50 protein-coding genes, 1 tRNA gene and 1 pseudogene (1 of these 52 only partly in view) are annotated in these 57,671 nt (G+C 39.4%); 4 read left to right on the top strand and 48 right to left on the bottom strand.

The genetic code is table 11. The features are described 5' to 3' along the window. A partial coding sequence (locus FC36_RS08880; protein WP_202813100.1) for a KxYKxGKxW signal peptide domain-containing protein occupies window positions 1–3,186 on the bottom strand: 3,186 nt, incomplete at its 3' end. Between the two features lie 259 nt (window positions 3,187–3,445). Beyond that, window positions 3,446–4,129: a L,D-transpeptidase gene (locus FC36_RS08885; protein ID WP_025020451.1), complete on the bottom strand. Its 684-nt coding sequence runs from the start codon at window positions 4,127–4,129 to the stop codon at window positions 3,446–3,448. A 319-nt stretch (window positions 4,130–4,448) separates the two neighbouring features. Between FC36_RS08885 and FC36_RS11680 the strand changes: the two are divergent. Both FC36_RS11680 and FC36_RS08890 read left to right on the top strand, forming a co-directional pair. Beyond that, window positions 4,449–4,658 (top strand): annotated as a pseudogene (locus FC36_RS11680) (helix-turn-helix domain-containing protein); the annotation flags it as partial. Window positions 4,659–4,729: 71 nt separating this feature from the next. Next, on the top strand, window positions 4,730–5,017 hold the full coding sequence (locus tag FC36_RS08890; RefSeq protein WP_025020452.1) for an IS30 family transposase: 288 nt from the start codon (window positions 4,730–4,732) through the stop codon (window positions 5,015–5,017). Window positions 5,018–5,505: 488 nt separating this feature from the next. Here FC36_RS08890 and FC36_RS08895 read toward each other — a convergent pair whose 3' ends face one another. The 31 genes from FC36_RS08895 to FC36_RS09045 form a co-directional block, all read right to left on the bottom strand. Beyond that, the gene (locus FC36_RS08895; protein ID WP_025020453.1) at window positions 5,506–6,456 is read right to left on the bottom strand and encodes a sensor domain-containing diguanylate cyclase; all 951 of its coding nucleotides are present in this window, start codon (window positions 6,454–6,456) and stop codon (window positions 5,506–5,508) included. An 86-nt stretch (window positions 6,457–6,542) separates the two neighbouring features. After that, window positions 6,543–7,220, bottom strand: coding sequence for a potassium channel family protein (locus FC36_RS08900; RefSeq protein ID WP_035190819.1), 678 nt, complete (start codon window positions 7,218–7,220; stop codon window positions 6,543–6,545). Next, window positions 7,213–8,556, bottom strand: a complete 1,344-nt coding sequence (locus FC36_RS08905; protein ID WP_025020454.1) for a TrkH family potassium uptake protein — start codon at window positions 8,554–8,556, stop codon at window positions 7,213–7,215. Before FC36_RS08905 ends, FC36_RS08900 begins: the two co-directional genes overlap by 8 nt. A gap of 117 nt (window positions 8,557–8,673) precedes the next feature. Next, on the bottom strand, window positions 8,674–9,294 hold the full coding sequence (gene pyrE / locus FC36_RS08910) for an orotate phosphoribosyltransferase (protein ID WP_023859742.1): 621 nt from the start codon (window positions 9,292–9,294) through the stop codon (window positions 8,674–8,676). Continuing rightward, the gene (pyrF, locus tag FC36_RS08915; protein WP_056986857.1) at window positions 9,294–10,004 is read right to left on the bottom strand and encodes an orotidine-5'-phosphate decarboxylase; all 711 of its coding nucleotides are present in this window, start codon (window positions 10,002–10,004) and stop codon (window positions 9,294–9,296) included. The genes pyrE and pyrF overlap by 1 nt, the downstream gene beginning before the upstream one ends. Beyond that, window positions 10,004–10,951, bottom strand: a complete 948-nt coding sequence (locus tag FC36_RS08920; protein ID WP_023859744.1) for a dihydroorotate dehydrogenase — start codon at window positions 10,949–10,951, stop codon at window positions 10,004–10,006. The genes pyrF and FC36_RS08920 overlap by 1 nt, the downstream gene beginning before the upstream one ends. Window positions 10,952–10,966: 15 nt before the next feature. Further along, complete coding sequence (carB, locus tag FC36_RS08925) at window positions 10,967–14,152, bottom strand: carbamoyl-phosphate synthase large subunit (RefSeq protein ID WP_023859745.1); 3,186 nt, start codon at window positions 14,150–14,152, stop codon at window positions 10,967–10,969. Next, entirely contained in the window at window positions 14,145–15,233 is a 1,089-nt protein-coding gene (locus FC36_RS08930) for a carbamoyl phosphate synthase small subunit (RefSeq protein WP_056986858.1), read from the bottom strand. The genes carB and FC36_RS08930 overlap by 8 nt, the downstream gene beginning before the upstream one ends. Beyond that, the gene (pyrC, locus tag FC36_RS08935) at window positions 15,233–16,522 is read right to left on the bottom strand and encodes a dihydroorotase (protein WP_025020455.1); all 1,290 of its coding nucleotides are present in this window, start codon (window positions 16,520–16,522) and stop codon (window positions 15,233–15,235) included. Before pyrC ends, FC36_RS08930 begins: the two co-directional genes overlap by 1 nt. Further along, entirely contained in the window at window positions 16,522–17,472 is a 951-nt protein-coding gene (locus FC36_RS08940; protein WP_025020456.1) for an aspartate carbamoyltransferase catalytic subunit, read from the bottom strand. Before FC36_RS08940 ends, pyrC begins: the two co-directional genes overlap by 1 nt. A gap of 13 nt (window positions 17,473–17,485) precedes the next feature. Beyond that, on the bottom strand, window positions 17,486–18,769 hold the full coding sequence (locus FC36_RS08945; RefSeq protein WP_056986859.1) for a uracil-xanthine permease family protein: 1,284 nt from the start codon (window positions 18,767–18,769) through the stop codon (window positions 17,486–17,488). A 127-nt stretch (window positions 18,770–18,896) separates the two neighbouring features. Then, window positions 18,897–19,436 (bottom strand): bifunctional pyr operon transcriptional regulator/uracil phosphoribosyltransferase PyrR, encoded by a 540-nt coding sequence (gene pyrR, locus FC36_RS08950; protein ID WP_023859411.1) that lies wholly within the window; start codon window positions 19,434–19,436, stop codon window positions 18,897–18,899. A gap of 220 nt (window positions 19,437–19,656) precedes the next feature. After that, the gene (locus tag FC36_RS08955; RefSeq protein ID WP_025020457.1) at window positions 19,657–20,571 is read right to left on the bottom strand and encodes an RluA family pseudouridine synthase; all 915 of its coding nucleotides are present in this window, start codon (window positions 20,569–20,571) and stop codon (window positions 19,657–19,659) included. After that, window positions 20,568–21,014 (bottom strand): signal peptidase II, encoded by a 447-nt coding sequence (gene lspA / locus FC36_RS08960; protein ID WP_025020458.1) that lies wholly within the window; start codon window positions 21,012–21,014, stop codon window positions 20,568–20,570. The genes FC36_RS08955 and lspA overlap by 4 nt, the downstream gene beginning before the upstream one ends. Before the next feature lie 53 nt (window positions 21,015–21,067). Next, window positions 21,068–22,390 (bottom strand): FADH(2)-oxidizing methylenetetrahydrofolate--tRNA-(uracil(54)-C(5))-methyltransferase TrmFO, encoded by a 1,323-nt coding sequence (trmFO, locus tag FC36_RS08965; protein ID WP_025020459.1) that lies wholly within the window; start codon window positions 22,388–22,390, stop codon window positions 21,068–21,070. 21 nt (window positions 22,391–22,411) lie between these two features. Then, entirely contained in the window at window positions 22,412–24,544 is a 2,133-nt protein-coding gene (topA, locus tag FC36_RS08970) for a type I DNA topoisomerase (protein WP_081708768.1), read from the bottom strand. A 128-nt stretch (window positions 24,545–24,672) separates the two neighbouring features. After that, window positions 24,673–25,539 carry a DNA-processing protein DprA gene (dprA, locus tag FC36_RS08975; RefSeq protein ID WP_025020461.1) on the bottom strand — a complete coding sequence of 289 codons (867 nt, stop codon included), beginning with the start codon at window positions 25,537–25,539 and terminating at the stop codon, window positions 24,673–24,675. Window positions 25,540–25,646: 107 nt separating this feature from the next. Continuing rightward, window positions 25,647–26,498, bottom strand: a complete 852-nt coding sequence (locus FC36_RS08980) for a metallophosphoesterase family protein (RefSeq protein WP_056986860.1) — start codon at window positions 26,496–26,498, stop codon at window positions 25,647–25,649. Then, on the bottom strand, window positions 26,498–27,286 hold the full coding sequence (locus tag FC36_RS08985) for a DUF4931 domain-containing protein (RefSeq protein ID WP_023859418.1): 789 nt from the start codon (window positions 27,284–27,286) through the stop codon (window positions 26,498–26,500). Before FC36_RS08985 ends, FC36_RS08980 begins: the two co-directional genes overlap by 1 nt. A gap of 14 nt (window positions 27,287–27,300) precedes the next feature. After that, on the bottom strand, window positions 27,301–27,933 hold the full coding sequence (locus FC36_RS08990; RefSeq protein ID WP_025020462.1) for an HAD family hydrolase: 633 nt from the start codon (window positions 27,931–27,933) through the stop codon (window positions 27,301–27,303). A gap of 76 nt (window positions 27,934–28,009) precedes the next feature. Further along, the gene (locus FC36_RS08995) at window positions 28,010–28,912 is read right to left on the bottom strand and encodes an AEC family transporter (protein WP_035190400.1); all 903 of its coding nucleotides are present in this window, start codon (window positions 28,910–28,912) and stop codon (window positions 28,010–28,012) included. Between the two features lie 47 nt (window positions 28,913–28,959). After that, complete coding sequence (locus FC36_RS09000; RefSeq protein ID WP_023859421.1) at window positions 28,960–30,126, bottom strand: aminotransferase class I/II-fold pyridoxal phosphate-dependent enzyme; 1,167 nt, start codon at window positions 30,124–30,126, stop codon at window positions 28,960–28,962. A gap of 75 nt (window positions 30,127–30,201) precedes the next feature. Next, window positions 30,202–30,972, bottom strand: coding sequence for a DeoR/GlpR family DNA-binding transcription regulator (locus FC36_RS09005; protein ID WP_025020463.1), 771 nt, complete (start codon window positions 30,970–30,972; stop codon window positions 30,202–30,204). Between the two features lie 616 nt (window positions 30,973–31,588). Further along, the gene (locus tag FC36_RS09010) at window positions 31,589–32,377 is read right to left on the bottom strand and encodes a tyrosine-protein phosphatase (protein WP_051527936.1); all 789 of its coding nucleotides are present in this window, start codon (window positions 32,375–32,377) and stop codon (window positions 31,589–31,591) included. A 52-nt stretch (window positions 32,378–32,429) separates the two neighbouring features. Beyond that, window positions 32,430–33,356 (bottom strand): manganese-dependent inorganic pyrophosphatase, encoded by a 927-nt coding sequence (locus FC36_RS09015; protein WP_056986861.1) that lies wholly within the window; start codon window positions 33,354–33,356, stop codon window positions 32,430–32,432. A gap of 63 nt (window positions 33,357–33,419) precedes the next feature. Next, window positions 33,420–34,388 carry a LysR family transcriptional regulator gene (locus tag FC36_RS09020; protein WP_023859425.1) on the bottom strand — a complete coding sequence of 323 codons (969 nt, stop codon included), beginning with the start codon at window positions 34,386–34,388 and terminating at the stop codon, window positions 33,420–33,422. Window positions 34,389–34,513: 125 nt separating this feature from the next. Beyond that, the gene (locus FC36_RS09025; RefSeq protein WP_023859426.1) at window positions 34,514–35,014 is read right to left on the bottom strand and encodes a thiol peroxidase; all 501 of its coding nucleotides are present in this window, start codon (window positions 35,012–35,014) and stop codon (window positions 34,514–34,516) included. Between the two features lie 220 nt (window positions 35,015–35,234). Continuing rightward, a complete protein-coding gene (locus FC36_RS09030; protein ID WP_023859427.1) occupies window positions 35,235–36,377 on the bottom strand; it encodes a GGDEF domain-containing protein in 1,143 nt (380 codons plus the stop codon). A 339-nt stretch (window positions 36,378–36,716) separates the two neighbouring features. Then, window positions 36,717–37,307 (bottom strand): signal peptidase I, encoded by a 591-nt coding sequence (gene lepB, locus FC36_RS09035; protein WP_025020465.1) that lies wholly within the window; start codon window positions 37,305–37,307, stop codon window positions 36,717–36,719. Between the two features lie 308 nt (window positions 37,308–37,615). Then, window positions 37,616–38,482, bottom strand: coding sequence for a DegV family protein (locus FC36_RS09040; protein ID WP_025020466.1), 867 nt, complete (start codon window positions 38,480–38,482; stop codon window positions 37,616–37,618). Then, complete coding sequence (locus tag FC36_RS09045) at window positions 38,483–38,911, bottom strand: MarR family winged helix-turn-helix transcriptional regulator (protein WP_025020467.1); 429 nt, start codon at window positions 38,909–38,911, stop codon at window positions 38,483–38,485. Between the two features lie 140 nt (window positions 38,912–39,051). Here FC36_RS09045 and FC36_RS09050 point away from each other — a divergent pair, with 140 nt between their 5' ends. After that, window positions 39,052–40,737: an NFACT RNA binding domain-containing protein gene (locus FC36_RS09050; protein WP_025020468.1), complete on the top strand. Its 1,686-nt coding sequence runs from the start codon at window positions 39,052–39,054 to the stop codon at window positions 40,735–40,737. A 40-nt stretch (window positions 40,738–40,777) separates the two neighbouring features. Here FC36_RS09050 and FC36_RS09055 read toward each other — a convergent pair whose 3' ends face one another. The 3 genes from FC36_RS09055 to parE form a co-directional block, all read right to left on the bottom strand. After that, window positions 40,778–42,211, bottom strand: a complete 1,434-nt coding sequence (locus FC36_RS09055; protein WP_025020469.1) for an APC family permease — start codon at window positions 42,209–42,211, stop codon at window positions 40,778–40,780. Window positions 42,212–42,464: 253 nt separating this feature from the next. Next, on the bottom strand, window positions 42,465–44,906 hold the full coding sequence (parC, locus tag FC36_RS09060) for a DNA topoisomerase IV subunit A (RefSeq protein WP_025020470.1): 2,442 nt from the start codon (window positions 44,904–44,906) through the stop codon (window positions 42,465–42,467). Window positions 44,907–44,917: 11 nt separating this feature from the next. Continuing rightward, the gene (gene parE, locus FC36_RS09065; protein WP_025020471.1) at window positions 44,918–46,957 is read right to left on the bottom strand and encodes a DNA topoisomerase IV subunit B; all 2,040 of its coding nucleotides are present in this window, start codon (window positions 46,955–46,957) and stop codon (window positions 44,918–44,920) included. A gap of 173 nt (window positions 46,958–47,130) precedes the next feature. Here parE and plsY point away from each other — a divergent pair, with 173 nt between their 5' ends. Further along, the gene (gene plsY / locus FC36_RS09070; protein ID WP_023859435.1) at window positions 47,131–47,751 is read left to right on the top strand and encodes a glycerol-3-phosphate 1-O-acyltransferase PlsY; all 621 of its coding nucleotides are present in this window, start codon (window positions 47,131–47,133) and stop codon (window positions 47,749–47,751) included. A gap of 52 nt (window positions 47,752–47,803) precedes the next feature. On the opposite strand, the gene hslU is transcribed toward plsY, so the two are convergent. The 12 genes from hslU to FC36_RS09130 form a co-directional block, all read right to left on the bottom strand. Continuing rightward, window positions 47,804–49,237 carry an ATP-dependent protease ATPase subunit HslU gene (gene hslU, locus FC36_RS09075; RefSeq protein WP_056986862.1) on the bottom strand — a complete coding sequence of 478 codons (1,434 nt, stop codon included), beginning with the start codon at window positions 49,235–49,237 and terminating at the stop codon, window positions 47,804–47,806. A gap of 13 nt (window positions 49,238–49,250) precedes the next feature. Beyond that, window positions 49,251–49,793 (bottom strand): ATP-dependent protease subunit HslV, encoded by a 543-nt coding sequence (gene hslV, locus FC36_RS09080; protein WP_025020472.1) that lies wholly within the window; start codon window positions 49,791–49,793, stop codon window positions 49,251–49,253. Between the two features lie 506 nt (window positions 49,794–50,299). Next, window positions 50,300–50,372 (bottom strand) — tRNA-Thr (locus tag FC36_RS09085). A gap of 93 nt (window positions 50,373–50,465) precedes the next feature. Next, complete coding sequence (gene murI / locus FC36_RS09090; RefSeq protein ID WP_025020473.1) at window positions 50,466–51,251, bottom strand: glutamate racemase; 786 nt, start codon at window positions 51,249–51,251, stop codon at window positions 50,466–50,468. Window positions 51,252–51,415: 164 nt separating this feature from the next. Next, entirely contained in the window at window positions 51,416–52,498 is a 1,083-nt protein-coding gene (locus FC36_RS09095; RefSeq protein WP_056986863.1) for a M42 family metallopeptidase, read from the bottom strand. A gap of 84 nt (window positions 52,499–52,582) precedes the next feature. After that, complete coding sequence (locus FC36_RS09100; RefSeq protein WP_035187840.1) at window positions 52,583–54,019, bottom strand: S41 family peptidase; 1,437 nt, start codon at window positions 54,017–54,019, stop codon at window positions 52,583–52,585. 13 nt (window positions 54,020–54,032) lie between these two features. Beyond that, complete coding sequence (locus FC36_RS09105; protein ID WP_023859508.1) at window positions 54,033–54,248, bottom strand: YozE family protein; 216 nt, start codon at window positions 54,246–54,248, stop codon at window positions 54,033–54,035. Window positions 54,249–54,255: 7 nt separating this feature from the next. Then, window positions 54,256–54,879, bottom strand: a complete 624-nt coding sequence (locus FC36_RS09110; protein WP_338086214.1) for a YpmS family protein — start codon at window positions 54,877–54,879, stop codon at window positions 54,256–54,258. Window positions 54,880–54,883: 4 nt separating this feature from the next. Continuing rightward, complete coding sequence (locus FC36_RS09115) at window positions 54,884–55,747, bottom strand: SGNH/GDSL hydrolase family protein (RefSeq protein ID WP_082614608.1); 864 nt, start codon at window positions 55,745–55,747, stop codon at window positions 54,884–54,886. Continuing rightward, a complete protein-coding gene (locus tag FC36_RS09120) occupies window positions 55,740–56,249 on the bottom strand; it encodes a dihydrofolate reductase (RefSeq protein WP_023859505.1) in 510 nt (169 codons plus the stop codon). Before FC36_RS09120 ends, FC36_RS09115 begins: the two co-directional genes overlap by 8 nt. An 11-nt stretch (window positions 56,250–56,260) precedes the next feature. Further along, entirely contained in the window at window positions 56,261–57,220 is a 960-nt protein-coding gene (locus FC36_RS09125; RefSeq protein ID WP_025020475.1) for a thymidylate synthase, read from the bottom strand. Window positions 57,221–57,228: 8 nt separating this feature from the next. After that, window positions 57,229–57,671, bottom strand: partial view of an ABC-F family ATP-binding cassette domain-containing protein gene (locus tag FC36_RS09130; protein ID WP_056986864.1) — the final stretch only. 1,444 nt of this gene lie beyond the right edge of the window; the window shows 443 of its 1,887 coding nt (coding positions 1,445–1,887); its start codon lies beyond the right edge, outside the window; its stop codon occupies window positions 57,229–57,231.

Here is a 57,671-nt window from a genome sequence, read left to right on the forward strand (position 1 = left end):
TGCGCTTGTTGATTCTGATGTGCTTGCACTCTTCGAAGCTGAGTCACTCGTACTTGTTGATCCTGATGTGCTTGCGCTCATCGAAACTGAACCACTCATACTTGTTGATGAGGATGTACTTACGCTCGTTAAAACTGAACCGCTCGTACTTGTTGATGAGGATGTGCTTGCACTCGTTGACTCAGATGCACTTATACTTGCTTCATGTTGACTTTGAGAAGCTGAAATACTTGCAGCTTTAGAAAATTTGGTATTTTTCTTAATAATCTCAGCTTGAAATTCAGAAGCTGCTACTGAGTTTGACTTCGAAACCGAAGTTGCTAGCGAATATTTCTCACTTAAGGATGTACTTTGAGAGAGTTGCGTAGATTCATTTTGTGAACTAGTAATTGAAATACTTATAGAGCGTGAAGTCAAAATTCTTTCCCACGTTGACTGTTGTTGAGATACACTTTTACTATGTGTAATGCTCATCTTGGTACTTATAAATTGGCTATGTGAGACTGCCAAACTATCCGCTTGACTAATAGATTGGCTCAAACTGATTGAATGCCATACTGACACACTATGTGAAAGACTATTAGAAATTTTAACTGACTCACTTGTTGATGTAGCTTGTGAAAGTGAAAGATGCTTACTTTCAGATTTGCTTGTTGCTACACTTTGAGACTGACTTATTAAATCACTAATAGACTGACTTTGACGTAATGATTCATTTATCGAGACACTTAATCTGTCTAATTCAGATACCGATTGACTCACTTGCTTTTCAGAAAGTGAAGTACTTTGGCTTACGCTTTCGACAATAGCTTCACTTACAGATTGGCTACTACTTTGTCTTTGATAATTTAATAAACTTAAAGAGCCTGATTCTATGGCACTTTGAGCTGCGCTTGCATTCACCTCCGCTAATTCACTGATACTTTTGGAAGCTAATAAACTTTGAAAAGTTTGCATTGAGTGTAATTGACTCAAACTTTCAACTGCAGAAAGCGACTGACTTTCAAATCGAGAAAGACTTTCTTTGGTTAAGTTACTCTGTGATAAAGAAGCTTTATGTGAAGCAAATTGGCTTTCAATACGACTCATACTTACTAACCTTGCTTGTGCAACACTTTGACTTTGTACTTGTGAATCTTCTACACTTTCACTCAACGATTCACTAAATGAATCAAGTTTCTGCTTTGAAGTTACTAAAGAGTCCTCGGTACTGTTACTAATCAATTGTGAGTATGCCTGGCTTTCTTGCAAGGAGGTCTGTCGTGAATTCAAACGACTCTCATGTTTAGAAGTACTTTCTGAATTCGATAAGCGTACTGAGTCAAAAACAGAATCGCTCACTAAAATTGAAAGTGATAGGCTATTTTCGTAAGAATCCTCCTGCGATGTTTGTAGACTTTCTCTCAGACTAGTACTTAAGTTTTCAACCGATTGTAATTGACTATTTTCTAATTCAAATTGTGAATCAACTGTAGATTGGCTGATTGCCACTGAAATTTCTTCTGATTCTGCATTCACAAAGGCATTAGCATCCAAATCAGCTGGTCTGGCCATAATCGCACTCAAACCACTTGGACTAGCACCACCATTTTCTCGACCAGTTGTAGCCTGTACATTAGGAAAATCGGCATAACCTGCTTGGCATTCTACCACCACATTATTAAAAATATCAGCCATACTAGCCACATTAGTATCTGGAATTGTGGTTGTGAAAGTTACTACTAAGCCATCAGACATATTAATTTTGTCTGTCGTTGAGAATGCGTTTCCCCAATAACGTCCCGCAAATTGTGCCGCCACGCTGTCATTTCTAACAGTTGTTGTATATCCTAAATTTTTTCGTTCAGCTTGACCTGTTTTACTATTGATTTCCATAGTTGTGTACATATCATCAATGTTTTTCAGGTTATTTTGTGAGCTAGCTACATCATAAGAAGCTAGGACTTCTCCTGTTTTAGCATTGGTAATTGTAATTGTTGTCGCCTTATCTAAACCGGACATGCTGTTAACATAAAAGCCGAAATACTTAAAACCTGTAACTGCATCATAAGTTGCTTTCCAGGTTACAGTATGGGTATCAGGATTTAAATATCCTTGAATATTACTCAACATATGACTGCGGTAAGCGCTATAGGCATTACCTAAAATATTGCCATTAGAGACAACTTTGAACCCTTTACTTGCCTCTTGACTTTGGTAAAGAGAATTCATAGAATCAATCGTACTCAAGGATGCATTACTAGCTCGATAAATACTAGTTGATTCGGAAGTCTTTAAAGAATTTGAGAGAGATTCAGAAACTAAGCGGGAACCGGATTGCTTTATTGATTGATAATCTGCCTCACTTTGACTCAGAGATTGACTTAATTCAACCGCACTTTGTGACATGGAAGCCTCTAAGGACAACGAATCACTACTGCTCCAGGATGCACTGGTCGATTGAGATATTTCTTCATTGTCTAAAGAACTTTCGTACTCAGAAGTACTCACAGACTGAGAACTCAAAATTGACATGAAATCTCGATTACTTTCAGAAGCAGAACGTGAGTTAAAATCTAATTGTTCCAGCAATTCTGATTTAGATTTCCTAGCACTCATTGATTGGGAATTTCTTTGTTCTTCATGTTCACTTACAGATGTAGATGTACTAACCGATTCTGCCATCATTCTTTCTGAAAATGATACACTACCACCGTCATCAACCAACGCTGTTGAGTAAATATGAGTATGGTTAATGACCTGCGGTGTTGATACTTGACTATTACCTTGAATCATTGACTGACTACCACTATTACTTATGGTATCTGAAATACTGGTAGATTCAGAATGACTCGCTTGACTTTCGCTTGTTAAATCACTTTCAGAAGTTGAACTTAACTGAATTTGATTTTTCTCAACTAGACCCGTTTGATCGGCTTGAGCAGTCATAACTGACGCTACTAATGTACCACCAGTAATTAATCCAGCTGTAGTAATACTTCTGAGTGCGATATTTTTAATCTTTTTAACTTCTCCTTGTGTATCAACTACAATTTTTTTGGTATCTTGATTAATAGGTGTTACTACCCTAATCAGCCCAATTTGACTTAGTAAAACACGTACCCAGTGTTTCCCTGCTTTATACATTTTAGCACGTACTTTTCGATCAGTTTCCTGATAATCGGTGAAAAATTTTTTCTTTTTCATACGATAAAACTTCTTTCTATAAAACTTTTTGACCTTGCATCATTTCATTACGCTCAACATATTCTCTTTATTATATAACTTTTTTACAAATATATACAAGATATTGAGGTTAAAAATATTGAGGTTAAAATTTTGTATAAACACAAATTTTTGTACACAACCAAAAAAATCAATTTAAGAATCCAAGCTCCGATTCTTAAATTGATTAGAAATTATTGAGCATAGTAATTTTTCGCGAGTCGTTGAAATAACTTTTATTCTAGTCTTGAACAACAATCTTAGTTCCAACTGTTAAGTTTTCCATCATCCACCTAGCATCAGCCACCGAAAGGCGTACACAACCATGAGAAGCTGGTTGCACGCCAAGTTTCTTGGCCTCAGTTTCATTATAGGAACCATCACTATTAGTCGGTACACTATGGAAAAGGTACTCGCCGTGATTCAACCAAGAAACCCAGTAATTGGCACCTTCATTTAACTCAGAGTTATAAAATGAATTACCACGCTCTTGTTGTACATAAAAGGTACCTGTAGGAGTATCGCTAACCATTTTACCATTACTATTTTTGCTATATTGCCCCGCAGATGAATACATAGTGTAAACAACTTTGTCACCATCCATCAAATAAGTACGATTTTTAGAAATTGATACTTTCACCCAAAAATTTTTGAGTTGTCTAACATTGGGATAGTCCTTAGTTTCTGAGGATAAACGCCAATTGATGGGGGTGCGCATCGTTGAGGACCTAGATTTTTTTGTTACACTAGTCACATTTCGGGAGCTTGAGCTAGCTCGCGCTGACGATGTAGAAGACGATGTTACCTCAACCTTTTCTTCCTTGATAGCTTGTACAGAACTATTATTACCATCCATCAATTGATAGCTTTCAAACATGGCAAAGACTAAGAATCCTACCAAAATAAATTTTATTAGTCTGCTCATCAAAAAGTTCCCTTTCAATTATTTTTACAAGCTATATTGTACCCCATTTTCAAGCAATTGTTTTTTAAGTTTCGCTTACAAAATATCAAATTGATTATACTCTAATCACAAATAACCTTGTCGCCATTTCAGCAACAAGGTTATTTTTTATATTTTAGGTGGCAAACTGTAAAATTAAGTTAGCCACCTAAAATATAAAAAATGCCATAAGCATTTACCGTGTTATCATAAAATAACCAAATAAAACAAATGAAAGGCACGGTAAAGTACTTATGACATTGCACAAATTGTAATAAATCACCTTTAAAAAGGAACTCATTTAACGATTCAAGAACGTGAACAAATTCAAGCCTACAAAGGAATGGGCTTATCTAATCGTCAAATCGCTAAGAAGTTCAATAGGGACCCTCAAACCATTAATAATAAGGTTAAGCGTGGATGGGTAAAAACCACTAAGCAGATACAAAAGAAAGCTAATGGTAAAGAATACCTCTATTACAACGAACAATATTACGCAGAAGTTGGATAAATTCATTATGCATCTAATAAATCGCAATGTGGAAGAAAATCTATTTATTGGTCTTTTCCTGAAAACGTGTATTGGGGCGCAGTATTAATGAACGTCCTGCTTACATTAACAGTCGTTCTGAAATTGGACACTTTGAAATTGATACTGTCGTTGGCAAGAAAGACTCTATGGACAACATTTTAATAGTCTTAACTGACCGTTTATCTCGCTATACTATGATTTTTCGTATCAAAGATAAGAGTTCTGAATCCGTTAATAAGAAACTCGAAGAGTTGAAATCTAGTATGGGTGAAAAAGTGTTCTATCAGATTTTCAAGTCTTTAACCTCAGATAACGGACTAGAATTTTCACGCCTTTAATAAGTTCACAGTAACACTTATTATGCGACTCCATACACTGTTCAAATGAGAATGTAATTCGTATTATTAGACGATTTATCCATAAAAGCACTGCCATTTCATCATATACTGATGATTACATTCAATTCGTAGAAGATGCAGTCAATGACTTACTCCTTAGAATCAAGAAGTAGCTTTTTGAGATAAAGTAGCTAACTTATATTTGCAGTTTGAGTTTTATTTTAAATTTTTAATCAAAAAGTTGTAAAGTACTGTCATTTTTTCATAATAATTCCCCCCTGATAACCTTACGACATCTATTCATCCCCCTAGCAAAAGTTAACTTTTTTCTTCACTAATCTTTCATATCATATCGCTAATCCCTTAATATCAGAATAATGTAATACCGTCAATAACAAAAAAATAGTGAAAATTCCATTGTAACAATGAAAAATTTCCACTATTTCATAAAAATTTGGGCTATTTTGCCACACACAACAGCCCTGTACTTAAAATGAATAAGTATTACGTGCCTTATTTTTTGCACGATACAAAGCTTCATCAACTTGTTCAAAAACTTTCTTAGCATCTTGACATTCAGCAATCTCCGCAATCCCTACACTTATAGTAAGTTGTCGAGGTGCTTTAATTTCATGAACCTGATTAATCAAATTTTGGGCAGCTTGTGCCTTAATTTCTCGACTAGTTGGTAAACAAATCACAAAAAATTCATCTCCCCCATAACGGAAAATCAGAGATTCTTGGGGTAAACAATCCTTCATGGTGACAACAACCTCTTTAAGAATTTTGTCTCCAGTCAAATGCCCATAATGGTCGTTGAACTCTTTAAAGTGGTCAACATCAATTAACATAATATCGGCTGGCATCAAATTACTGGTTAAAATCTCCATGGTTTCATCCATGGAACGACGATTATAAACCCCAGTTAAACCATCAGTGATTCCCATCTTCAAGATTCCAAGGTTACCTTCAATCATCTTAGCAGTCTTAGCAATAAACTCCTTAACTTCAGGACTAATAGGCTCAGACTTATCATCTAAAACGCACACAGTCCCATAAATTTGACCTTCTGGATTGTGAATTGGAAGACCATAATAGTTAGTCAGTCCCTTCTTAGCCCCTGAAGAATGCCGCCAAATTTCATCCTGATTAGCATCCACAATTTCAACTGCCGCATCCTCTTCAATTACCTTTTGGCAATAAACATTATTGTTAATCGGTTGAACAATACTGCCAACTTGATAATATTCATCTCCCCCTGTATTAACAATGATATTTTCCAATCCATTGTAGTTTAGCCTTTTAATCAAGGCAGCCTTAACCCCTGCAATCTCAGCTAGTAAATCAACAATCGACTGCCATTCAAGGCGAATGCTCTCTGTTAGCTCCAAGCTCCGGTTTTTATCCCCGAGGCCCACCTTCTTTTCTAATTCATGCATACACAAATCCCACCTTGATTTCAATTTCTTCAATCTATAACTTTTAAGATTATTTTAACATAAATAAATTACGTTGACGTATGCTTTTACTTTCCTTTTTTTAAATATTCTTCTAATCGTTCAATATTTTCAATTCTACCAACTACTGTAATACGGTCATATGGATGGATTACATCTTGAGCGTGAGGTCGCTGGTTAACCCGCTTTTCATCGCGACTAATAATTAAAATGACATTGACACCAAAACGGTTGGTTAGGTCTAACTGCTCCAGAGTCTTATAAAAAAAGTCCTTATTACGTACCACCACATCAGCCAAAGTCAGCATCTTACTTAATTGCAAATAGTTAGTAATATTAGGATGAAGTTGTTGGTAAACAATTCTTTCAGCAATATCTTTTTCCGGTCGGACAACTAAATCTGCTCCAATTCGATCTAAAACTTTGGCGTGACGTTCGTTTTCTGCCCGAGAAATAATATGTTTAGCCCCAAGTTCTTTGACAATTAGAGTCGCCATGATACTAGCTTCAACATTACGTCCGATGGAAATATACACGTGATCAAAATCACCAATAGATAAATCACGCAAAGCTTCCTCATCTTCCGCATCAGCAATCACAGCCCGTAAAACTTTACCTGCAAAGTCATTAATAACTTCTTCATTGTGATCGACAATTAAAACATCCTGCCCAGCTTCCAATAAGCTTTCACAAATAGCTGTACCAAATTGTCCCAAGCCAATTACGGCATAACTTTCTTTAGCCAATCATAATCTCCTCCTCTGGATAGTGATATGTCTTTTGTTGTGGTTTAGCATTAAAGATAGAGTACATCACGGTATATAGACCAACCCGTCCGATAAACATTAAAAACATAATAATAGCCTGCCCCAAAACATTAAGATTTTCCGTAATTCCTAAAGAAATTCCACTAGTACCAAAAGCTGCCATGACTTCAAAAACTACTAATTGGAGCTGATCATGTTCTGGCAAAGTTTGAGTTTTGGTTAAAATCAAAACCGCTAAAAACATCAAGGTTAGGGACACAAAAATCAATGTTAAAGCACGGTTAATATTTTCCATAGTAAAGCGCCGATGAGCAAAAGTCGTTTCGGCTTTTCCCCGTAAAGTAGCTATACTTTGCATCGCTAACAAACCAACCGTCGTAGTTTTAATTCCTCCGGCCGTTGAACCTGGTGTTCCCCCAATAAACATCAAGATAGCAGTAAAACTTAAACCAGCCGCACTAATATTATTATAAGGTAAAGCCACTAAACCAGCCGTCCGTGGTGTAATTGCCATAAAAATGGTATTAAATATCCGGTCTTTAAAATCCAAGCGATTTGCAAACTGAGCCAAGTTATTCTCCGTAATGAAGTAAGTAAGCACAGAAACCCCAAAAAGGACTAAACCTGTAGTCAAGGATAATCGCGTGTGTAACGATAGTTTCTTCTTGCGAGGATAGGCTAACAAATCCTTGGTAACTAAAAAACCAAAAGAACCCGCTAAAATTAACAAGGCAAAAACCACTAAGAGATAAGTATCAGTAGCAAAATCTTGGAGGCTATTACCAAACAAGTCAATACCAGCATTACAAAAGGCCGAAACCGCATGAAAAATACTAAACCATAACCCCTTAGCAAAACCATAGCGAGGCCAAAAATCAATTAACAGTAGCAAAACTCCCATCAATTGAATCAAAAAAGACATCCGTAAAACCAAATAGACGACATCAAACTGGGAGGCACTTTTCAAACTCAAAGATTCTTGGGTGAGTAGTTTAGTTGAAACCCCAATTCTTTGGCGGGCTAACATGAAACCTAGTACAGCAAAAGACATGAAGCCCAAACCACCAATTTCAATTAAAAATAAGAGCACCGTTTGCCCGAAAAGCGACCAATAAGTCGCCGGATTTACAATAGCGAGTCCTGTCACACAGGTCGCGCTGGTTGCGGTGAAAAAAGCCGTCATAAAACCCGCACTCTTCCCCGAGGTAGTCGCAATCGGCAACATCAAAAGAGTAGTCCCTATCAAAGCGATGACGATAAAACCACCGGTTAAAAATTTTGGAAAGGAAATTTTCCATTTCCCAATTTCAAGCACTTTTCTCGCCTCATTTCATTAATTTTCCTCAATTATAACATATTATCATTTTCAAACTGCTTAAATTGTATAAAAAATACGATAGGCTACACCACCTATCGTATCTCCCAATATCTTTTATTTAAGCCAAGCCGCCGGATCTTGACGCCACTGTTCTAAGACTTCTTCTTGATCCGCACTAATATAGTTCGCTTCAATGGCTGCCTTTATTAATTCTTGGTAACCGGTTAAAGTCGTAAATTCTACCCCAGCTTGGGCAAAATTTTCATCGGCTGCGGGTAATTGATAGGAGAAGATACCGGCAACCCCGATAACATCGGCATCTTCTTTACGTGCAGCCGCAACAGCTTGGAGGACTGAGCCACCCGTTGAAATTAAGTCATCAATCAAAATCGTCTTCTGACCAGGCTTTAATACCCCTTCAATCTGCCGGCCAGTTCCATGGTCCTTGGGCTTACTGCGGACATAAACCATCGGTAAATCTAATTCTTGAGCAATCCAGGCAGCATGAGGAATGCCTGCCGTAGCAGTTCCGGCAATAACTTCAACTTGAGGCCACTTTTCCTTAATAACTTGAGCTAAACCCTTGGCAATCGCTTTTCTAACTTCAGGATAAGAAATCGTTAAACGGTTGTCACAGTAAATAGGACTCTTAATTCCCGAAGCCCAAGTAAAGGGTTCTTGCGGTGATAATTTGACAGCTTTAATATCTAATAAACTTTTGGCGATTATTTGCATTATTGATTCCACTCTTTCTTAATTTGGCGATATGTTTGGTAAGGATCCGCAGCTTTAGTAATACTACGTCCAACCACAATGGCTGAAGCCTGGTTTAACTTGGCTTGACCTGGAGTCATTACCCGCTTTTGATCATCTAAGGCATCATTAGCCAAACGAATCCCCGGCGTGACGCGTAAGAAATCTGGGTCAGTAGCTTCTCGGATTAGCTTAGCTTCGTGAGCGGAACAAACCACTCCATCCAAGCCTGCTGTTCGAGTCAATTGGGCATAGTTTAAAACACTTGCTTGCAGGCTCAAAGCACTTTTTTGTTCTTCAGCTACCATTTTAGGTGATGAGGAAGTCAACTGTGTTACCGCAATCAGACGTGGCACTTGTAAACCGGCCGCGCCATCTAGAAGCCCTTCTTTAGCAGCTTGCATCATCTCATAGCCTCCGGCCGCATGAACATTGGTCAAATCAACTCCTAGTTTTCCCAGAACCTTCATGGTTTGGCCCACCGTATGTGGAATATCATGACACTTAAGGTCCAAGAAAACATCATGGCCCAATGCTTTGACCTCACGTACCAAATCAGGACCGGCCCCGTAAAAGAGCTCCATACCAATCTTGACAAATAGTTGTTCGTCTTTAGGAAACTTTTGTAAAAATTCCCGTGCTTCCTGTACACCTGGAAAATCCAAAGCAATAATAGGTTTCGTAATATCCACTAGTAATCCCCCCGTTGAAATGGTCGCCGTGCTTTGGCTTTAGCTTGAAGATCCGCAATGCTATCATAACCCAATTCTTTAAGGCGGGCAGGTAATTGATCAATTAAGTGAGGACAAATCATGGGATCTTTAAAGTGAGCGGAACCGATTTGAACAGCACTGGCCCCAGCTAAAAACATTTCAATGATATTATCCACAGATTCAATACCCCCAACTCCAATGATTGGTAAGTCAACTACTTGGCTAACTTGGTAAATCATACGAATGGCCACAGGCTTGACGGCAGCGCCGGAGTAACCTCCCATGATATTACCTAAATTAGGCTTGCCACTTTCAACATCAATGTGCATTCCTAAGATAGTGTTAATCATGGTTAAACCATCGGCACCCCCAGCTGCCACCGCTTTAGCAATCGCCACAATATCCGTCACATTAGGTGAGAGCTTTACGTAGACGGGAACCTTGGAGACCGCCTTGACTGCAGCAGTTACTTTTTGCGCCACTTCTGGTACCGTCCCAAATTCCATGCCCCCCTCATGTACATTTGGACAAGAAATATTGAGTTCTAAAGCATTAACTAGACCACTGTTGCTTAGTTTTTGCGCCACGGTAACGTAGTCTTCGACACTAGATCCACCAACGGAACCAACAATCGGTAAATGAGGATATTTGGCACGTAAAGCCGGTAATTTCTTAGCAATCACCGCTTCAACACCAGGATTTTGCAAACCAACAGCATTCATGGCACCATCGCGGACTAAACCGATTTTAGGATTAGGATTACCAAGGCGTTCTTCTAAGGTTGTCGTTTTTACCACGACAGCTCCTAAACGATCTAAAGAATACATCTTACTAGAAGCATCATCGCCAAAACCAAAGGTCCCACTGGCTGGCATCACAGGATTTTTCAACTCTAAGCCAGGTAATTTTACATTTAAAGCCGTCATCTCATCTGTCCTTTCTTATAAAGCATTCGTGGCAAAGGAACGATTTTCTAAAGCTGTCACCATAGCTTCCACAGTATTTAGAGAAGTTAGAACTGGTACATTGTGCTCTATTGCCGTTTGGCGAATAATATAACCGTCTGAGTTAGCTTCTAAATCGTGACCCATGGTATTAATCACCGCATCTACAACATCTTCAGTAATGGTGTCGAGAATTGGCATAGCCTGACCATTTGTTTCATGGACCTTAGCTACTTCTTCAACGTGTAAACCATAATCTTGCAAGTACTTGGCCGTGCCGGCAGTCGCAAAGAGCCGGTAACCAATTTTGGCAAAACGGCTCGCCAAAGGCAAGAGTTCTTCTTTATCCTGATCTTCAACAGTTAACAAGAGGCTACCGTATTCAGGCATGGACATATTAGCCCCTGCAAAGGCCTTATAGAGTGCTTTGGCGAAGGTGTGATCAGTCCCCATAACTTCCCCAGTTGACTTCATTTCTGGTCCTAAAAGACTGTCAACATCGGTCAACTTACTAAAGGAAAAGACCGGTGCTTTGACATGAATGCTATTACTTTGCCGGTAAAGACCGCTTTGGAATCCTTGTTCCTTGAGACTTTGCCCCATAATCACCCGCGTAGCAACTTGCGCCATTTCAACACTGGTAATCTTACTTAAGAATGGTACCGTCCGACTAGCCCGTGGGTTAACTTCCAAGACATAAGCGTCACCTTGGTGGATAATAAATTGAATATTCATAATTCCCCGGCAGTTTAAGGCGACAGCTAATTTTTGCGTAGTAGAGACAATTTGGTCAATCACATTTTGACTAAAGTGTTGTGGTGGGTAAACCGCCATGGAATCCCCGGAGTGCACCCCAGCGCGCTCGATATGTTCCATAATTCCTGGTAATAAGACGTCAGTCCCATCACAGATAGCATCAACTTCCCCTTCCATCCCTTCGAGATAGGAATCAACCAAAATTGGGTGGTCAACAGCGGCAGGTTCATTTAAGTCCAGGTATTCTTCAAGTTCTTCTTGGTTGTAGACAATTTCCATGGCCCGCCCCCCTAAAACGTAAGAAGGACGAACCAAAACTGGATAGCCAATATCAGTTGCATGTTGAATAACCTCTTGACGAGTCGTCGCGGTCTTTCCAATTGGTTGTTTTAAATTTAATGATTTGATAACTTGATCGAATAACTCCCGGTCTTCAGCACGGTCTAAGTCGGCTACGGTTGTTCCAAGTACTTTGACACCATGGGCTTCTAAGCCTGCAGCTAAATTAATAGCTGTTTGGCCCCCAAACTGGACAATAACCCCTTCAGGTTGTTCTAAATCAATGACATTTAAAACATCCTCTAGGGTCAAAGGTTCAAAGTAAAGCTTATCAGAAACTGAGAAGTCAGTCGAAACTGTTTCGGGATTGGAGTTAATGACAATGGCTTCATAGCCTAATTTTTGTAAGGCTTTTACTGAGTGCACCGTAGCGTAATCAAATTCCACCCCTTGCCCAATCCGAATCGGACCAGAACCTAAAACAATCACGGACTTTTTGTCAGACTTGAGTGATTCATTTTCAGTATCATAAGTCGAATAGAAGTATGGTGTAGCTGATTTAAATTCCGCCGCACATGTATCCACCATCTTGTACGTTGGTAAAATTTTGGCTGCTTTACGGACTTGGCGAACTTCATCTTCACTGACATTCCATAATTTGGCAATTGTGTAATCTGAAAAGCCATAATACTTAGCCAATCGTAGCATAGTTTCATCCTGCGGAGAACGGCAAATTTCAACCTCTAATTCTGTCAAATGCTTAACAATATCTAAGTAATAAAGGTTAATTTTGGTCATTTCATGTAACTCTTCTAAACTATAACCACGGCGGAAAGCCTCAGCTAAGTAGAAGATACGGTCATCTTGCACTTTGAGTAACTTTTCTTCAACCACTTGATCACTCACATTGCGTAAGTCGTGACCTAAGAGGTCTTTTTCATCAATTTCTAAGGAACGAATCGCCTTGTTCAAGGCTTCTTCAGCGTTGCGCCCTAAAGCCATAACTTCCCCTGTTGCTTTCATTTGCGTCCCTAAGTGACGGTCAGCCTTGGAGAACTTGTCAAAAGGCCAGCGCGGAATCTTAGCAACCACATAGTCCAAGGCAGGTTCGAACATAGCATAAGTAGTCCCCGTAACCGGGTTTTTAATTTCATCTAAAGTTAAACCGACGGCAATTTTAGCTGCTAACTTGGCAATTGGGTAACCTGTAGCTTTGGAAGCTAAAGCAGAAGACCGCGAAACCCGTGGGTTAACTTCGATAACGTAGTAGTTGTAACTTTCAGGATCCAAAGCTAATTGAACGTTACAGCCTCCCTCAATTTTCAAGGCACGAATTAACTTAAGAGAACAATCCCGCAACATTTGGTATTCACGATCACTTAAAGTTTGTGTGGGCGCAAAAACAATAGAATCCCCAGTGTGAATCCCCACAGGATCAAAATTTTCCATGGAACAAACTACCATAGCATTATCAGCAGAATCCCGCATTACTTCATATTCAATTTCCTTATAACCTGCAATTGATTTTTCAATTAAACATTGAGTGGCTGGTGAGAGTTCCAAACCATTCGCAACAATTTCACGTAATTGGGCTTCGTTAGCACATAAACCACCGCCTGTACCACCCATAGTAAAGGCTGGACGTACAATTACGGGGTAACCACATTCTTGCGCAAAATCAACTGCCTCTTGTTCAGTATTAACCGTTAAGGATGGTGGTACAGGTTCATTTAATGCTTGCATTAATTCCTTAAATTTTTCTCGATCTTCAGCTTGGTCAATGGCCTGTAATTTCGTCCCTAAAAGTTGAATATTCAATTCATCTAAAATCCCGGTTTCATGTAATTCAATCGCCAAGTTCAAAGCAATTTGCCCCCCTAAAGTTGGCAAAAGCGCATCGGGAAATTCTTGACGCATAATCCGTGATACAGATTCAACCGTTAAAGGTTCGATATAAACTTTATCAGCAATTTCATTATCAGTCATGATAGTCGCTGGATTAGAGTTGACCAAAACAACTTCGTAGCCTTCTTCTCTTAAGGACATGCAAGCTTGCGTGCCGGAATAGTCAAATTCCGCAGCTTGCCCGATAATAATTGGCCCTGAACCAAGCACCATAATTTTGCGAATATCTGTTCGTTTAGGCATTTGTCTTGTCTTCCTTTCTCATATCAATCATCTGTAAGAAATCATCGAATAAATCAACAGCATCCATGGGTCCTGGCGCTGCATCTGGGTGGAATTGAACGGAAAAGGCTGGGTAGTGGCGGTGCTTAATCCCTTCGACCACGTTATCATTAATTTCCGTGTGAGTTACAATCAATTTTTCCGGGTCAATCGAAGCCGGGTCAACTGCGTAACCGTGGTTTTGGGAGGTAAACATAATCCGTCCTGTAGCATTTTCCCGAACTGGATGATTAAAACCGCGGTGACCAAATTTCATTTTGAAAGTCTTGGCCCCATTTGCCCGTGCTAAAATTTGGTGCCCTAAACAAATCCCAAAGACCGGTAAATGCTCCTGAATTTCAGCTACCATCGCTACAGCCTCTGTCATCATTTCTGGATCCCCAGGACCATTCGATAAAAGAACCCCATCGGGATGAAGTTTCAAAATATCTTGGGCCGTCGCAGTATACGGTAAAACAATTGTGTTACAATCGCGAGCTGCTAATTCTCGCAAGATAGAGTGTTTAACTCCAAAATCAATCAAAACAATATTCTTCTTCGTTCCAGGATTTGGATAAGGCTTCGTAGTTGAAACCTTAGCAACTAATTGATCCGATAGCACCGTAGCATGTAGTTGAGCAAAAGCATGTTCCAAGTCATCAGTGGCATCAATAATGGCACCTTTCATAGTCCCGCGTGACCGTAATTTTTTGGTTAAAGCCCGCGTATCAATTCCGGAAATTCCGGGAATTCCCATTTCTTCCATGAAATGAGGTAAGCTATCTTGCATGCGCCAATTGGTTGCCACTCGAGCCACTTCACGACAAACCACCCCTTTACAATTTGGTTGGAGCGATTCGTAATCATCGAGATTAACCCCGTAGTTTCCGAGTAAAGGGTTAGTAAAGACCAAAATTTGGTCAGCATAGGATTGATCGGTAATGGCTTCTTGGTAACCGCTCATCCCCGTTGTGAAAACCACTTCCCCGGTAGTAGCGATTTTAGCCCCGAATCCCTGACCTTTAAAAACCGTGCCATCATCTAAAATTAAGTAACGTTCCATTAGGCTTTGGCCTCCTTTTGATATGCAAGTTGACCTGAGACAAAGGTCATTTCCGTGTTGGCCCAAACTGTCTGGCCGGTAAATGGGGTGTTGATTCCCTTGGAAAGATAGTCACTTTCTTGCAAAACTTCTGCTTGATCTAAGTTAATGACCGCAATATCTGCTTGGCGTCCAGGTAAGAGAATACCTGCTTGATCAAAACCAAAAGTTTGGGCTGGATTGTAACTCATCCAATCTAAGAGTTGTTCCAACTTGAAAACCCCAGTCTTGACATAACGAGTGTATAAGAGGGGGAAAGCGGTCTCAGAACCAGTAATTCCAAAAGCCGCTTGCCTCATATCACCGGTTTTTTCATCAATAGAGTGCGGTGCATGGTCGGTAGCAATCATATCAATCGTTCCGTCTAGAAGTCCCGCAATCAAGGCGTCTTGGTCTTCATTAGCTCGCAATGGTGGGTTCATCTTGTAGTAACCATCATTGCCAGGAATATCATCTTCGTTTAACAACAAGTGATGTGGAGCCACTTCACAGGTCACGTTAATACCATGAGCCTTCGCAATGCGGATTAATTCTACACTTTCTTTGGTTGACAAATGGCACACATGGTAGTGAACACCCGTTTCTTTTGCCAAGAGTAGATCGCGCGCGATTTGGGAGGATTCACTAATCCCTAAAATTCCCGGGAGGCCTAGTTCTTCGGCACGCTTACCAGCATTCATAACCCCCCCGTAAAGCAAGGAATTATCTTCGACGTGCGCGACAATAGCCATGTCTAAACGCTTTGCTTCCCGCATAGCTTCATACATGACTCCTGCCGTTTGTACGCCCTTGCCATCGTTGGAGAAAGCCCAGGCTCCCGCTTTTTTCAAGCCTGCAAAATCTACAAGTTCTTCACTGACCAAATCTTTGGTGATGGAACCGAATTGCTTGATGTGAACCACCCCATCAGCTTGGTTTCTTTGCACCATGTTAGCAACTTTTTGAGCATCATCAGGAACTGGATCCAAATTTGGCATAGCACAAACCGTCGTATAACCGCCATGAGCGGCCGCCTTGGAACCTGACGTAATCGTTTCTTTATAAGTGAAACCTGGATCACGATAGTGAACGTGGACATCAACAAAACCAGGTGTCACTAACTTATCGGTTACATCAATCACTCGGGCTTCTGGAATTAATTCACTAAGATTTTGTCCTAGCGCCATTATCTTATCATCTTCAATTAACAAATCTTGGTGACTTAACTTCCCTGATTGGTAAACTAACCCATTCTTTAAAATTGTTTTCATTACGCAAGTCCTCCTAATTTACGGCCACGCAAGACGGCTTCTAACATGGCCATTCTCATGAAAACCCCATTTTCCATCTGGGTGACAAAGCGTGATTTCGCTGCTTCGACTAAATAACCATCCCATTCAACTCCCCGGTTAATTGGACCTGGGTGTAAAATAATGGCTGTTTTTTTCAGCTTATCATAGCGCTTTTGGTTCATACCATATAAGTAGTTGTACTCATGTTCATCAAAATTTTGAACTTGTTCCAACCCTCCATGACGTTCGTGTTGTACCCGCAACAACATGACCACATCAACTTGATTAATCACTTGATCCACTTCCACTTTTTGACCGTACTGTCCAAATTCCTGGGCGTCAAACCAGTAGTTCGGACCAGCGAAATAAAGCTTGGCCCCTAATTTTTTTAACATCTGCATGTTACTACGAGCTACCCGTGAATTCAGAAGATCACCGACAATCAAGACTTTTAAATCTCTGAAATAGCCGAAATCATGATAGATTGTCATCAGGTCTAACATGGATTGGGATGGGTGTTGACCGGAACCATCCCCCGCATTGATAATTCCCATTTCTAAGTGTTGTTCTGGCTTTAAATCAAGTAAGTCTTGATAGTAATCATTTTGACTATGGCGAATCACGGTTAAATCAACACCGATAGCCCCTAGCGTTAAAGCCGTGTCATACAACGTTTCACCCTTGCTGACCGAGGAATGAGCCGTATCGAAGGGAATTACCGTAAGTCCCAACTTTCTTTCCGCCATTTCAAAGGAAGTATGGGTCCGTGTCGAATTTTCAAAAAAGAGATTAGCACAATAAACCGGCTGGCTCAGCTTCGGTACGGGGGCCCCGGCCTTAAAAGCTTGAGCACGTTTGATTAACGTTAACACATCCGTAGAACTTAGTTGTTCCATGTTGACAAAATGTTGGAGACTTACTTGTGACATTGTGAATTCCTTTCTAACGTTCGCTTAACGCTTTTTCTGGGAGAACTAAGTTTAAAATAATTCCAAAAAGTGTGGCTAAAGCAATGCTAGTCAACTGAAAATTACCTAATTGTAGGTAAGTTCCCCCGATACCAACTACCAAGATAACTGAGGCGATAACTAAATTACGCTTCAGTTCAAAATCAATCTTATTATCAATTAAAATTCGTAAACCGTTGGCAGCAATCATCCCAAATAAGAGGAAGGAAATCCCTCCGATAACCGGTGATGGTACCGATTGAATCACCGCCGCAACTTTTCCAACAAAGGAGAAAATAATAGCAAAGATGGCAGCCCCACCTAAAACCCAAACAGAGTGCACCTTCGTCATAGCTAAAACCCCAATGTTTTCACCGTAAGAAGTTGTGGGAGGACCACCGACAAAACCAGCAATTACACTCGAAAGCCCATCACCAAGTAAGGTCCGGTGTAAACCAGGTTCCTTAAAAAAGTTTCGCTTGGTTAATTTGTTTAAAACCATAACATGCCCCATATGTTCAGTCATCGTGACCAAGGCAATTGGTGCCATCCCAACAATAGCCGCTGGATACCATTTAAAATCATAATTAACACCCATCACGTTAAAAGCTGGTAAAGAGAACCACTTAGCTGCTTGAACTCCAGATAAATCAACAATACCAACGACTAAAGCCATCAAGTAACCAGAAACAATTCCTAATAAAACCGGAATCATACTTGGAAAACCTTTGAGGAACATATTGAAGATAATTGTGATTGCCAGGGTAAAAATTGCAACCCCAAAATATTTCAAATCATAAACGTTACCGTTCATCATGGCATCATTGGCAGCCGTAGAGGCTAAGGATAAACCAATTACAATGATAATAGGTCCGACCACTACAGGCGGTAAAACCTTATCAACCCAGTTTGAACCAAAACGACTGACAATTAAGGAAACTAGCAAGTAAACTGCCCCCGCAGCAATTGCCCCTTGGCCAACAGCCGGATAACCATAATTTTTCATTAAAGCTTGCATGGTAGCAATAAAGGCAAAACTAGAACCTAAGTAAGCCGGAATTTGCGCCTTAGTACATAAGATATAAACTAAGGTCCCCACCCCTGAAGCAAATAAAGCGATACTTGGGTTAATCCCCACTAAGAGTGGCACTAACACGGTCGCCCCAAACATGGTGAAGAGGTGTTGCACTGATAAAACTAACCAGTGACAAAAACTTGGTTGATCTTTAATATCTAAAACCGCATCTTCATTGCGGAACTCATTATTTTTCTTTGACATAATTTTTCCTTTCTAAAACAAAAACCTGGAAACGTTTTGCCTCCAGGTTTGCTTGTTTGGGTCGCCTTAAACAACCCTAACCTTTTTGCCCTCTCTGGAGTCAATTAAAATGGTTGTGGTTTAATTTTTATGCTAATTTTTTCAAATCGATGCCATCTTTACCATCAATTTCTTCTACATAGACAGAAACTTGTTCATCCATGGCTGTAGGAATATTTTTACCAACAAAATCCGCCCGAATTGGTAATTCGCGATGACCACGGTCAACCAAGACAGCCAAGTTAATCTTTTGTGGTCTCCCCTGATCCATCAAAGCATCTAATGCGGCACGAATGGTCCGACCCGTAAAGAGCACATCATCAATCAAAATAACTTGCTTATCATTAATATCAAAATCTAATTGGGCATTTTTCACGACAGGTTCTTGTTTTAATTCTGTGGTGTGACGGTCATCACGATATAAAGAGATATCTAATTCGCCAACAGAGATATCAGCACCTTCTAATTGCTTCAGTCTTTCGGCAATTCTTTGAGCCAAGTAAACACCACGGGTCTTAATCCCAACTAAAACAACATTTTCAATTCCCTTGTTCTTTTCGATGATTTCGTAAGTCATCCGGGTTAAAGCTCGCTTCATAGCGAGTGCGTCTACAATTTCTTTTGCCATTTTTATAAATCTCCTTTTTCGACCTCAAAAAAGCCACCAAAACTTCTCCGTAAGTCTTGGTGGCTTGATTTAGGTATAGGTATACTTAGCCTACACCCCTAGAACCGCACCTTCCTAGCCTCACGGGACTATTTTTAAAGGTCTTATATTTGCTTGACACTATATTACCGATTTTATTGAAAATTGTCAAGATACTAAATAGCTTGTTAAAAGCCTTTACTTATATTTTCTTAAAACTTTTTTCTAATCGATCCAAAGTTTGGGCAAAAACATCCGGAAGTGGAGCCTCAAATTCTAACCATTCGCCCGTCCGCGGATGGGTGAAACCTAATTTAGCAGCATGTAAAAACTGGCCTTTACCCGTGATTGTTTTCTTGGGTCCGTAAACCGGATCACCAACCAAAGCATGACCGATATATTTCATATGCACCCGAATCTGGTGGGTCCGACCAGTTTCTAAACGACAACTCACTAAGGTATAATCCCCAAAACGTTCGCGTACCTTGAAGTGTGTCACCGCTTGCCGACCATCTTTAACAACAGCTTGTCTCTTACGATCAATCGGGTGTCGTCCAATCGGCGCATCAATGGTACCTTCATTTTCTTTCAGATTACCGTGAACTAAAGCTAAATATTCCCGTAAATTTGTTTTTTCCTTTAACTGTTGTGCTAAGGACTGGTGGGCTAAATCATTTTTAGCTACCATCAATAAACCCGAGGTATCCTTATCAATACGATGGACAATCCCAGGCCGAAAAGTTCCATTGATTGTCGATAGCGGACTGTGAGCTAACAAACCATTAACCAAAGTACCACTTTCATGCCCAGGGGCAGGGTGCACCACCATACCTTGAGGCTTATTAACTACCAAAACGTCCTCATCTTCATAAACAATATCTAAATCCATCTTTTCGGCCACAATGTCTAAATGCTTCGGTTCTGGAATCATAACCTTAATGACATCGCCTGCTTGTACCTTGTATTTGGCCTTTACCACTTGGTTGTTAACAGTTAGGTGACCTTCAGCTAGCAATTTTTTTAATTGAGAGCGTGACAAGGTACTAAAAATCTGGGCCGCCACTTTGTCTAAACGTCCACTTTCATTTTCAATCGTAACAATTTTTTCTTCTATCATTCCTCATCCTCATCTCTTAAAAGTGCAATTATCAGTAAGATAACCCCCGTTGTCAAAACCACGTCAGCCAGATTAAAAATGGGGAAATTTATGAAATCTAATTGAAACATATCTACAACATAACCGAAGCGTAAGCGGTCAATAAAATTCCCAATGGTCCCGGCAATCAAAAAGGTAAACGACCAACGGTACCAGACTTTAGCATACTCCTTTTTAAAAAAGTAACTAAAAGCCACTAAAGACACTAGCGAAATAACTACAAAAAGCCATTGTTGCCCCATCAGCATCGACCAAGCCGCCCCGTAATTACGCAAATGTGCCCAGGAGAAAATTCCCGGTAGCACGCTTTGACTGGTATTCAAGGCTAGATAATTGACAATATAGGCTTTTAACCCCTGATCAGCAATAATCAGTCCCGTCATAATTAACAAATATAAAAGCATCTCTACTTCCTTTCCAAAAAAAGAGACTGGTAAGCCAGCCCCCTTTTACTCTTTTAAGCTTCTAATGTTTCTTGTTTAAAGGCTTCCAAGACATCTAAAGCACGTAATGATACTTGCGTATTTCTTTCGCGCTTGTCACGAATTTTTTGATCCAAGCGCGGTACAATCCCGAAGTTGGCATTAATTGGTTGGAAGTTAGACTTGGAGGCGTGGGTAATGTAGTGCGCCATGGCTCCCATCATCGTCTTTTCAGGAAAGACTACTGGGTCTTGCCCCTTAGCTAAACGGGCCGCATTAATCCCAGCGTATAAACCGGAAGCTGCAGATTCCACGTAACCTTCCACCCCAGTCATTTGACCCGCAAAGAAGAGGTTACTGCGCTTTTTAGTTTGATAAGTTTCCGTCATTATTTCTGGTGAACGAAGGTAAGTGTTCCGGTGCATTACCCCATAACGCACAATGCGGGCATTTTCCAAACCAGGAATCATGGAGAAGACCCGCTTTTGTTCACCCCACTTCAAGTGGGTTTGGAAACCAACAATGTTGTATAGATCTCCAACCGCATTATCTTGACGTAATTGCACTACCGCGTAAGGAGTTTTACCCGTCTTAGGATCTTCTAAACCAACCGGCTTCAAAGGTCCAAATAACATAGTCTTTTCACCCCGTCGCGCCATTTCTTCAATTGGCATACATCCCTCAAAGAACTTTTCATTCTTATCGAAATCCTTTAATTCCGCCATTTCGGCCTTAACTAATTCATTGTAGAAGGCTTCGAATTCTTCTTTAGTCATTGGACAGTTAAGGTAGGCTGCATCCCCCTTGTCGTAACGGGACTTCAAGTAGACCTTGTCCATGTCAATGGAATCCTTGGCTAAAATTGGCGCAGCTGCATCGTAGAAATATAATCCAGAATCACCGGTAAACTTAACGATGGATTCTGCTAAAGCATCAGAAGTTAAAGGACCGGAGGCCACAACGGTAATCTCATCTTCCGGAATTTCGGTAATTTCTTCAGAAATCACCGTAATGTTAGGGTGATTCTTTAACTTTTCCGTTACCCCTGCCGAAAAAGTATCACGATCAACGGCTAAAGCCCCCCCAGCAGGTACGGCATGACTATCAGCTTCTTGCATAATAATAGAGTTCAGGCGTCGCATTTCTTCTTTTAAAAGTCCGGCTCCATTAGTTAATTGATTAGCTCGCATGGAGTTCGTACATACCATTTCAGCAAAATTTTCCGTGTGGTGTGCAGGAGTCATTTTTACCGGACGCATTTCATATAAATTAACATGCACCCCTTGATTAGCAATTTGCCAAGCGGCTTCACTTCCGGCCAAACCGGCCCCAATCACGTTTACACTTTTAGTCGTCACAGACATCTTCCTCTCAAATTATTAATTCGTTTGAATTTCTTCTTCGTAATCACATTGACTACATTTAACTTGCATTCCTTTTTTGGTTTTTTTAGTAATTAAGAAATGCTGACATTTAGGACAATCACGGCCAGCAGGCTTATCCCAGGAAATAAATTCACAGTCAGGATAGCGGTCACAGCCATAAAAGGTCCGATTCTTTTTCGATTTTCTTTCCACCACTTGACCTTGATGACAAGTTGGACATAAAACCCCAATTTCCTTAGAAATTGTCTTAGTGTTACGACAATCAGGAAAGCGAGAACAAGCAATAAATTTACCATAGCGTCCAAGTTTCATCACCATTGGGGCACCACAAATATCACAATCAACCCCAGCTGGCTCATCTTTAATCTTAACCTTCGCTAGCTTTTGATCGGCAGCAGTCACTTCTTTAGCAAATGGCTGGTAAAAATCATCGATAACCTTAATCCATTCCAACTTACCATCTTCGATTTCATCTAAAGAATTTTCTAAATCAGCAGTGAAGTTCATGTTGAGAATGTCTGGGAAACAGTCTTCCATAATCCGATCAACAATCTCACCTAATTCAGTTGGTTCAAATTTCCGGCTGACCAGTTTCACATAGTAACGCTTCTGAATTACACTCAAAGTTGGTGCATAAGTTGAAGGTCGACCTACCCCATTTTCTTCCAAATTTTTAATTAAGGAAGCTTCAGTGTATTGGGCTGGAGGCAAAGTGAAGTGTTGGCTAGGGTTATTTGCCTGCATCAAGACCTCATCTCCAACGGCTAAGTCAGGTAAGATATTATCCTTGCGCTTAGCATCTTGGTAAACCTTGGTAAAACCGGGGAACTTTTGTTGAGAACCATTGGCCCGATAAGTTACCCCATTTTGGTCTAAATCAACCCGAACCGTATCAATAATCGCCGGTGTCATTTGACTGGCCACAAAACGCGACCAAATTAAAGTGTACAATTTTAATTGGTCCTTGTCTAGGTATGGTGCAACTTTTTCTGGGGTCCGCAAAACTGAAGACGGACGAATCGCTTCGTGAGCATCTTGGGCTCCTTCCGGCATCTTACCTTTAACTGGCTTAATAGCGGCATATTCCTCCCCGTATTCGTCATGAATAAATTGGGCAGCTTCATGTTTAGCCACCGCTGAAATTCGCGTAGAGTCCGTTCGCATGTAAGTGATTAACCCCACAGGTCCCCCTTTTCCTAGGCTAATACCTTCATACAGTTGTTGAGCTACCATCATAGTTTTAGCCGTTCTAAATTTCAATGTGTTGTTGGCTGTTTGTTGCATGGTAGAAGTCGTAAAAGGCGCCGCTGGTTGACGCTTACGTTCCTTTTTAACCACATTTTTGACATTAAAAGGTTTTTGCTTATCAAATTTAGCCAAAATTGCTTGGACATCGTTCAAATTAGCTAAAGATTGTTTTTGGCTACTGATACCATAGAAAGTTGCTCCGAATTTCTTAGATTTACCTTTTTTGAAGTCGGCTTCCATCGTCCAGTATTCCTCAGGCACAAAATTTTGTATCTCTCTTTGACGCTTAATAATCATGTTTAAGGCAATGGATTGCACCCGTCCGGCGGAAAGACCTTTTTTCACCTTAGCCCATAGCAAAGGCGAAATAGAATAACCCACTAGCCGATCTAAGACTCGCCGGGCTTGTTGAGCATCAACTAAGTCCATATTAATAGCCCGCGGAGCTTTGAAAGCACTTTTTACCGCATCTTTGGTGATTTCGTTGAAAACCACCCGATTTTTATCTTCCGGATTAAGACCTAAAAGAAATGATAAGTGCCAAGCAATAGCTTCTCCCTCCCGATCGGGGTCAGATGCAAGATAAACATGGTTAGCTTTTTTGGCTTCTTTACGTAACTCCTTAATAACGTCACCTTTTCCTCGAATAGAAATATAGTGCGGTTCATAATTATTTTCAAAATCAATCCCCATGCTTGACTTAGGTAAATCCCGTAAGTGACCAATGGAAGCCATCACTTTATAGCGAGAACCCAAATATTTTTCAATAGTCTTCGCCTTGGATGGTGATTCCACAATCACAAGGTTTTTCTTGACCTTTCTCTTAGTAACTTTTTTCTTAGTCGTTGTTTTCTTTTTTTCAGCTGTTTGGGATGGCACTGTCACCCAACTCCTTTTGTTCTTAAAATTCCATCTTATCGTATTGCATTTAAAGTCACTTTGTCAAGCACAATTATTTTTTCTACTATTATTACTACTTTTTCCAGATTAAATTTATCCCTAAATTCCTACCAATTTTGGTATTCCTCCAAAATATCTTTGGCAGATAAAATCGGTTTCGCCCCTGCTAAGATTAATTCATTACAACCATCTGAATTACCTGTCGTGATTTGGCCTGGAATAGCCAATACAGTACGATTATCATCAGCGGCCATATTAGCTGTAATCAAACTTCCACTACGCTTTTGGGCCTCGACCACCAGTAAAGTCTGACTCAAACCAGCAATAATACGATTTCTTTGAGGAAAATGATAAGGTAAACTAGGCGTGCCTAAACCGTATTCACTTAACAACAATCCTTTTTGAGCAACCATTTCTTGAAGTCGAGCATTTTGACGAGGGTAATAGCCATCTAGCCCCGTTCCAATTACCGCAATGGTTTGCCCACCACAGTCTAATGTAATTTGATGAGCCAAGCCATCAATTCCCCGCGCCAAACCCGAAACCGTTGTAATTTTGGCCGCAACTACCGTAGGCAACAGCTCCTCCAAACTCTGCTTGCCATAGCTGGTAGCTTGACGGGCGCCAACAACACCCAGACTAAAACTTTCCGTCAAACTTAAGTTTCCTCGATAAAATAGGACCGCAGGCGCTTGATTAGATTCTTTTAATAATGTCGGATAATTATCATCAAAAATTGTTACAAAAGGCGCAAACTGTCGATTTTCAGCTAAACGCTTTTGCGACTCAAATCCATAAAATTCTGTTAAAAAGCGGACTTGTTTTTGCGGAGACATTTTGCTGATAATCAACTCCATCTCCTCTTGATTAGGAAGGTGGTGAGTCTTTTTCAAAAAAGTTACCAAACGCTGCATATAATTTTGGTTAAAACCAGTACTTAGATGTGCCCGGACCAAAAAATCTCTTACTTGCATATTTTTCACCTCTATATATTAAATACGCAAAAAATCTGATTTTTTAACAAAGTTTTTCAATTTTTGAAACCAAAAAGCCGTCACCTTGTGATCACGACTTCCTAACCTTAATTTTGTTTTTGATGAGCAGCATTGTAAGCCATCACATCAGCCAGATAGCCCCTTTGATTATTTAACTTGGTTAAAAGGGCATGGTCATGGCTATGAACCCGGCCAGTAGTTAGTTGTTCTTTATATAAATCCAGGTAAGGGATTTGCACGGCTTGTGCTCGCGCTAATTCTACTTCATGGTCATAGGAAACCTTCCGAAAGTCAATGTCACTAAAGCCTTGAGCATTAATATCCAAAATTAAGTAACTAGCACGTAAGTCGGCCTGTTGCTTGGCCCACTGACTAAAAGGTTGACCAACCGAGCCAGGATTTAAAATTAATTGTTCGGCCAGACTATAGCGCATTTGTGGATGGTGAACATGGGCGTAAATCGCCATATCCGCCTGAGAATTTTCAACAAACAAGCCTTCAAAATTAACTTGTGGTGCGGTTGGATACAACTTTTGTCCTTTATTTTCATCCGGTAAATTATGTGATAAACTAATCGTTTGTCCTGCTACTTGGACCTGGGCCGTGGCTGGCCAGTTGGCAATCTCAGTTAAAATCTCCGGCTGCAAGCGGGACCCAAGACTTTGGGCTAATTTAGAAAAGTAAACTCGACTGGGCTTTACAGGCGACATCTGCCCGGCAATTCCTTTTAACAAGAGATCCTCCCAATTTCCTTTAAGACGAACACTAGGATTCATTTTTTGGAAAAGTTTCCATAAATCGTTGGCTCCCGGTCCGGGTGAATAAAGGTCGCCAAGAAACCAATAATCACTAACCCCTTGACTTTGAGCATCAGCATATACGGCCGCTAAGGCGGTATAATTTCCATGGACATCACTAAAAACTGCAATTTTCGGCATTAATTTTGTTCCTTTCGATACTTCTCTTGTAAAAAGTCCTTAATTTCTAAAAGATTTTGTTGATCGTTGACCTGAGCTAAAAGATACCCCCGACCATATGGGGATAAGTTAAAACATGGCACAATTTTGCAAGTTACCTTGTCCATTAAGGGGTAAAGGAAGAGGTTATAAGAATCCACCACTACCCGTCCCTTAAGATGATCTTCCATAAAATAACGAATGGCAAACTTGATTAAATCTGCCATCTGCCCCCAGTTTTCCTGAACCGGAAGTTGCACATTTAACTCCGTAAAACCTAAAACAGGTTGATCAGAAATATTTAACTCGGCTCCCCCTTCTTTAAGGATGGAAATACCAGTAAGATTTCGGGGAGCAATCTGGGCATAAGCGTCCACTTCTTCCATCCCTACAATTTGAAAATGAGGGTGGCGCAAACTCCCTCCAGATTTGGGACCAAAGTTCTTGTAAATCACAATCGACTTAAACTGCCCCCAGGTCTGCATTTTTTCATAACAAGTTTGAATAAAATTAAGTAATTTAGCATTTGTAGCTTGAGTCTGGACGTGGATATCACCTTCATGTTGGCTAGATTCAATAATTAAGGTTTGAACCGTCTTTTCTAGGGTCCGGTACTTATTCATCAACCAAATACGATCTTCGTCTTGAGCTAAAAAATCTTTAAGATTCACAAGGTCACAAAAAGGACAGTAACCTTGCTTATTGCGAATATTTTCTGGTTTTTGCTTGGCCGTTTGCACTTTAAAGACCAAAGCGTCTTGCTGACTCATAATTGCCTCCTTATCTAGAGTTTTAAAATTTCAGCAGGGTCAGTTAATTGGTAAGTAGGATTTAAGGCTTGAACTTGGGCCCACTTTTGGGAACCCCACTTAACACCGCAAGTCGCCACCCCAGCAGCTTGGCCCATTTGTATATCGTAAATGGCATCTCCAATCATAACTGAAGCTGCCTTTTCTAAGTCATATCGCTTAACTAAGAGTTCTATTCCATCGGGATCAGGCTTATAATTTTCTACATCATCACAACCGATGACATCTTCAAAATAATCTAAAATCCCTAACAATTCCGCACTTTCTTGTAATGCTGTATTGGTTTTACTCGTTATGATAAAGAGACGTTTACCCTGGGCTTGGAGTTCACCTAAAACTTCACTTATTCCTGCAAAAAGCTCAATTTCACTGGCATGTTGACTATATGCTTGACGAAAAAACTGACAGAGAGTAGCTAGTTTTTCCGGAGGTAAGTCCGCTCCCATTTGCGGAAAAGAAGTCTCTGGGGGTACTCCAATGTAACCTAGGATGATTACTGAATCTGGCTGTGTTAAACCAAATTGGGTAAAACTGTCCTGAACTGCAGCCACCACGACCTGACGAGTATCGGCTAAAGTTCCATCAAAATCAAAAAAGTAATTTTCCATTTTTTCCCGCCTTTCACACATATTTCCTTTTCTAATTATACAACCTTAACTGCCTTCAAAACAAAAATTTTAAGTTTTAAATTAAAATGTTAAGTAATAACGTCAGACTTAAAAAAGACAAAATCGTGGTTGCAAATGTACAAGCCGACACATATTGCGGATCAGAACCATACTGAATGGCATAAATAGTGGTATTAGCTGCACTGGGCATGGCCGTCATAATAATCACAATGCTTTTTAAGAGTGGACTAATTGGGAACAGACCACACAAGACCCAGGCAATTAAGGGTGCTACTAGAAGTTTGACTACTGAAGCAAAAGCAATTTCTGACCAATTAATCTTTTTACCAATCACTTCATACAGTTGCATTCCCAGTGTCAACATGATAATTGGAATTGCCGTTTTACTAATCATATTAACCCATTTCATGAGGTTGCTAGGAATTTCCCAAGTTAATTGGTTGCATAGAATCCCCGGAATAATCGCATAGTTCATTGGTTGGCGTAAAACACTGGCGAGAGCGTCTTTAATTCCTCCCTTACCTGAACCACTGGCAGCAATATAAATCCCCACAAAACTCATAAACAAGGTATGAATAACCATGATTGGCATAGCATATTGCATGGCCCGATTACCATAGGCAAACATGGCCAGGGGAATCCCAAAATTACCACTATTAGAAAAAATTGTTGCTAATAAAAAAGCATTACGCCTTTGAGAACTAAACTTAAAGACCTTAGCCACTAACAAACCTAAGATAATTAGAACACCTAAAATCAGCAATAAAATTAAAAAAATGTAACCAAAGTTAGCATTTAACTCTTGTTGATAGAAGATTTTAAAAACTAGAAATGGTAATAAAAGATACATTGCTAAAGTTGAAATTGGCTTAATTTCTAAGTGCATAAAAGCTTGCAAAATAAAGCCACTGGCAAAAATTAAGAGCACTGGTAACATAACATTTAGAAAAATTAACATCTTTTTCCTCCAAAGTAATAGGCAGGATGTCACTCCTGCCTACAAGTTTAATTTTGGTAATTTTGCACAAATTCTTTAATCCGACGACATGCTTCTTGAAGGTTTTCCATTGAAGCCGCGTAACTCAACCGAACATAACGTTCGCCCCCAGGGCCAAAAGATAAACCTGGAATTAAGGCCACACGCGCTTCTCGAGCTAAAAGACGGACAAATTGCCACCCATCTAAATCGTCAAAAATAGCAGGAATTTTGGCAAAAATGTAGAAGGCACCATCGGGACTAGCCAATTCAAATCCCGCTTCATTTAAAGCTTGTGCTACGTAGTCACGCCGTACCTGGTATTCAGTTAACATGGCCTTGCTGTCATTTTGACCGTGTTGCATGGCTTCTAAAGCTGCATACAAAACATTATCTGGTGAAGCCGTCACTAAGTATTGGTGGGATTTAATAACTTCATTAATAAAATCATCCGGACCTAATAAGAAACCTACCCGCCAACCAGTCATAGCATGTGACTTAGATAAACCAGTAATCAAAATAACTTGATCAAATAAAAACTCTGACATGGAGTAGTGTTGACCTTGGTAAAGCAACTCAGCATAAACTTCATCACACAATACCCAAATACCAGCTTTTTTAGCCACTGCTGCTAAAGCTTGTAGCTGCTCGCGACTGTAAGTCACTCCCGTTGGATTACTTGGATAAACCAAAACCAGGGCTTTAGTTTCAGGGTTAGTATCTAAGGCTACTTGTAACTTTTCGGGAGTCAAGATAAAGTTATCTTCACTTGTATCAATCATCACTGTTTCTGCATGATTTACCGAAGCACTGGCTGCGTAGATTGGAAAAACAGGTGTTGGCATCAAAAGTTTGTCACCAGGATTCATAATGGTTTGCATAGCCGCTGCAATCCCTTCAGTTGCCCCTAAAGTTGTTACTACTTGGTCAGCTCGGTAATGCAAATTAAATTTTTGATTGTAATAATCCGCCGCCGCTTGCCGTAATTCCATGTAACCCGGATTAGGCGCATAGTGCGATTGATTATCATTAATGGCCGTAATCGCCGCTTGCTTAATGTGTTCGGGTGTATTGAAATCTGGTTCACCCAAAGTTAGTTTGATAATCCCTTCAATCTGACTAGCTTCTTGGTCAAATTGGCGAATATCTGAGACGGCAATTTTTTCGACTTGATGGTTGAACTTGTTTGCTAACATAAACTTCACCTCATTGAATTCTCATTATTGACAACTTTTTTCTAAGTATATCATTACTTTTACAAAATTGTTAGTCTATTCTTTAATTTCTGCATTATTTACCACAATAATTTCGGTTTCCCGCGGAAACATGGCTCTTTGCTGAGGAGTTAACTTACGATCAGTGATAAAAATTGAAATCTTATCTAAAGGACAGATACGGTAATAAGAACGATTGGTAAACTTTTGGTGTTCTGCAACTAAAATCACCCTATCAGCCCGCTTAACTGCCGTTTCTACAATTTCAGCATCCCCTTGATCTAAAAGATAGGCACCTGTGGCATCAATTCCAGAGGCTGCAATAAAGGCCGTATCAAATCGGGTGCGCTGTAATTCCTGAATAGCATTATTGGAATAAAAGAAGCGGTTTTCATGATTTAGCGTCCCACTTAAGACCTTAACCGTCACCCGACTTTGCTCAGCTAAAGCTAAACAATTATCTAATGAATGGGTCACAATCGTCATCGGACTGGTAATATTTTGACAAGTCTTCAACAAAATCGTGGAAGAATCAACAAAGTAAACGTGCTCAGGCAAAAAATAATTAACTGCTGCCAAAGCAATATTGGTTTTTTCCTTGGTAAAATGCGAAAGTCGACTTTGAAAGTTAGGCACACTACGTCCAAAATCAAGTGGTAAAATTCCTCCATGGGTTCGCTTCACTTCACCACGCTTGGTTAAAAGTACAATATCACGACGAGCTGTATCTTGTGAAACATTAAATTCCTCCATAATATCTCTGGTACTTAAGCCTTGCCGCTCAATCAGCAACTTTTTTATCATCTCAACTCTTTTTTCTTGACTCATTTAACTTTCACCTTCTTTTTCATCTTCATATTTAAGTATACACTTTTTACAGTGTGATTTAAATAAGTATTTATCAGTACTTACTTTTCCTAACTATGATTTCTCCAGCAGTCATGGTAATTTTTTTAAATTTAATCATGACTTTACAAGTTTGAAGAAGAATAATTATTTTTTATAAATGTGTTATTTTCACCTTAAATATCACATTTATTTTTGCACCCACTTAAATTTTGCATAAAAATAACTTGTACATACAAATTTTAAAGAAGAAAAAAATTTGAAAAACCGCTAGACATCAGGGATTAGAGGGGATATAATAAAGATGTACGGAAGAGATAAAATGACGTCTTCCAATATTTTTATTGATAATTATGCATAATTTTTCTATAAAATATATTTTTTATTCATTTTCATGTAGAATAACTCAGTGCTGTGGGAGGCCTTAGTTATTCCAGTCAGTTTTGCGCGAATCTGGCTAAGCGACAACTATATATTAAAAGTTTCTTTTCGGATTTGTTGTCGTTCTCATGCAAGTATGGGGATACTTACATAAATCAGCGCAGAGTAATAACTAATATGAAAAAAACGCAAAGTGTGGGACTTTGCGTTTTTTGTATTATTCAAGATAAAGCTTGCGAAGATCTCGCTTTTGCCCTTCCGTTAAGCCTAAAACTTGGTGTAAGTAATTATCAATTCCTCCATATTCCACTTCTAAAGCTTGATAGGCTTGCGCTAGATAATCCCTAGAGACGGAATTAAGTTGTTGAGTATTAGTGGCAAAAATATCTCCTGCCATAGCGCGAGCAGTAGCGACTTGACGCTTCACCAGACTTTCCAAATAAATATTAGAGAGCAAATAGTCTTGTTCAACTATTTCTTGCGGTACCCCTAAGGCTGTCAAAAGGTAAACCGCTGCCATACCTGTCCGATCTTTACCCGCCGTACAGTGGAAAAGCAAAGATTCAGCATCTTTATCGTTAGCCAATAATAGGTCAAAAAAGTCACGATAAGCCTGGTTCGCTGAATATAAACGTGTAATCTGACTATAAAACCATCCCATTCTTTCTAACCCCGCGTTAACAACATTCTTTAGAGCCTGATCACCGATTCTTTCTTCTTCCTGACTATTAGTCGCATCATCTTTCATAACAGGCATGAAAAAATATTGGGTCCCTGCTGGTAACTTGTCTGGATGATCTTTTATTTCTTTTTTGGTACGAAAATCAACATCATAACGTACCCCATAGTCAGCCAGAAAATTTAAATCTTTGCTTGTCAATTCGTGCAAACGTGCTGATCGAATAATTTTGTGGGACTTAATTTTGTGACCATCTTTGGTCTGATAGCCACCTAAATCACGAAAATTTACCCCTTTTTCCAAAGGCAGCGCTTGTCTTTTTATCATAATTCCTCCTTTCAAAAAAACCCTGCTCCAAAAAGAGCAAGGAATTAATTTATTAGGCTTCAAACGCATCTTGCAATGGTGGTACCACTTGTTTCTTACGTGAAACAACCCCAGCCAAGTCCATCTTGTCATCAACAAGTTTTTGACCAAATGCCTTTTCTACGACATCCTTAGGTTCACCCACAACTAATAGACGAGAGTTCGAGTCTAAAATATTAGTAATCATCAATAAGAATAAATCATAACCATTTTCTTGGTTTGCTTTTTCAATTGCTTGACGGAAAGCTACTTCTCGAGCAAATACTTCATCCAAATCAACCGTATTTACTTGGTCAACCCGTACCGTCTTACCAGCCATTTCAAAGGACTTAGCGTCAGCTTCAATTAATTCAGCTTCTGTCTTGGCTGCCAAGTTAGTGCCGGCTTTTAGCATTTCTAGACCATAAGCTTGGTAGTCAACACCTGCAATTTCAGCTAATTTCTTTCCGATTTCAATATCGTCATCCGTAGTGGTTGGTGATTTGAATAATAATGTATCAGAAACAATGGCTGATAACATCAAACCCGCCAAGTTAACAGGAATTTCCACATTGTGGGCTACAAATTCCTTGTAAACGATGGTACTTGAGCAACCTACAGGTTCTAAGTGCATGTATAATGGCGCCGCAGTTTCGAAGTTAGCTACCCGGTGGTGATCAATCACATGCGTAACCGTAACATCTTTAATATCAGCTACTGATTGTTGCGCTTCATTGTGGTCTACTAAGATTACCGCTTCAACTTCATCTTTAGCTGATTCAATTACACGTGGAGCTGGTTCATTAAAGTAATCTAAAGCAAACTTAGTTTCTTCATTAGGTGTACCTAAAGCCACTGCTTCCACGTCGGCACCTAATTGATTTTGTAGGTAGGCATAAGCTTTAGCTGCGACAATCGCATCGGTATCTGGGTTTTGGTGTCCAAAAACTAATTCTTTCACGAATAATCCTCTTTTCTTGCGGGCCTCCCCGCAGTTTCTTACTCTATTCATTATAGCATAGACTTACTTACTAGCGAGAATTTCTTTTAAATGTTGATCATAAGATTTTTCACTTAAATAAATATCGAAAGCATCAAAGAAAGCTTTAATCCGTGGTACCTCTTGCTTATCTTTACGAAAGACAAAGTCCATTTCAAATTTAATGGCAGGATCAAAGCTTAAAATACCAATCTCTTCATCAGCATGCGCTTTAACAAATGAAGATGGTAAAGCCGTGTTAACTCCAGCTTGTTTTGCAAAGGAAAGTAATTGTTCTGGCTGGGTGAAATGTGCGACACTTTCAGGTCGATCGGCCAAGGTATTCTTAAAGGCTTCTCGAATTAAACTATTAAGATAATATGCAGGTGGATAAGTTACCCACTGTTCCTTCAAGGTATCACGGTTCTTAACCTTTTTACGCTTAGCATAGCTAGGATTATCTTTCTTATGTAAAAATAATAACTCTTCATTGATAATCTTCTTAGAATCATAAGGTTTCCAATTTTTAATACTATCATCTGGCAGATACATAACCGCTAAATCAATCGTATTGCCTTCCAATCTTTCCCAAATTTCATCCCGCGTTAATTGATGCAAAATTAACTTAATACCAGGATTAGCTTGATAAAATTTAATAGCAAAATCAGTAAAAATCCGTTCGTCCAAAGAAGATAAAAGTCCAATGGTAATCTCCCCTTGAGTCGCACTGGTAGATTGCTGAATCTCATCAGTAGCCCAATTTAAAGTCTCATAAATTTGATGAGTAGCGTCTAACATAGTGTAGCCGGCATCCGACAAGTGTAACTTTTTGCCTACTGAATAAAACAAGGGTGCCCCCACGGCTCTTTCCAACTTTTTAATTTGTTGAGTCAAGGCAGGTTGGGTGATTCCTAAAATTTGTGCAGCTTGTGTGTAACTCATAGTTTTAGTTAACTGTAAAAAATAAGTTAATGTTTTTGATGAAAATATTTTATCTTGCTTATTTGTTTCCATCGTTATTTCCCCCTCAATCTCACCAAAGTGAGCTTTTTTATCCTATAACACCCTTTTAATTATAACAAATAATTTATAACTGATAAAGATTTAACTTGAAAATAAAAAACGGCCATGGCCGTTTTTTATTTAGCTTGCAATTCTGTCAATTTTGCTAAAGCCGCTTGATAATTAGGTTCATCACTTTGGTTTTCTACAATTTGAGCATAAACAATCTGTTTGTTTGCATCACATATATAAATAGAGCGCGCTAAATTACCGGTTTGCGGAATTAAGAGTCCCATTTCATAACCAAAAGATTCTTCCTTATCGGACATCATCTCCATATTTTCGGCACCTTCAGCTGCACACCAAGCTGCTTGTTCTGCTATGGTATTAGTTGAAACTGTCACAAAGCGAACAGTCGCATATTGATTCATGGCCTGATTAAAATACTTAGTTTGGATACTACATACCCGAGTATTAATATCTGGTATCACTGAAAAAAGAGTCAACTGTCCGCCGAAATCTCGGGTCTTAACCCTATTTCCCTGGGCATCTGTTAACTTAAAATGTGGCATCTCTTGCCCAATCTTGGGTGGGTTTCCCACCAAAGAAACTTCTTTTCCACCTGCAATAACTTTCATTAAAAATTCCTCCTCGTAACACTTACCCCTATTTAACACTATCTATTTGTCGATGTCACGTAATTTGCTTTTATTTTTCTGTTAAAATTCATCAGTGCTAGTCCATACTATTTTCAGCATCTTAGCTCCATAAATACAAATCAGCTAATCGTCAAAAAGAAATCATTATCAAAAATACGCCTCCTCTAGCTGTCAATTCAACTTAAGAAAGGCGTATTTTTTAACGACCAGCACCGATACGGCGCTTTTCTTCGTAAAGGTCTTGGTCGGCCCAAGAAATAATTTTTTCTAAATCAACATTATGTTCACAGTGCGCTTGCCCGACGCTAATCGTAAAATCCACACTTTTATTTTCAATGACGGTCTCCTTAATTAATTGAATCAATTGTACAACCTTATCATCATCTTGTCGTAAAACTAACATAATAAATTCATCACCACCATAGCGCGCTATATTAATAATTTGATTATCTTTTTTAGCTGTCTCTTTTAAACAATCGGCTAACTTAACTAAAGCATCATCACCTGCTGCGTGACCTTTAGTATCGTTAATCATCTTAAAGTCATTAATATCAATCATTAACATATCATATTGATGCTCATCATCACGCAAAGTAACTGGTACTCTTTCGAAGAAGGCTCGACGGTTATTTAAACCTGTTAGAGGATCACGAGTTATTTGTTGGTGAAAAATCATTAGACTTAAAGCCAAAATTACTAATAGGGTAGCAATTTCTGACATAGGCAAATAATTAATGAACCCTTCGATTAAAAAGAAAAACAAGCCGATAACAGCTAAAAGATTAATGAAATAGTTATAAGCGTGCGAATCATCGACTTGGTCCTTCCCCAATTTCATTCGTTTTGAAAAGTAAGCAATTAACCATACAAAGTACATTATAATAATTACATCTTGGCTAAAAAAGAGGGGCCCATTTGCATAGCTATAGTTAGGTTTTAGCTTAAAAATTAACGGATAAAAGAAATTAATCACTAACAACAACACCTGTAAAAAATAAAAACGCAGTAATCTATAGCGTGACAAGTGCTCTTGAGAAAGCGGACGATAATGAGCCAAAGAATATCTGAAAACAAAGTACATCGTCGTCAACGGTAAAAAATTTTCCCCAACCCAAACAATTTTTTGGCCAACTTCCAACCACGGATCCGGTTTAACCTCAGCGTATTGATAAAAAACATACAAACCTGCAAAAATAGTTTGTATATTAACTGATAAAAAGAGTAATTTCAGATACTTAGTACTCTGAGTTAGCTTATCAATACTCATTATAAACAGTAAGAAAATATCAATTACTATGATACAAAAGCCCAATAACAACCAATAAGCAATCACAATTTCCATCTTTATCCCTCTCGTAATATCTTAATATTCAGCGTACCATTTTATTTGAACTCTAATTAACCTAACTCTTTATCTTCGAGTTATTTTAAATTTCACGGTAAACTCTAATTTCCACTAACTCGCTAATTATTAAGTACAATTTAATCATCTCAAAAAATTTACTAGTAATGCGTAAAACTAACTTCTATATGTGGTTACATTAATCAATGAAAAAACTGTAACTCTATGCCGTGATTTCTTTTTTATCACATCTTTCTTTTCAATTATAACATGATTTAAACTTGTCTACGCATTTGAATTAAAAAAGAGCCAAGCTTCAACTTGACTCTGATTTTTTATTTAGTTAGGGTTAAAAGAATTAATGACAGCTTTCTGAGCATTCCATGGCCAAACCTTCACTACCCCAAGAATTTTCTTGCGTGGAACAAAGCCATAATAGCGACTATCATTGGAGTTAGCCCGGTTATCCCCTAGGACAAAGTATTTTCCTTGTGGTACCTTGAATGTATGATTAGTACCGACATCAACGCCTTTAGCTTCATCAAGTTGTAACGTTGTCGTCCCTGTAGTTTGTTGAACTTTAGAAATGTAGCTTTGAGATTGTAATTTCCCATTGACATATAATTCTCCGGCCTTGGTATATTTAACCTGATCACCAGGCATCCCAATTACCCTCTTAACATACTTTGTTTTAGGTGTTACCGTAGTATTTTTGACATCTACTCCATAGGCATTAAAGACCACGACCGAACCAGGTCTAATCTTCGCTTGTTTGACCATCATAACCTGCTCATTATTTTGTAAGTTAGGGTACATCGAAGTTCCGTCCACTCTTACCAATGAAAAGAAGAAGGTCCGAATCACCAAAGCTAACACTAAACCTAAAATAATTGGCCAAATCCAACCCATCACTGCCTTAAATTTTGACAAAATCTTCCCATCCTTTCCTCATTCTACACTACACATAGTAGTATAACGTTTTTAGAGGTAAAAGTCGCCCTAAAATTTGTCTATTGCTAAAAATTAGAGATTACTAGTAATTAGTTTTTGTAGAATAGCCGTAATTTGTTACTTGTTCACACGCGTCGTTTTAATTTTGCAAACCAATTTGTAAATTATCACGACTCATGAGTTTAAAAATAATAAGATCTGCTACCAGTCAATCTCGCATTTGAGCTAAATCACTAGCTACCTTCAAACATAACAAATCTGGCAATTTAATTCACTTTTTTTCACGACTACGCCTTTTCAACGTCCTTCATCCAAGCTAAAGCAATGGCCTTTTCGCCCAAGTGAGCTCCAATGACTGGTCCAAAGTAGCTTAAATCGACTTGGCAATCAGGATACTTAGCTTGAACCTTTGCTTGCCACTTGAGAGCATTTTCTTCATCATTAGCATGAATTACCATTATTCGTACTGGGTAATCTAATTGTGCCATATCAGCTTCGAAAAGTTCTTCTGCCCGTCGCATTGCCTTTTTCATAGACCGAACTTTTTCAAAAGCCACGATTTCGTGACTTTCATTGTCAAAAGTTAAAATTGGCTTAATTTTCAAAACGCTACCGATAAAAGCTGACGCATTAGATAGACGTCCACCTTTAACCAAGTTTTGTAAATCATCAACAATAAAGTACTCATTAATAGTTGCCCGTAAATCTTCTAGACGGGCAACGATTTGATCTATACCTTGACCAGCTTGTGCCATTTTAGCAGCTTCCACCGCCAAGTAACCCATAGGCAACACGGTCATTTGAGAATCAAAAGGCACAATTTTAATCCCCTCTACCTGGTCTTGTAAGTTCACCAGGGATTGGTAAAAACCAGAAATCGTCTTCGATAAAACAATCGTAATGGCAGCATCATAACCTTCTTGTGCTAAAGATTCGTATAATTCAATCATTTGCCCTAAAGCCGGTTGAGATGTAGTTGGTAAACTACTCGAATTTGCTAATTTTTCGTAAAATTCAGCAGTCGTAATATCGACGCCTTCTGTGTAAGATTGTCCCTCTAAAATAAAGGGAATGGGCACAACCTTGATTTGATATTTTTCTACCAACTCAGCTGGTAAATATGAGCTACTATCTGTAACAACAGCAATTTTCATTTAATTGATACCTACTTTTCTTGATTTTAATACCAGGTGATTCATGCGATGATCTAGCAAGGTCATGAATTCACGGACCTTCGCCATATCAGCGGCTGACAACTGTCCAAATAACTGCTGGGTTAATTTCTCAGCGGCTTGACTAATTTGGGCAAAGACAGTTGTTCCAGTCGCACTAATTTCATACTGCACCTGTTTTTGATGTGTGGGGATTTTGGCCAAAAGCTCCTTTCCCACCAAGCCTTTTAATTGCCGACTTAATGTCGAAACATCAACCCTTAATTCACGAGCTAAACTCGCTTGGGTATTAGTACCGGCATTAACTTTAACTAACAGCAACCATTCCGAAACAGTCACCCCAAATTGTTGGGTCATTTCACTTAAAAGGCGTTGATACTTACGTTCAATTTCGAGAAATTCAGTTAGCACAAAATCCCTCCTTTCCTTTAATTTGTATAATACAATGTTATAGTATACAAGTTTAAATTGTAATATACAAGCTAAATTAAACTTTTAACCGGCAATTTATGGTAAAATAGCTTAGAAATCAAGAAAAAGGAGTGATTTTTGTGGCCTTTGATGGTCTTTTTACACACGCTATGGTTCAAGAATTGAACCACACCTTACAAAACGGACGGGTTATGCGAATCTCGCAACCTTATCCCAATGAGGTCATTTTAACAATTCGCGCCCAAAGAAAAAACTATCCCCTCCTTTTGTCGGCTCATCCGACCTATGCGCGTCTCCAAATAACCCAACAGCCCTTCACTAACCCCCCCGTACCCACCAACTTCACCATGATGTTACGGAAATACTTAGAAGGCGCCCACCTACTTACGATTGAACAAGTAGAAAATGATCGGATAGTTAACCTACACTTCACCAGTCGCAATGAACTAGGTGATAGTCTACCTTTGATTTTAAGTATTGAAATCATGGGTCGCCACAGCAACGTAATTTTAATCAAACAAGAAGAAAATAAAATCATCGACACAATTAAACACGTGGGTATAGATCAAAACCGTTACCGAACCTTACTTCCTGGTGCCGATTATATTCCCGCACCTAAGCAAGAAAAAGTCAATCCCTTCAAAGCCGACTTAGATAAAGTGGAAAACTTACTAAAATCTTTCCCTAACCGTGAAGTTCTTGCGCAAAAACTTCAGATTACTTATCAGGGCTTAGCTTTTAATTCGGCTCTTTACTTAGCTGATTACTTACATCAACACGATAATCAAGCCAAAGCTTTCCCGGATGCCTTAGCAAACTTGAAGCATGCCCAAATCGTCAAACTCAATCAAAAACTCGACTTTACGGCCTTTAATTACCCTGAAACTCAAGTCGTCGCCTCTTTTGAAAGTTTGAGTATGCTGCTAGATGATTTCTACCGTCAAAAAGCTGACTTCGACCGTGTTATGCAACAAGGCGCTAAGCTAATTCATACTATCAAAACTAACTTGAGTAAAAATCGCAAGAAACTCAAAAAACTAGACCAAGAATTAGCCGCCACCCAAAATGCGGAAGACTATCGGATTAAAGGCGAACTTTTAACGACCTACCTTCATCAAGTCGACCGCAGTATGGAGCAGATTGAACTGCCAAACTACTACGCTGATAATCAGCCGGTTAAGATTGCCCTCTCCAAACAATTAACCCCTTCACAAAATGCGCAAAAGTACTTCAAGCGTTACACCAAACTAAAAAATGCGGTGGCCTACATTGAAGAACAAAGCAAAAAAACCCGAGCCGAAGTTGCTTATTTGGAAAATCTTCAAAGTCAAATTGAACTAGCTAGTCCGAGTGATTTACCAGATATTGAAGCGGAATTAGCCCAAGAAGGTTATCTGCGACTTAAAAAACAAAAGCGCCAACAAAAACATAAAGTTGCAAAACCTGCTCAGTTTAAGGCTAGTGACGGGACTTTTATCTCGGTCGGAAAGAATAACCTACAAAACGACCGTTTAAGCCTAAAAATAGCGCAAAAGACTGATTGGTGGCTACATGTCAAGGATTTACCCGGCTCCCACGTTATTATTCATAGTGACCAGCCTAGTGAAGAGACTTTAGCTGAAGCTGCCAAAATCGCCGCTTACTACTCAAAAGCGCGGGCCTCCGCCAATGTTGCAGTCGACTATCTGCAAGTCAAAAAGCTCCGTAAGCCCAACGGTGCTAAACCTGGTTATGTCATTTATGAAGGGCAACAAACCCTCTACGTTACTCCGGATGAAAAGTTAATCAAACAATTACAAGTATAGCAAAACAGCCAAGGACACAATCCTTGGCTGTTTTTAATTATTATTTGTTTTTCTTCATTTCTAATTTCCGTAAGAATGGAAGTAAGAAACCTAAAACGATTAAGAAACCAACCGTTGCGAAGTTCATCATTAACTGGTGATCAAAGGCCTTAGTCCCTAGCGCAGCATCTTGAGGAATGAAGCCCATCGTTGCACAAACAAAGGTAAATAAGAAGCACCAGAAACCAACGACTAAAGCCCCATTCTTGTTCTTGATGTAAACATAATCAGAATGGAACTTGTCTTGTTGCATCCGAATAGCAATGAAGGCTACAAAGACTAAAGCAGTTTTGTATGGTGAAACAATTCCGTTCAAATTCAACAACCAGTTGTAGATAGAGTTGATATCAGGTAAAGTTCCAGATAACAAAAGTAAAAGCAAACTAATTCCGGCCGTCAAAGTGTATGAATGTACGGGACGACCCGCTTTATTTTTCTTAGTTAACCAACTTGGCATGTACTTAGCTGCCGTATCAGAGGCAAAGACCCGACTAGAAGCATCAATTAAGATCGCTAACTGCGCTAACATAAAGAGTAATTGCACCACTGCAAAGACATACATTAAGCTGTTACCTAAACCAACTTGTTGTCCTAATAAACGGAAAGCATAGTAAGGACCGTTCATCTTGAAATCGTGAGGAATATCGTTGGCGTTAAAGAAGACGGAAATTGCCAAAGTCCCGAAAATCGTTAAGAAGGCCGTCATAATAGCCAAGGCCCACATAGCCTTAGGGAAGTCACGTTTCGGATTCTTCATCTTAGCAATGTATGGTGCCGCTAATTCGGCCCCGGACATAGCAAAGATTAATAACCCAGTCGTTGAGAAGTAGTGCAAGCTGAAGTTTGGCTTGAAAGCTGCCAAGTTAAATGGTTGCGTCGCAATGTGTGCACCGTGTGTCAAAGCCCAACCAGTCATGAAGACAAAGAGCATGGAAATGGCAAACATTGCTCCCCCACCGATAATAGAGAGCACTTCCAATGAGTCGCGGAAGACATTTTCAAAAATAATAAAGGCTAAAATAATCGCAAATGTTAATAAACCAAAAGTCGTCGTTGACATCTTATCACCTAAAGTATTGTTACCTAAAATGATCCAACTTAAGGAAACAATAACGGAGTTAGACACGTCCACCAAATATGGGATAGTTTGTGTCCAATACATCCAGGAAGTTACATAACCAAAAAGGTCACTATTAGTTCCCCGACGAATCCAAGAAGCAAGTCCCCCTTCTTGGTTATCGAAAGTTAACCCTAATTGTGTCGCAATTAAAGCATAGGGAATCACGTAAGTAAACAGCAAGAAAATCCAGGAAATAACCACGGAAAGTCCCTGATTTTGGTATGGATAAAAGATATTTTCAAAACTAATAATCGTTACAAAATCCAAAAGCGCAATAACTGGCCAGGACATGTAATGTTTCTTTTCATTAAGCATTATACTCTCCTTGTAAATTCAATTTTTTAAATACAATTTTAAAATTTTAAATCTAAACAAGGTGGTTTATTTTTGCGCTTCAAGAAGGTTGAAGACACGCTTTTTCTCCTTTCGAATCTAATAATTTAACTTTTTCAAACCCTAATAGTTTACCGCTATTTTCAGAAAAAATCTACCTTTTTCCAGATTTTTCTCAATATTTTTCAAATAAAAAAGGCTAAATCTCCTTTGAGAAAACTTAACCTTCTTCATTTTATTCGTCTTTTTCCGCTTTGGCAACCACTTTTTCCCATGAAAACGCCTGTCCCTGACTTTCAACGTCAATGACATAACTTCCATTGGAATAACGATCACCCAGTTTAAAGATATTTGGATCAATCATAACCTTTAAGCCTAGATCAGTTGTCACCGTTAAGCCCGTCACTTCAGACGGCAACACCGTCGCTAATAAAATCCGGTGTGGGTTCTTCTTAAGTTCACGGAAAATTTGTAAACCACGCCGTGCACGACTACTTGGCTCAACTAAATCGACACTCATCTTCTTAAAGGCCCCGCGACTAGAAAGTAAACCTAAAACGTCGCCGGCCTTGACTAAGAGTACAGCAGCTAGGTAATCGTCGCGTAAGTCCATAGATTTCACACCGGCCGTTTTTGCACCAATCACTGGTACTTCCGTTAAAGAATAGGCTAAACCATAAGCTCCATGACTGACACAAAAGACCTGCAAATCTCCTTCTTGAGGACTCACATATTGAGCTAAAATGACTTCGTCTTCATTCTTAAGCTTCATGAAGACCGCGGCCCGCGAGCGGTAGGTCCGTCCTGGTTTTAAATCAATTAAGGCGGTTTGTTTAATCATCCCATTTTTCGTCGCAAAGACCAGGTTCCCTGCTTGATTTATATCCGTAAAGACGCGGGCATAAATCACTAATTCATTAGCTGCTAAACCTACACTTTGGGAAAGGTGTTCTCCAGTGTCCTTCCAACGTTCCTCCTTAATTTCGTGAACCGGTCGATAAATCACATGCCCCAAATTGGTGAAAATTAGAAGGTGATCACGAGTATTGGCGGTTTGATTCAAAATAACTTGATCGTCATCTTTCAAACCATTGTCTGCTGCCCCCGTAGCTTTAAACGACCGAAGTGATGAACGCTTGACATAACCTTGTTGAGAAACCAAAAGCTTCACATCTTCTTGAGCCACCAATATTTGGGTGGCAATCTTAATTTGCGCAACTTCTTTCTCAATCTTAGTTTTCCGAGGCGACTCATATTTTTGGGCAATCGCCTCTAACTCTTGCTTAATCACTCGGTCAAGTTCCATAGCATTGGCTAAGATTTTTTCGTAACCAGCAATAGCTTGGGCTAGATCGTAAGCTTCCTTTTCCAGGGCAGTCACATCTGTGTTAGTTAAGCGATAAAGTTGCAAGGAAACAATGGCTTCGGCTTGACGTTCGGTAAAGTCATATGTTGTCTTCAAGTTTTCACGCGCATCTTTCTTGTTTTTAGAAGCACGGATAGTTTTAATCACTTGATCCAGGATAGACAAGGCTTTAATTAGCCCCGCTACAATATGTTGGCGACTTTGAGCCTTTTCTAAATCAAAGGCAGTTCGTTTTCGAGTTACATCCCTTTGATGCTCCAGATAAGCTTGCAAGATAGTCTTTAAACCTACGTGCTCCGGACGCTTGTTGTGAATGGCCACCATATTGAAGTTGTAAGAAATTTGCAAATCCGTATTCTTGAAAAGGTAGTTTAAAATGGCTTGGGCTTCCGCATTTTTCTTAAGCTCAATCACAATCCGTAAGCCTTGACGGTCGCTTTCGTCCCGGACTTCAGCTAAACCGTCAACCTTCTTCAAAAGCCGTAATTCATCAATTTTCTTAACTAACAGGGCCTTGTTAACTTCATAAGGAATTTCAGTAACAACAATTTGCTCCTTACCTCCCCGAAGGCTTTCTATTTCAGTTTTGGCCCGTAAAATAGAGCGTCCTCGTCCGGTTTGGTAGGCTTTCTTAATCCCATCTAAACCTTGTAAAATCCCTCCTGTTGGGAAATCTGGACCTTTAACAAATTCCATCAATTCCTCTAAGCTAGCTTGGGGATGATCCATAAGATAAATGGTCGCCGCCACCGTTTCACCTAAGTTATGGGTTGGAATTTCCGTCGCATAACCCGCTGAAATTCCTGTGGCTCCATTAACTAAAAGGTTAGGAAAACGTGCTGGTAACACAGTTGGTTCGTATTCAGTATCATCGAAGTTCAAGACCATGTCGACCGTTTTCTTTTCAATATCGCGTAACATTTCCTCGGAAATTTCAGACAAACGAGCTTCCGTATACCGCATAGCAGCTGGAGGATCACCGTCCATCGAACCATTGTTCCCGTGCATTTCAATCAAGGGTTCCCGCAACTTCCAATCTTGACTTAAACGTACCATTGCGTCATAAATCGAGCTATCACCGTGAGGGTGGAAATTACCCATGACATTTCCGACGGACTTAGCAGATTTTCGGAAAGACTTATCGAAAGTATTACCATCTTCATTCATCGCAAATAAAATCCGTCTTTGAACCGGCTTTAGCCCATCGCGAATATCTGGCAAAGCCCGTTCTTGGATAATGTATTTTGAATAACGGCCAAACCGTTCTCCCATCACAGCTTCTAAAGATAATTCCTGAATATTACTTGGCATCCAATTCCTCCCTAACCTTCATTAAGGTCATCACTAAACTGACCCAAAACATCAAGTTGGATTTGTTCAACATCATCTTGACTAACTTCTCCGTGTGCACCAGCGGCCACGGCATTATCCAACAAACTGCCATCTTCTTCTAGAGTAAACTTGACATTTTTTTCAATCCACTTGCGCCGTGGCTCTACCTTATCACCCATCAAGGTGGTCACACGTTTTTCCGCAATAGCTGCGTCATCGATTTTCACCCGCACAAGCGTCCGCGTTTCAGGATTCATGGTTGTTTCCCAGAGCTGATCAGCATTCATTTCTCCCAAACCTTTGTAACGTTGCACCGTATAGCCTTTTCCCATTTCTTTTTGAGCAACCTCTAACTCATCGTCTGTCCAGGCATACTTAGTTATCAGCTGTTTTTTAACGGTCTTTTGTACCCGATATAGAGGTGGCAAAGCAATATAGACCCGACCAGCATCAATTAAAGGACGCATATACTTGTAGAAAAAAGTCAATAGGAGGGTTTGAATGTGGGCTCCGTCAGTATCTGCGTCGGTCATGATAATAACTTTATCATAATTAGCGTCGGCAATTTCAAACTCCGGTCCGACCCCCGCACCAATGGTGTAAATCATAGTGTTAATTTCTTCGTTTTTTAAAATATCTTGTAACTTAGCCTTTTGGGTGTTTAAGACCTTACCTCTTAAAGGTAAAATGGCTTGGAACTTCCGATCCCGACCTTGCTTGGCCGAACCACCGGCGGAATCCCCTTCGACCAAGAATAATTCGTTTTTCTTAGCATTTTTGGATTGAGCCGGCGTCAATTTTCCAGATAAATTACGTTCCGTCTTTTTCTTACGCTTACCAGAACGACTTTCATCCCGGGCTTTGCGGGCAGCTTCTCGGGCTTCACGGGCCTTGATAGACTTACGCACTAATTCTTGAGCAAATTCCCCATTTTCCATAAGATAGTAACTTAATTGTTCATTAACTAAAGCATCGACAATCGCACGAGCTTCTGGGGTACCTAATTTGTCTTTAGTTTGACCTTCAAATTGCAAGATTTCTTCGGGAATCCGCACCGAAACCACGACTGCTAAACCTTCGCGGACATCAGTTCCCTCTAAGTTCTTATCTTTTTCCTTTAAAAGACCAACCTTACGCGCATAGTCATTGAAAGCCTTGGTCCAGCCAGACTTCATCCCGGCTTCGTGTGTCCCACCATCTTTGGTGCGCACATTGTTAACAAAGGACATGATGTTTTCAGAGTAACCATCATTATATTGACCAGCAACTTCGACTTGCACACCATCCTTTTCACCTTCAAAATATAAAACTTCCCCTAAGGCATCTTTATCCTCATTTAAGTAAGCAACGAACTCTTTTATCCCTTCTTCAAACAAGAAAACATCTTCGTTGCCCTCACCACGTTCATCTTTGAGGGTAATTTTAACTCCCTTTAAAAGAAAGGCTGATTCCCGCAGACGTTCCGCTAAGGTATCATAGTTATATTTCGTAGTTGAGAAAATCTTATCATCCGGTTTGAAAGTCACCGTAGTCCCATTAGGCCGCTTAGTCTTACCTAACTTTCGCAAGGTGCCGACTGGTTTACCACCATCGGTAAAATCTTCTTGATATTCAATGCCATCACGAACGATATTAACTGTCAAACGCGTTGATAAAGCGTTAACAACTGACGCACCAACTCCATGCAAACCACCAGAAGTCTTGTAGCCTCCTTGACCAAATTTTCCTCCAGCATGGAGCACCGTAAAAATAACTTCAACCGTAGGAATCCCCATAGCGTGCATCCCCACGGGCATTCCACGACCATAATCAGAAACTGTTATAGCATTATCTTCGTGAATCGTAACATTAATTTCTTTTCCATAACCAGATAAAGCTTCATCAACAGCATTGTCAACCACTTCATAAACTAAGTGGTGTAATCCCCGGCTGTCAGTTGAGCCGATGTACATTCCGGGCCGTTTGCGCACCGCTTCAAGCCCTTCCAAGACTTGAATGGAATTATCATCATAATTTGGATTTTTTACCATTAATATTTTCAGCCCTTTCATTTTCGTTCACTAAGATGAACGTCTTTTCGATAATTAATCATACCGCAAAAGTTAAGTCTAAGTCAAACCTCTTTAGCATATTTTCAAAATCCTAAATAAATGCTAAAATAAGACTGTTATGCAAAATTAAGTTGTTGTAAAGGATATTTTTTATGGATATACAAATTATTATAATGCTCTGTTTGAGCTACTTAATCGGATCCATCCCTTCTGGCGTTTGGATTGGGAAAATTTTCTACCACAAGGATCCGCGTGATTTTGGTTCTGGTAACATGGGAACTACCAATACCTTTCGCGTCTTAGGAAAAAAAGCTGGGACGATTGTCCTGATTATGGATATGTTCAAAGGGACAGTGGCTGGACTACTTCCTTTAATGTTTCACTCCCAAGCTAATGCCATGTTAATTGGTTTAGGCGCCATCATCGGCCATGTTTTCCCCATTTTTGCCGGTTTCAAAGGAGGCAAGGCGGTCGCAACTAGCGTCGGGGTGCTTCTAGTCTACAACCCTCCCTTCTTCTTTTTAGCTTGGATTATTTTCTTAACCGTCCTTTTATTATCAAGTATGGTTTCAGTGGCCAGTATGGTAGGTTTTACTATCGTCACTGTAATTACCTTCTTCTTTAATGATTGGATTTTAACCACTGTTGCTGTCGTTTTAACCATCTTCATTTACTATCGCCACTTTAGTAACTTGAAAAGGATTTTCTCTGGACAAGAAAACCTCGTGCCTTTTGGCTTAGTTTACTACCTTAAAAAGAAAAAGAATGCTTAAAACAAAGAGCACCACTCCTGTCAAATCAAAGGAGTGGTGCTCTTTGCGATTATTACAAAATGTAACGACTTAAATCCTTGTCACCAGCAATCTTGCCCACTTTCTCATCAACGTAGGCTTCAGTAATGGTAATTTCACCCATCTGCATGTCAGGCCCTTCAAACAAGAGGTCTTCCAAGAGCTTTTCTAAAATCGTGTGTAAACGCCGTGCCCCAATATTTTCTGTTTCATGGTTAACATCAAAGGCAATTTGCGCAATTCTTTCCACCGCTTCCTTAGTGAAGGTTACATCGACATTATCCGTCCCAATCAAAGCCACATATTGACGAATCAAGGCATTCTTAGGCTCTGTCAAGATACGGATAAAGTCCTGAGCTGTTAAATCTTCTAATTCTACCCGAATAGGGAAACGTCCTTGCAATTCGGCAATTAAATCACTCGGTTTACTTTCATGAAATGCCCCAGAAGCAATAAAGAGCATGTGGTCGGTCTTCACCAAACCGTACTTGGTCTTAACTTGGGAACCTTCCACGATTGGTAAGATATCTCTTTGAACCCCTTCACGAGAAACTTCCCCGGCGTTTTGTTTTAATTTTGAAGTAATCTTATCAATTTCATCGATAAAGATAATCCCAGTGTTTTGGGCTCGCTGAATGGCAGCGTCAGCTAAATCAGCAGCGTTAACCATCTTTTCTGATTCTTCACGAATAAATACTTCACGGGCTTCTTTGACCGTCAGCGTCCGCTTCACACGCCGTTTAGGCATCATGGAACCTAGGGCATTAAGGTCTAAGCCCATTTGGCCTAACATGTCATTTTGACCTTGAAGGGCTTGAGCCGGATCGTCCATATCGATGGTAATTTCGGTATTTTCCAAAAGACCTTTTTGCAACTGCTCATTGACGTTCAAACGTTCATTACGCACTTCATCGGTCACATCATTCGGGTTTTCTTCTTGCCCATTCAAACCAGCTTGGTTTAGGTAATCAGCAAAGTTACCATTTTGTAAATCACGCATCATCTTGGTAAAGTTCAGTTGGTCATTCGCCTTAGTTTCCTTTTTCTTAACAGGTACCAAAAGCTTCACCAAACGCTTGTTAGCTTTAGAAGTTGCTTGACTACGGACGTTTTTGAAGCTCTCTTCTTCTTCCATTTTATAAGCTACTTCAACCATATCACGAACCATAGATTCTACATCGCGGCCGACATAACCAACTTCTGTAAACTTAGTTGCTTCAACCTTAACAAAGGGAGCATGAACAATTTTAGCCAAACGACGGGCAATTTCAGTTTTCCCAACCCCAGTTGGTCCAATCATCAAAACATTTTTAGGTGTCACTTCTTCTTGCATATCCACCGGCAATTGCATGCGCCGGTAACGGTTACGCAAAGCTACCGCAATTGCTTTTTTAGCTTGGTCTTGACCAACCACGTATTTATCTAATTCATTTACTATTTGTCTGGGAGTTTTATCACTTGCTAGCATTTTTTAACCTCGCTTATAATTCTTCAGAAATAATATTTTGGTTCGTAAAGATATCGATACTTCCCGCAATATTAATGGCAGCTTCTGCAATTTCCTTAGCTGACATATGGGTAGTATGCTTAGTCAAAGCCTTAGCCGCTGCTAAAGCATAGTTACCGCCTGAACCAATGGCTAAAACATCGTCATCCGGAGCAATTACTTCACCAGAACCAGAAACCAAAAGAATTTCTTCTTTATCCATCACAATTAGCAAGGCTTCTAATTTTTGTAAAGCTTGGTCACTACGCCATTCTTGAGCCAATTCGACGGCTGCTCTTTGTAGGTTACCACTAAATTCATTTAATTTTTTTTCAAAACGTTCTTCTAAGTTAAAGGCATCAGCCACAGAACCGGCAAAACCTACCACTACTTGACCATTGTAAATCCGGCGAACCTTGTGGGCGGTATTTTTCATAATTACCTTTTCTCCCATAGTTACTTGGCCATCCCCCGCCATTGCGGTATGACCGTTATGCCGCACGGCACAAATGGTAGTTGCATGAAATGATACTGGCATCTTAATTTCCTCATCTTTCAATCAAAAATCCATGTTTCTCAAAGTGTAAACATTTTCTTAACTTATATTTTCTAATAAAGGTCAAACTTCGTCAAGTAATTAATTTTTTAAGAAATTTAACTATCAATTCGCTTTTACCATATTCACTTTATTTTTAGGTGCTAGATGGTCTTAACAATTATTTAGAACTGGCCAACTCGAATCATCAGCTTACTTTTTCAGAAAATTAGGCAAAATGAAAACTGAGAAGCCAAATCCGAATACTTAAAATTATTAGATGTATAATTTGTAAACGGTTTATCCATGCTAATACGACCACTACTACTCGTCAGTATGCTTAGCTAATTGATAAATTTCAAGCAAAGAATGACACAAGCTAATTTCCAAAGCAATCGATAGTCTGAATTAGAGTCAACAAGCTTAAGATGATTAATTATTTTTAATTACAAAAAACCCGCAAAATCAATATTTTGCGGGTTTTAACTATCTTTAACTGCATATAAAAATGCTTGTTAAAGGACTTGAACCTTCGACCTACGCATTACTAGTGCGTTGCTCTACCAACTGAGCTAAACAAGCATGATGATTAATCTCTTTCCATCAACTACTATAGTTTAGCATCATTATGATTATTGGTCAAGAATTTTTTAGGAAAAATATCTTTTTATTAAGTTAGTGACCTAGGTCCATGGTAAAGAGCGCTTGGCTCAATGCAATTTCACAGGGATCTGGATTACTATTTTGAAAAGTCACCGAACCTTGGGCACCTTCCGGCCGTAACCAACCACGTTTAGCTAATTGACGCTTAAGTTGTTGGGAAGCACCCTTTCCGCCATCAATAATTTCCACCTCTGGGCCTACCAGTTCACGTAAGAGTGGTTTGACAAAAGGATAGTGGGTACATCCTAAAACCAAACTATCCATTTTAGGTAAGTAAGGCGCTAATATATTAGCTAAGTAAGCTCTGGTTTCTGGCGCTTGAGTTTTACCAGCTTCCACTAATTCTACTAAATCAGGCGCTGGTAATCGGTGAATGGTGGCTTGGTCCTTAAATCGTGCAACTAAATCAGAAAATTTCTTTTCTCGCAAGGTTAACTCGGTAGCCATAACCACCACATCCCCCCCTTGCTCGTGTTTTACCGCCGGTTTGAGCGCTGGTTCTAAGCCAATGATGGGAATCTCAGGATACTTCCCCCGCAAATATTGAGCTGCAGCACTTGTAGCGGTATTACAGGCAATCACAATAGCCTTAACATCTTGGGTAAGAAAATCTTGAACAATTTTTTCACTCAAAGCACGGACTTCCGTCGTAGTCCGTGTCCCATAAGGAGCATTTTTAGAATCTCCAAGAAAAATAAAATCCTCCTGAGGCATGAGTTTGACCGCTTCTTTAAGGACACTGATGCCTCCCACACCCGAATCAAAAAAACCAATGGGCTTTTTTTGTTGTTCATTCATAATTTTGATTACTTCTTTCTTTTGATTACTTTATAATTCAGTAATTCTGTCTTTTATTTTACTGACATTCTAACTTTAAAGCAAGCAAAAATGACTCACCGTTAAGTGAATCATTTATTATTTAGAGCGAAAAACCCGCAATTTTAATGATGGTTCTGTTGACATTAACCTAATTTAAAAGAGGCTAATTTTTCTTGATTTAAATCTCTGATTAAAGCCAAAGCTAAATCTAACGATGCCTTGTAATCATGGTAGGAAGCAAAGCAATAAGCCGAATGTTCATAGCGCACCGGAATACCAATCACAATGGTTGGCGCCCCATTTTCATAGTAGATAGCTGCACCGTCTTGTCCTCCACCAGTCCGCACTGAACGAGTGTAAGGAATGCCATTTTGGTCAGCTAAATCACAGACATATTGTTGGAAAATAGGGTTAGGAATAAAGGTCGTATCCATATCACGTAACATCGGTCCTCGTTTCATACCGGTTTGTGATAGCCATTCAGGTTCAAATGTGTCGTCAGCTGGGCAAGACTCTAAAACAATCGCCACCTCAGGCTTAATCTTACGAGCCGTCACGTAGGCTCCTCGTAAGCCAACTTCTTCTTGGGAAGACAAGGCACAAACTACGTCGAAGTTGGTTTCTTGACCTTTTAATTCATCTAAAAGATTTACCATCACGGCTGCACCAAAACGATCATCGAAGTCTTTACCAAAAAATACTCCCGTTCGTTCATTGTAATCGCAGTCAACATCAACAAAGATAGGACAGCCAGTGTCAATTTTAAAATCTTCTATCGTTTCTTGGCGACTTGATGAACCCACATCGATTTGCATATCAGCAATTTCAGGTAAACTATTTTTTTCTGCCGCAGTCATAAAATGAGGGGGTTTAGTCGCTACCACTCCAGGAACATATTGACCTTCCTTGTTACGAATTTTGACCTTGAGTCCTGGTAAATTGTATTTAACCCAGCCACCTACCGGAACAAATTTCAAAGAACCGTTAGGACGCACAGCTTGAGTCATCAATCCCACCGCATCAGAGTGTGCATCAAGTTGAATAACCGGCCGATTCCCACGATTTTCTTTCTTACTTGCATAAACGTTTAGCATCCCATCAATTTCCACATCTGCCATATCTTTAACTTTATCGACAAACATTTCGACAAATTCTTGTTCAAAACCAGGAATCGCATTGGCATTGGAAAAATCCTTTAACATTTGAATTTGAGCTGCTTTTTCCATTTACTCCACCTCTTCTAATCATTTACAAAGCACATTATAACACAATTTTCAGCAAAAAAGCCCTCAAACTGAGGACTTTTCCATCTACTCTTGAACTACTGTTTTCAGAGCCTCATCATAAGCTGGATCAGTATCACCAAGCTTTTGAGAAACTTTCTCTTCGATTTTTGTAACTGTTGCTTTAGTAGCTTGGCCGTTTACATCGAGACCATTTTCACTTTGAAATTTTTGAACGGCCGCGTTAGTATCTTGACCATAGTAGCCATTAGCTTTGCCATTAAAGTATCCTAAGTACTTGAGGAACATCTGTAAAGTTTTAACCTGCTTAGAAACTTGCCCTTCCTTATAGATCTTTGTGGTATCAATGAAAGCCAAGTAAGCTACTTCTGGATAATCTGCCTTAATATCTGGCTCAATACCTTTCTTGTGAATCCAAGTACCATTAGCTGTTAGCCATTTAGCAATCGTTAACTTCAATTCAGTGCCATTTTTAAATTCTTGCGTTGTTTGCACAGTCCCCTTACCGTATGTCTTAGCACCAATCAACTTGATATGCCCTGACTCATTCAAGGCGGCAGAGAAAATTTCAGCTGCGGACGCTGAGTTCCCATTGACCAAGATGACAGTTGGTTCGGTCACTTTAAAGCCCTTGTCAAATTTTTTGCCAGCGGTATAAGTTTCGACCTTACCACTACGATCTTTGACCCGCATAATCTTTTGTCCGTTTTTCAAGAACATGGAAGACATGGATAAAGCTTGGTCCATTAGCCCACCAGGGTTATTACGCATATCAACTACAAAGGCACTTACTCCTTGCTTACGTAATTTCTTAATAGCAGTTTTAAATTCCTTAGTTGTATTAGTAGAGAAAGTTGTCACCTCTAAGTAACCTACTTTGTGACCGTCTTTTTTTATAAGCTTAGCATTGACCGTGTGAATTGGAATCTTTGCTCGCGTTAATGTCTTGTTAAATACTTGGTCGCCCCGCTTGATAGTTACGGTAACCTTAGTGCCAATCTTTCCTCGAATTTTAGTAACTACTTTATCTAAAGCTTGTCCTTTAACTGACTTTCCATTAACTTTTAATAAGATATCGTCAGTCTTTAACCCGGCTTTTTGGGCTGGGGTACCAGTAATAGCTGAAGAAATTTTGATATATTCACCAGCTTTTTGAACTTGTGCTCCAATCCCCGAAAAACTCGAATCAATGGTATTATTCAAGCTTTCCGTCTCTGCTTTATTGAGGTACTCCGTAAATTGATCATCTAAACTTTCAATCATCCCGTCGATAGCTCCTTGCTCTAATTTAGAACTTGGAACTTTCTTATAATAATTGTAGTAAAGCGTTTGGTAAACGGTTGCGACCTTACCCAAAGAGCGGTAAGCGTCGTTGGCGACTTGAAGTTGGTGACGGACAAGGCCAAACATTAACCCTCCACCCAACAATAAGCCTAAAATACCAGTTAAAATCAAGTGCTTAAGTTGGTAACTCCGCTTTATTTTCTGTGGTTTTGCTGCCATATTTTATCCTTCTTTACTGTTGATATTGTTGCCAGACCTCATCAAAGATGGTCATACTTGGGAGATAACCGGCATTTAATTCTAAATATTCCGAAACTTCTTCATAAGTCCGCGCTTGTTTCGGAAAAGCCTGGTCAAAAAAAGCATTATTGGCAAACTGAGAAATTTCATCATGAGCATGCGGATTTCGCAAGGTCATAAGATATTGGTAAAAACTTTGACTACGCATACTTCACCTACTTAATTGAATCCAGTGGGATGTTAACTTCAAATAAGAACTTATTATTTGGTACATCAAGCTGCTTACCTTTGAGCACAATACCTTGTTTCTTGGTAAATTGGTTCAAATTTAACGTTAACGTTGCTTTCTTGGTATTAATCGTAACCCCTTTACTAAGGTCATAATTATTTTTGATATATCCTAAGATAAAACTTGCCGGTGCATTTAAAGAACCCACTGCTACAGACTTAGCTTGTAACACAATATTACCATTCTTATCTAATTTAGGAATGGTGTAAAGTGAAAAAGAAATGTTTTTTCCCAAAACCTTGGTCGTTCCCATTAAAATAGCTGAATCATTTAAAATAAACCGATACTTAATCTTTTGTTTCTTTTGACTTTGACGAAGATAGTAATTAATAGTCGCTTGAAGCTGCTTTTTGTCCATCGAAACGTCGATTTTTGTATAATCATTTGTCGGTAGCTTGGTTTGTTCCATTTTTACTTGAGCTTCACTTGGAGTGATTACTTTAGAGATTACAGTCCCACTTACCAAAAACAAAGTAGCTACTAAAATAATAAAGGCCCATTTCCAAAAATTAACAGTTTGCTTTTTCACTTGCATATTTTGTCTTTCCACTTTTTCACCCCATCCACGTTTTCTTATGCTTTATCATAACCTTATAGAGTCGACTTGTCATGTAACGGTACCCCTTATCGTTGGGGTGAAAGTGATCATCACTCGAAAGATAATCATTTTTTTCTTCTTCATCTGCCAACATCTTCTCCACTTTAGTCGATGAAGTTTTATTTAAATCAAGTTGCGATTCTTTCTTGAGCTGTGTTTGATCCTTATTGAGATACTGTCCTTGAGAAAGACGGTCATTAATATCAACAAAATAAATATTACCATCATTTTCCGCTTGCTCTAAAGCAATATCATTCCAATCAGCTGTGTATTTAGGTAAATCTTGAATCGTTGGAAAATAAACATAAAAAGGATTGTAGATTGAAAACAAGAATATTGGCGCTTTAGGATTGTAGTATCGCACGGTCCTGATTAAAGCTTGCAATTTTTTTTGATAACTCTTTTTTTCCTTGGGCATAACCCCATCTAATTGATCTGTCAGCATCAACATGAAGTTATCTTGAATTACCTTCATCATATCATTTCCACCCACGGTCATGGTAATCACATCCGCCTGTGCCAAGGCCTTTTGAATTTTGGTGCTATTCTTGACTCTCGTCATGATTTGATCTGAGCGGTCACCCACCTTACCAAAATTCTGTGTCTTAACCTTAGCTTTTTGCTTTTTGTCTAAATCCTGCTTAATCAAGCCGACATAGCCTCCATTATGGTGGGTATCACCTTGCCCATAAGTCAAAGAATCTCCGACAGCAACCAAGTTAATTGTCTTGGCTTCAGCTATCCGCACTGGTAAATTAAAAGCTAACCAAAAGCACACTCCCATCAAAAGTATGACCATACTTTTAGATAACTTATTCATAAACTTCTTTCCTCCGTTGGTAGACCACAAAATCATGAGCATACTGATTTTTAGCATCCACAACACCTGGCGTCCGACTAATTTCTTCAAATTGATCATAGTCCAGTGCCACCATCTTGGTATCAGCAGGAAAGACCCCTTGAATCTCAGTTTTATGCAAAATCTCAACCTGGTCTTTTAAAAGTTCAAACAGTCCTGCACCACCAATAACTGCGATTTCTTGATCTTGGTGCGCCTTAATCCAGGCTTGGAGCTCCACAAAATTATGAACTAAAATTAATTGGTCTGACTCAACACCTAAATCCTTTTGGTGAGTTAAAACCACATGAAGTCTCCCTGGCAAAAGCTTAGGAAATGAAGCAAAGGTCGTTTTCCCCATAATCATGGGATGCCCCATAGTAACTTTTTTAAAATATGCTAAATCATCTGGTAAATGCCAAGGTAGGTGACCTTGGTAACCAATATTATGAGCTTTATCTTCTGCCCACACAAACATTAACATTCAATTCCTCCTTAAACCGCCACCGGTGCTTTAATAGCAGGGGCTGGATCGTAATTTTTAACCTTGATATCTTTGACATCATAATCAAAAACAGATTGTTTGTCGGGGTTTAACCACAATCGTGGAATCTTCTCACTTGGTGTGCGCCCTAATTGCTCCTGCACCTGGGTAATATGATTCTTGTAAATGTGAGCATCTCCTAAAGTGTGTACAAATTCTCCAACTTCTAAGCCACATTCTTTAGCAATAAGGTGTGTTAATAAAGCATAAGAAGCTATATTAAACGGTACTCCTAAGAAAATATCACCACTTCTTTGGTAAAGTTGACATGATAGCTTACCATTGGCCACATAAAATTGGAAAAGGCTATGACAAGGGGGTAAAGCACTTGTTGGTACAGATTCTGGATTCCAAGCAGTCACAATTAAGCGCCGAGAATTGGGGTTAGTTTTAATATCATTAATTACATTTTTGATTTGATCAATAGTTTCACCTTGACTTGTTTTCCATTGCCGCCACTGAGCCCCGTAAACATCCCCTAAGTTCCCATACTTTTGGGCAAAGTCATCATCAGCTACAATTTTTTGACAGAACTTTACCTTTTCAGCTTGGTATACTTGGTTAAAATCTACATCTGTTTGGGCACGCAAGCCAAAATCGGTCATGTCAGGACCATGATACTCAGGACTCTCTACCCAATTTTTAAAGGCCCACTCATCCCAAATATGGTTTTTATGTTTAAGTAAATACTGGATATTAGTATCACCTTTTAAGAACCATAGTAATTCACTTTTAATTAGACCAAAAGCCACTTTCTTGGTAGTTAACAAGGGAAAACCTTGACTCAAGTCAAAACGCATCTGATAACCAAATAAACTTTTCGTTCCAGTATTAGTCCGGTCATCTTTATCATATCCGTGATCTAAAACATCGCGGATTAATTGTAGATATGGTTCTTCTAAACTCATCAAATCTCTCCTTATACATACTGGCTGAGTTCTTCCCAACGCTCCATTTTTTCTAAACTTTGAACTTCCAGGTCATCAATTTGTGCCTGAAGCTCTCCTAGTTTTCCGTAGTCGGTTCCTGGGGTTTGTTCCATTTCTGCTTGAAGCTGGGCTTGTTTTTCCTCCAAAGCTTCAATTTCACCCTCTAATTTATCGTATTCAATCTGTTCGGCATAAGTTAATTTGGTCTTAACTTTCGCTTTTTCTGCTACTTCTTCCGTCACTGCCACCTTAACCTTAGTTGGCTTCTTCTTGCTAGTATTCAAAGTCTTAGCGAGGTATTCTGTAAAGAGCCCATTATAATGGTCAATTTGTGCCTGCCCTTGGAAAACCAAAAGGTTATCAGCTACCTTGTCTAAGAAGTAACGATCGTGAGAAACGGTGATAACCGTACCATTAAAATTATCCAGGTAAT

Source organism: Ligilactobacillus equi DSM 15833 = JCM 10991 (assembly GCF_001435735.1).
Taxonomy (GTDB): domain Bacteria; phylum Bacillota; class Bacilli; order Lactobacillales; family Lactobacillaceae; genus Ligilactobacillus; species Ligilactobacillus equi.

Excerpts from the sequence above, each read along its gene's own strand:
- carB (WP_023859745.1), bottom strand. The coding sequence starts at position 14,152 with ATGCCTAAACGAACAGATATTCGCAAAATTATGGTGCTTGGTTCAGGG.
- parC (WP_025020470.1), bottom strand. The coding sequence starts at position 44,906 with ATGCCAAGTAATATTCAGGAATTATCTTTAGAAGCTGTGATGGGAGAA.
- dprA (WP_025020461.1), bottom strand. The coding sequence starts at position 25,539 with ATGCAAGTAAGAGATTTTTTGGTCCGGGCACATCTAAGTACTGGTTTT.
- pyrR (WP_023859411.1), bottom strand. The coding sequence starts at position 19,436 with ATGGCAAAAGAAATTGTAGACGCACTCGCTATGAAGCGAGCTTTAACC.
- FC36_RS08940 (WP_025020456.1), bottom strand. The coding sequence starts at position 17,472 with ATGTCACAAGTAAGTCTCCAACATTTTGTCAACATGGAACAACTAAGT.
- FC36_RS09105 (WP_023859508.1), bottom strand. The coding sequence starts at position 54,248 with ATGCGTAGTCAAAGTTTTTACCAATATCTTATGACCTTGCGAAATCCG.
- FC36_RS09040 (WP_025020466.1), bottom strand. The coding sequence starts at position 38,482 with ATGAAAATTGCTGTTGTTACAGATAGTAGCTCATATTTACCAGCTGAG.
- FC36_RS09055 (WP_025020469.1), bottom strand. The coding sequence starts at position 42,211 with ATGCTTAATGAAAAGAAACATTACATGTCCTGGCCAGTTATTGCGCTT.
- pyrC (WP_025020455.1), bottom strand. The coding sequence starts at position 16,522 with ATGAAAACAATTTTAAAGAATGGGTTAGTTTACCAATCAGGGAAGTTA.
- FC36_RS09005 (WP_025020463.1), bottom strand. The coding sequence starts at position 30,972 with ATGAGTCAAGAAAAAAGAGTTGAGATGATAAAAAAGTTGCTGATTGAG.
- plsY (WP_023859435.1), top strand. The coding sequence starts at position 47,131 with ATGGATATACAAATTATTATAATGCTCTGTTTGAGCTACTTAATCGGA.
- hslV (WP_025020472.1), bottom strand. The coding sequence starts at position 49,793 with ATGCCAGTATCATTTCATGCAACTACCATTTGTGCCGTGCGGCATAAC.
- FC36_RS09025 (WP_023859426.1), bottom strand. The coding sequence starts at position 35,014 with ATGAAAGTTATTGCAGGTGGAAAAGAAGTTTCTTTGGTGGGAAACCCA.
- FC36_RS09095 (WP_056986863.1), bottom strand. The coding sequence starts at position 52,498 with ATGGAAAAAGCAGCTCAAATTCAAATGTTAAAGGATTTTTCCAATGCC.
- FC36_RS08920 (WP_023859744.1), bottom strand. The coding sequence starts at position 10,951 with ATGACGGCTTTAAATGTAAAATTACCTGGCTTAGAGTTGAAAAATCCT.
- FC36_RS09020 (WP_023859425.1), bottom strand. The coding sequence starts at position 34,388 with ATGGAAACAAATAAGCAAGATAAAATATTTTCATCAAAAACATTAACT.
- pyrE (WP_023859742.1), bottom strand. The coding sequence starts at position 9,294 with ATGCAAATAATCGCCAAAAGTTTATTAGATATTAAAGCTGTCAAATTA.
- FC36_RS08990 (WP_025020462.1), bottom strand. The coding sequence starts at position 27,933 with ATGGAAAATTACTTTTTTGATTTTGATGGAACTTTAGCCGATACTCGT.
- FC36_RS08995 (WP_035190400.1), bottom strand. The coding sequence starts at position 28,912 with ATGTTAATTTTTCTAAATGTTATGTTACCAGTGCTCTTAATTTTTGCC.
- FC36_RS08945 (WP_056986859.1), bottom strand. The coding sequence starts at position 18,769 with ATGTCAAAGAAAAATAATGAGTTCCGCAATGAAGATGCGGTTTTAGAT.
- FC36_RS08985 (WP_023859418.1), bottom strand. The coding sequence starts at position 27,286 with ATGAGTCAGCAAGACGCTTTGGTCTTTAAAGTGCAAACGGCCAAGCAA.
- FC36_RS09100 (WP_035187840.1), bottom strand. The coding sequence starts at position 54,019 with ATGGCAGCAAAACCACAGAAAATAAAGCGGAGTTACCAACTTAAGCAC.
- lspA (WP_025020458.1), bottom strand. The coding sequence starts at position 21,014 with ATGCTTTTATATTTGTTAATTATGACGGGACTGATTATTGCTGATCAG.
- FC36_RS09010 (WP_051527936.1), bottom strand. The coding sequence starts at position 32,377 with ATGATAAAAAGACAAGCGCTGCCTTTGGAAAAAGGGGTAAATTTTCGT.
- FC36_RS08980 (WP_056986860.1), bottom strand. The coding sequence starts at position 26,498 with ATGCCGAAAATTGCAGTTTTTAGTGATGTCCATGGAAATTATACCGCC.
- FC36_RS08885 (WP_025020451.1), bottom strand. The coding sequence starts at position 4,129 with ATGAGCAGACTAATAAAATTTATTTTGGTAGGATTCTTAGTCTTTGCC.
- hslU (WP_056986862.1), bottom strand. The coding sequence starts at position 49,237 with ATGCTAGCAAGTGATAAAACTCCCAGACAAATAGTAAATGAATTAGAT.
- FC36_RS08895 (WP_025020453.1), bottom strand. The coding sequence starts at position 6,456 with ATGCATGAATTAGAAAAGAAGGTGGGCCTCGGGGATAAAAACCGGAGC.
- FC36_RS08955 (WP_025020457.1), bottom strand. The coding sequence starts at position 20,571 with ATGATAGAAGAAAAAATTGTTACGATTGAAAATGAAAGTGGACGTTTA.
- FC36_RS09115 (WP_082614608.1), bottom strand. The coding sequence starts at position 55,747 with ATGAATAAGTTATCTAAAAGTATGGTCATACTTTTGATGGGAGTGTGC.
- murI (WP_025020473.1), bottom strand. The coding sequence starts at position 51,251 with ATGAATGAACAACAAAAAAAGCCCATTGGTTTTTTTGATTCGGGTGTG.
- FC36_RS09000 (WP_023859421.1), bottom strand. The coding sequence starts at position 30,126 with ATGTTAGCAAACAAGTTCAACCATCAAGTCGAAAAAATTGCCGTCTCA.
- parE (WP_025020471.1), bottom strand. The coding sequence starts at position 46,957 with ATGGTAAAAAATCCAAATTATGATGATAATTCCATTCAAGTCTTGGAA.
- FC36_RS09120 (WP_023859505.1), bottom strand. The coding sequence starts at position 56,249 with ATGTTAATGTTTGTGTGGGCAGAAGATAAAGCTCATAATATTGGTTAC.
- FC36_RS08930 (WP_056986858.1), bottom strand. The coding sequence starts at position 15,233 with ATGGAACGTTACTTAATTTTAGATGATGGCACGGTTTTTAAAGGTCAG.
- FC36_RS09030 (WP_023859427.1), bottom strand. The coding sequence starts at position 36,377 with ATGGAAATTGTGATTGCTTATTGGTTGTTATTGGGCTTTTGTATCATA.